A 57671-nucleotide genomic window follows, 5' to 3' on the forward strand; every position below is an offset into this window, starting at 1 on the left:
CATATCCGGCAAAAAAAATAAATAAAAATCATAAAAACAGGATTTTCAACTCTCAATGAAAAACCGTATTTTTGTACATCTAAAAAGTAAAAGAACGAATGAATTCCTACAAAAATCCATTGGAAGAACGCTATTCCAGTGAAGAAATGTTGTTTAATTTCTCACACAATAACAAATTCCGTACCTGGAGAAAGCTTTGGATTGCTTTAGCTGAGATCGAAAAAGATCTTGGTCTTGACATTTCAGACGAGCAGATTGCAGAACTGAAAGCGAATGCTGAAAACATTGATTATGATAAAGCAGCAGAATACGAAAAGAAATTCCGTCATGATGTAATGGCTCATGTTCACACATATGGTGATGTGGCACCTTCAGCAAAAGGAATTATCCATTTGGGAGCAACTTCAGCTTTTGTAGGAGATAATACAGACTTAATTCAGATCCGTGACGGACTTTTGATCTTAAAGAAAAAGTTGGTCAATGTGATGAAAAACCTAGCAGACTTTGCTATTCAGTATAAAGATCTTCCCACTTTAGGATTTACTCACTTTCAACCTGCTCAGTTAACGACAGTGGGGAAAAGAGCTACCCTTTGGTTACAGAGTTTGGTTCTTGATATTGAAGAATTAGACTTCTTCCTTGAGACCCTTCGTTTCAGAGGTGTAAAAGGAACTACAGGAACGGCTGCAAGTTTCCTTGAACTTTTCAATGGTGATTATACAAAAGTAAAACACTTAGATAAAGAACTTTCAAAAAGATTCGGCTTCGAAAAAGTTTTCGGAGTTTCCGGACAGACTTACGACAGAAAAATTGATGCTAAAGTAGTTGCTTTGCTAGGTAACATTGCTCAATCTGCACATAAATTTACAAACGACTTACGTTTACTTCAAAACCTTAAGGAAATTGAAGAACCATTCGAGAAAAACCAGATCGGTTCATCCGCAATGGCTTACAAACGTAACCCCATGAGAAGCGAAAGAATCGGGGCATTGGCAAAATATGTAATGTCTCTGACTACAAGCTCTGCAATGGTAGCTTCTACACAATGGTTTGAAAGAACATTAGATGACTCTGCTAACAAGAGATTGACAATTCCTCAGGCATTTTTAGCTGTTGATGCTATTCTATTGATCTGGAATAACATTATGAACGGAATTGTAGTATATCCGAACAGAATCAACAAACATATAATGGAAGAACTTCCTTTCATGGCAACAGAATACATTATCATGGAAGAAGTAAAAGCTGGTGGTGACCGCCAGGAAATTCACGAAGTGATCAGAGTTCACTCTATGGAAGCTTCCAAGAAAGTGAAAGAAGAAGGAAAAGAAAACGATCTTATCGAAAGAATCTTAAATGATGATTCTTTAAAGCTGGACAAATCAAAACTGAAAGAAGTTTTAGATCCTAAAAACTTTATTGGTTTCGCGCCGATTCAGACGGAGGAATTCATCCAAAATGAAGTACAGCCGATTATAGACCAAAACAAAGACTTAATAGGATTAGAAGCTGATCTTAAAGTATAAAATGATATGCAGTCTTTTCGGCTGCATATTTTATTTCCAACCCAATGAATATGAAAAAACTGCTAGTAGCCATTCTGTTGACACCAGTCATTTCTTTTGCTCAGGTAAAAGAAACTTTATATTATTTTAAATCCAAAGATTCTCTGGTTGGAGTAAAAAATAAAGACGGAAAAATCATTGTTCCTGCACAGTTCAAAGTCTTTTCATACCTTAAAGACGGAGATCCAGTAGACGGAGAGACCATTCATTTTGATGGAACTAAAGCAGGAGAGGAGCATGAGAAATATGCATGGGGATATATTTATGACAGAAAAGGAAACTATTTGTATCAGCCATTTATGTATGATAACGGAGCTGATTATTTTTCTGAAGGATTCAGAAGATTGGTTAAAAACGGTAAAATAGGCTTTGCAGACCGAAATGGAAAAACAGTCATTCAGCCTGAACATGATTTTGCGGTCCCCTTCAACTATGGATATGCTGCATTCTGCGATGGCTGCGATTGGGAAAAGACAGATGATGAACATAAAGCTGTTGTAGGTGGAAATTGGGGAATAATGAATACCCAAGGAAAAATCGTTCAGCCACTGGCAAAACACTCTGAGAAAGATGTAGAAATTGATGGGAAATATTATCCAAATCCCTTTCAATACAACGAAAAAGAAAAAAATATTCTTAAGTTCTTTGAAAAACAAAATAAAAAGCTTTCAGACCTGTATCATGTGAATGTCTACAACAAATTGTCTGATAAAGAAAAGAAACTCTTTTTTGAAATCGTAGAAAGACCCAAAGAAAACTTTCCTTATTATCAGGTAAATACCTATAATCATGAAAAAAATGAATTGGATATGCTGTATCGATTTAAATTTATGGTTTCAGAAGATGGCAGCACATTCTATGCATTAAATAGTTATAATGAGGAAAAAATTCCTTTTGCAGAATGGCTGAAAGATGAAATAAAAAATGCCAAAGACTTTCAGAAAGAACATACAGATAACCCGAACAAATTCATGAACGAACAGAATTAAACTTAATGAAAAAAAGTATATTGGTATTTGCACTTGCTTTATTAACATTCATAAAAAACTATGCTCAAAATGATAAAGCAATTTATTCAATAATGGATGCAAACGCTCAGCAGCTTGCCCAAAAATCTGGGGCGTATTCAGTTTCTATAGGAATTTTGAAAGATGGCAAAACCTATACTAAACATTTTGGTGAAGTAGATAAAGGGAAAAGGAATAAAGCAAATGACGATACCTATTTTGAAATAGCTTCTGTGACCAAGCTTTTTACAGGCCAGCTCCTGGCTAAAGCTGTTTTGGACGGCAAGATCAGCCTGGAAGATGATATCCGTAAATATCTTAAAAATGATTACCCGAATCTGGAATATAATGGTACACCCATTAAAATAAAGAATGTTATATCTTATACAACAGCATTACCTCGAACTCTGCCTGATGATGAGAAATTATATCAAAACTTAACTGACGAGACTCCTTTTTTAATCAATAAGCTGGCAGCCGACTATTCTAAAGAACAGTTTTTTAAAGACCTAAAAAACGTTAAACTAGATACAATTCCCGGTACAAAATATAAATATAGTAACTTAAGCCTTGAATTAACAGGAGTGATTTTAGAGAACGTATATGGAAAAAGTATCGAAACAATTTTTGACGAGAATATTTTTTCAGGATTGGGAATGAAACATACTAAATTTACATTAGATAAAAATGAATCACTGGCAAATGGATATTGCTGTGGTAATCATCGTTTAATGCCTCATTTCAATTCAAATCTCTGGAGCTCTACTGGAGCAAAAACAAAATCCAGTTTGGGCGATTTGATGAAGTTCATGAAGGAAGAACTTAACCCACAAAATAAAATAGCACAGGAATCTCAAAAAAATATAGAAGGAAGCAAAGAAAAATGGCATGGGTATTTTTGGGATGATTATTATGTAACTGAAAAAGGAAAATCAGGATTCAAACATGGTGGGGCGTATGGTACACAAACCATGTTTATGATATACCCTGAATTGAATGCCGGAATTTGTATGATTATAAACATCAGCAATCCGGAAACACTTGGTATACTCCATAGTACAGCGACAAATTTGATTGAAGATCTTACCAATACTTCAGATAAAAAACAGGTATACGGATATTCCGTTAGAGGAAATAATGCTGTTTTTTCTTACGCCCATCCTGAGAAAATGGATTCAAAACTCATCCACTCTGTTTCCGTAGCAGGTAGTTTCAATGACTGGAATCCCGGAAACAAAGAATATCAGATGAAGAAAAAAGGTGAAAATCTGTTTGAATTAGAAGTTCCGCTTACCAAATTTGAAAAAGGTAAGATATATTCTTTTAAATTTGTACTCAATAAAGAGAGTTGGATGACGACTCCTAAAAATGCGTCCAATATTGACGGAACAGAAGATAATAATTTAGTTTTTATGCTTTAAAATAAAGTATTCAAACCTAAAAAAGTAAAAATAAATCTAATAATATAATCTGGCATCTAATTTTTTGATAATGTTACAGAATCATAACCATCAGTTAATTACCGATCTCAAAGAGCTGGTAGACAAGACAAGAAGTCAGGTCGCGGCTAAGGTAAACTCGGCTATGGTGGTTTTGTACTGGAAAATCGGACAAAGAATCAATGAAGATGTTTTAGAAAATAAAAGAGCAGAATACGGCAAAGAGACCATTTTACAGATTTCTGACCAGCTTACTGTAGAATTTGGAAGTTCATTTTCTGAAAAAAATATCAGAAAAATGATGCAGTTTGCGTCTGTTTTTAATGATTTTGAAATTGTCGCATCAGCGATGCGACAATTATCATGGACTCATTTCTTAATTCTGATTCCAATTTCAGAAGATACCAAAAGAAACTTTTATCTGGAAGTTTGTAAAATTGAAAACTGGAGTGTCAGAATTTTAAGAGAAAAAATTAATTCTCTGCTTTTTGAGCGTACAGCAATAAGTAAAAAGCCTGAAGAAATTATTGATAGAGAACTTAAGAATTGGTCTGAAAATAATATTTTAAATCCGGACTTGGTTTTTAAAGACCCCTATTTTCTTGATTTTTTAGAACTGAAAGATACTTTTTCTGAAAAAGATTTAGAAGAAGCAATTATTGTGGAACTTCAAAAATTTATTTCTGAATTAGGAAGTGATTTTGCATTTCTTTCAAGACAAAAAAGAATCACTATAGATAGTAGAGATTATTACTTGGATTTGCTTTTCTATCATCGAAAACTAAAATCCTTAGTAGTGATTGAACTGAAACTGGGAGAGTTTGAAGCAAGCCATAAAGGCCAGATGGAACTTTATCTCTCTTATCTTAATACATATGAAAAAGTAGAAGGTGAAAATTCACCGATTGGTTTAATTCTTTGCTCCGGAAAAAATTCTGAACATATAGAATTAATGAATCTGGAAGGGGATAACATAAAAATTGCAGAATATTTGCTTATCCTGCCCTCAGAAAAAGTTTTGCTTGAAAAATTGCATCGTTCAATAGAGATAGCAAGAAATAAATTTGAAAATAAAAAATAAATCTAATATTAAAATCTGACATCTAATGTCTAATAACAAAAGAATTTTCGTAGAAAAGAGAGGTATTTTCGATGTTGAAAGTCCAAAAATTTTTGATGAAGTAAAAGCAGTTGTTCCGGCTGTTCAGAGTGTGAAAGTATACAATGTATATGATATTTTCAACCTGAATGACGGAGAATTCGGAAAAGTGGTAAACAACACTTTTGTAGACCCGGTTACTGATATTTTACACACAGAAAACCCGGCAAAAACAATCCATTTCGGAATGGAGTTTTTACCTGGCCAGTATGACCAGAGAGCAGACTCTGCACAACAGTGTATTGCTTTGCTGACAGAAAATGAAAAGTCAAAAGTAAGAAGTGGAAAACTGATCGAATTTGAAGGAGTTTCAGAAGCTGATTTGGTGAAAATCAAAGACCTTTTGATCAATAAAGTGGAATCTCAGGAAAAGGACCTGTCTATCTTAGATATTCCAGCTGATGAAACACCATCCAAGGTGTTAATTCACGAAAATTTCATTAATTTCAATGACGCTGAACTTGAAAAATTCTATAATAATCATGGTTTTGCATTAGGATTAGATGACCTGAAATTCATTCAGGAGTACTTCAAAACTGAGGAGAGAAACCCTACAGAAACTGAACTGAAAGTATTAGATACCTACTGGAGCGATCACTGTCGTCATACAACTTTCGAAACAGAATTATCAAACATTCAGTTTGAAGGAGCATTCAAACATACATTGGAAACCATTTTCAATGACTATATCGAGAAAAGAAAATTCTTAGGCCGCGAGCTGAAGCCGATTTCGTTAATGGATCTGGCAACAGTATGCGGTAAATATTTCCATAAAACAGGAAACCTGGATAACCTGGTGATTTCTGATGAGATTAATGCATGTACCATCCAGATTGAAGCAGAATACGACGGTAAAAAAGAACCCTGGTATTTACTATTCAAAAACGAAACACACAACCACCCAACAGAAATTGAACCTTTCGGTGGAGCTTCTACTTGTTTAGGAGGAGCAATCAGAGACCCTTTATCTGGAAGATCTTTCGTATTCCAGGCAATGAGATTAACGGGTGCTGCAGATGTTTTAGAATCAGTTGACAAAACATTACCAGGAAAATTACCTCAGAAAACTATTACTAAACAGGCTGCCAACGGATATTCATCTTATGGTAACCAGATCGGCTTGGCGACTACGATGGTTTCTGAAATCTATGACGATGGCTACAAAGCCAAGAGAATGGAAGTAGGTTTCGTTACCGGAGCCGTACCTGTAGAATGGGTAAGACGTGAAAAACCTGCAAATGGCGATTCAATCATTATTTTAGGAGGTGCAACAGGTCGTGACGGAGTAGGAGGAGCAAGCGGAAGCTCAAAAGAGCAGGACGAAACTTCTATTCATACCATGAGTTCTGAAGTTCAGAAAGGAAATGCTGTAGAAGAACGTAAAATCCAAAGATTATTCAGAAACCCTGAATTAACAAGACTCATCAAGAAATCAAACGATTTCGGTGCCGGAGGTGTTTCTGTAGCTATTGGAGAAATTGCAGACTCTTTGGAAGTAAACCTTGATGTATTGCCATTAAAATATGAAGGATTAAACGGAACGGAGCTGGCTATTTCTGAATCTCAGGAAAGAATGGCTGTTGTGGTAGATCCGAAAGATAAAGAACAGTTCATCAAATTCTGCGAAGCTGAAAATATTGTTGCCGTAGAAGTAGCAAAAGTGACAGATTCAGGAAGAATGCAGATGTTCTGGAAAGGAGACAAAATTGTAGACCTTTCAAGAGAGTTCCTTGATACGAACGGATGTTCAAAATCTCAGGAAGTGAAGATCACCCATCTTGAAGAAGTAAAAGAAGAAACAAAAGTATTCACGGAAGAAAACTTCCTGAACATCTTAAAAGATAAAAACGTAGCTTCCCAAAAAGGATTACTGGAAATGTTCGACTCTTCCATCGGTGCAACTACTGTAGCGATGCCTTTAGGAGGAAAATATCAGCAGACTTTGATGGAAGGAAGTGTTCAGACACTACCTGTTTTAGGAGCAAAAGATATCAAAACCGTTTCTCTGGCAAGCTGGGGATTCGATGCTGAAATTTCAAAACAAAACTCATTATTAGGAGCATCTTATGCTGTCGTAGAAAGCGTGGCGAAGATTGTTGCGATGGGTGGCGATTACAAAAATATCAGACTGAGCTTCCAGGAATATTTTGAAAAACTGGGTCAGTCTCCTGAAAAGTGGGGGAAACCTTTAGCTTCTCTTTTAGGAGCTTATGACGCTCAGATCAACCTTGGTCTGGCTGCTATAGGAGGAAAAGATTCAATGAGTGGAACGTACCAGGATCTGAATGTTCCGCCGACATTGATCTCTTTTGCCTGTGCTAATGGAGAAAAGCAAAATATCATTTCTCCGGAATTTAAAGCAGCTGGGAACAAAATTTATTTCTTTAACCACGTTGCTCAGGAAAACGGTCTCCCTAACTATGATGCTTTAAAAGATGTTTATGAATTCATCTTCGAAAACATCAAATCCGGAAAAATCATTTCTGTAAAAACAGTGAAAGATGGTGGAGTTGCTGTAGCATTAGCGAAAATGAGCTTCGGAAACAGATTGGGTGCCGAGATCAGTGCTGATGAAAACACTTTATTGGCTAAAAATATCGGTAGCTTAGTCATTGAATCAAAAGAAGAATTAAGCTCAACAGCTCTTCAGTTGATCGGAGAAGTAAAGGATTCAGGAATTTTGAAAATCAACAGTCTTGAATCTAGTATCTTGGATCTAGTATCTGCTTATACAAATACATTCGAAAAACTTTTCCCAACAGTAGAAAAAGAAAAGATTACGGTTGAAATTGATGCTAAACACAACTCCATCAACCCAAGAAATATCATCATTAAAAAACATGGAATTGCGCAACCTAAAGTTTTTGCTCCTGTATTCCCGGGAACCAACTGTGAGTATGATACTTTGAATGCATTCCAAAAAGAAGGTGCTGTAGTAAGCAGTTTACCTTTAATTAATATCAGCCACCAATTGCTTGAAGAAAGCATTGATGCCTGGGTGAAAGAGATTAGAACATCTCAGATATTAGCTTTCTCAGGAGGTTTCTCTGCAGGTGATGAGCCTGATGGTTCTGCAAAATTCATTGTCAACGTTCTGAAAAATGAGAAAATGAGAAATGCCGTTCACGAATTATTAGACAGAGATGGAATGATCATCGGAATCTGCAACGGTTTCCAGGCATTGGTTAAATCAGGATTATTGCCATACGGAAGAATCAAAGATCTGGATGAAAACTCTCCAACTTTGGCCCACAACGCCATCAGAAGACATATTTCCCAGATGGTGACGGTAAAAGTGGTGAATGACGAAAGCCCTTGGTTAAAAGGAATGAAAGACCAGACATTCACAATTCCGATTTCTCACGGTGAAGGACGTTTTATGGCTTCAGAAGAAGAAATTAAAAAGTTGTATGAAAACGGGCAGATTGCAACCCAATACATCGATTTTGATGGAAACATCGCCCACGGAATGCCTTTTAACCCCAATAACTCATTATTCGGAATCGAAGGGGTCACAAGTTCATGTGGCAAGATCTACGGAAGAATGGGACACCCGGAAAGATTTACGGATGGTCTTATGAAAAACATACCTACTGCGAATTATCACAATATATTCAAAAACGGTGTTGAATACTTCAAATAACAATACAAGAAAAATGATCGTCATCCATGGCGGTCATTTTTCATCTCTGGCGGGTTTCTATGAAGAAATTTCCAATGTCCTGATGAAAGATACAGATTGGAAAGTAGGAACTTTAGACGGTTTTGATGATATACTCTACGGAGGTTTTGGAGTCTTTGAAAATAATGAGGAAATTGAAATCATCTGGAAAGAGTCACAGAAATCAAAAGAAGATCTGGGCTTTAATGCAACTCGTGAATTTTACGAAAATAAACTCAGACAGGGAAAACCTTTCAACATAGAACTGATTCAGCAGAAACTGGATAATTTGATGGAGGGGAAAGGGCAGACGCTGTTCGATATCCTGATTGAAATTATTCAGTCACATATTAATATTACGCTGACATTGCATTGATAGATCATAAGTGCGGGAACTAACCATTTAATGAAAGTGAAGATTTTAAAATAAGTTAAGTTGTATCAGAAATTCCTTTATTCTTAATATTTTTACCGGAATAAAATAAGAGTTGATTACATGAAGAAAATGATTTACGGACTGTTCTTTGGCGACAGTATTACTTATGGAGAATATGACGGAGTTTTTGGAGGCTGGGTGGATATCCTGAAAAGATACGCTTTGCAGAAATTTCATGAAGGAAACGGTGATGAGTTGATTCTTTATAACCTAGGAATTGGAGGAGAAACTACAGAAGGATTGCTTAAAAGAATGCCTCATGAATTAAGTGCGAGAAATTCACCAGATGGAAACCTTGTTTTTATCAGTTATGGAGCGAATGACCTTGCCATCAAAGAAGGGGTACAAATCGTAAATCCCGAACAGTTTAGAAATAATATTAAAACAGCCGTTCAATTCGCGAAGCAATTTTCCAACGATATTTACCTGGTGAGCATTCTTCCTTTTGCAAGGAAAGTGGATGGAGTAGTGGCAAGTTCTGGCAAGCTGAGAACCAACGAAGATGTCATCCTTTATAACCAGATTCTTAAAGATATTGCCGCTGGTGAGTCTTTGACATATATAGATTTCTATAGCGCTTTTGTAGAAGATAAAGAATTTTTACTTTCCGCAGACGGAGTTCATCCGAATGAAAAAGGCTATGGAATGATGGCTGAAGTCGCAATCCCAATCATTGAAAAATATTTATAATGCCTAAATTATTCTCCTACGGAACCCTGCAGAAAGAGCAGGTACAGCTTGAAACCTTTGGACGTATTCTAAAGGGAACAAAAGATATTCTTTCCGGGTATCAATTGAATATGATTGAAATAACCGATCCCGAAGTGCTTCGTAAAAGCGGGCAGAAGTATCATCCTGTGCTTACATTTTCAGGAAATGATAATCATAAAGTGGAAGGGGTGCTTTTTGAAGTAACAGAAGAGGAAATCCTTCAGGCAGATGAATATGAGGTGGATGACTACAAAAGAATTGAAACTGTTTTTAAATCTGGCAATAAAGGATTTATTTACGTAGGAAAATGATTTTTTAGAAATACAAATTCTTTTCTTCAATAAAACATATCAAACATCAATAGTGGCGGGCTTTAGTCCGCCTTTAGTTTAAATTCCACCCATTGGCTTTAGCCACAACTTTTAAAAAGCTGTTTTAAAATCAATATCAAAAAGCTACTGACATACATATGTCACAATCTGTTATTATCTTTATTACCTAAAAGAAAATAAACAATGGACAACATCAAAGTAGAGCCTTTTAACATCATCGGAATCTCAGTAAGAACTACCAATGAAAATAACCAGGCGGCAAAGGATATCCCTCTGTTATGGGAAAAACTGATAAACGATAATGTTCTTAATAATATTCCCAAAAAAATAGATGATACAGTATACTCTATTTATACCGACTATGAAAAAGACCATACAAAGCCCTATACAACAGTATTAGGATGCAGGGTTGAAAATCTGGACGATATCCCCGAAGGAATGGTAGGCAAATCTTTTGACGGGGGGAATTACATTAAGTTTACAGCAAAAGGAAATCTTGCAGAAGATTTAGTCATTAATGAATGGTTTAAAATATGGAATATGGATCTGGACAGAGCATTTACAGCTGATTTTGAACTCTATGGGAAAAAAACACAAAATCCTTCAGATGAAGAAGTAAATATATTAATTGCTGTGAAATAGAACTTGATATTTAATAAAAAAAGCCTGCCAGTCACTTTAGACAGCAGGCTCTATATATTATTACAAAGATTTACTTATAAAAAACTGTTTTTATATAATCATTAATACCATCACCGTTGAAGTCCTGAGTGTCCGCTGCCAGAATAGTAAGTTTATTGGCAGATAGATCTAGTACTTCTGAACTGCTGTTATTAATGGTTAGTTTCATTTGAACAGGGTCATACTGATATGATGATGTAGTTTCAGCTTTTACACAATTGCCATTAATTGTGTTATAATCAATCATATAATATTTTCCGTCATTTCTGAACTCATACGTTCCTTGCTTTTTACAATCATCAGGAAGAGTTTCTTTAATAACAGTTGTCTTATCAGCACCTGAAATTTGATATTGCGTTTGTATCTTCCACACTCCTACAACCATAGTATTGTTGTTCTCATTATTCTCATAAGCAGGCAATTCACTATCACCCATATTGCATGATGAAAGAACGCCTGTAAATAAGATTCCTGCTAAAACCTTTTTCATAAACAATTTTTTGGCGAACTTAATGAAAATTATTAAATTATTTAAACCATTCTTTAAATTTTATAAAAAATTAAGAAAAATAAAGCCGTAGCCGTATACTACATAACTAAAAAATATATTTCCTGTAAATAAGGATTCCAGCAATAACAGAAGTTAATGCCATCAGCACTACTGCTCCGGCAGCAATATCTTTAATAAAACCTATTCTTTTGTCAAAATCGGGTTGAATGACATCACATATCTTCTCAATGGCTGTGTTGAAAATTTCAGCACTTAAAACGGCAAATGAGACCATAAGAATAAGAACGGCATCCATACTGCTGACCTGTAAATAAAAAATTAAAAACAGATTGACGAAGAAAGCCACCAGCTCAATCTGAAAATTCCTTTCTGTCTTTATCATCATGGCAATACCACGGAAAGCATTGAGAAAACTTTTATGGATAGGTGGTTTTTGCATGGCTTTTTCTACTTTAACAGCAAAGATAGGTTTTGTATTTTGATTATAATTTTTAATATGCTATATTTGGAATACAGGATAAAAAAGAAGGTTGAGTGATTCCAGCGTCCATATTTTTCTCAGGAAGAATAAAAACTATAGAATCTGTACATAATATCCACTCTGCAAACAGATTGATGATGTTTGTTAAAAACTCCTCCCTATTATTTTTTTCTTTGTTATATGTATTTATTATATTTGTAGAAACTTATTTTATAAATCTATGAAATTTATTATTTCAAGTGGTGAACTGCAGAAGGCTTTGCAAACTGTAAGTGGCGTAATATCAAGCTCTCAATCGAGACCGATTTTAGAAAACTATCTTTTTGAATTAGACGGAAATAATGTGACCATTACAGCATCTGACGGTGAGACGACTCTTGTAACTTCTTTGGAGGTGAAGTCTGATGACTCAGGTAAATTTGCTGTTCCTGCTAAAATTTTTCAGGATTTTATCAAGACTTATGGTGAACAGCCTTTGACATTTGTTGTAAAGGACAATGCGGAAGGAACTGGAAGCCAGCTTGAGATTTTAGATGAAAAAGACAATTTTGCAGTAGCATTAGACAATGCAGACGATTACCCTGAGCTGCCGGAATTTGACGCTTCTCAGAGTGTAACAATGTCAGCTGGAGTTCTGTCTGAGGCTTTAACCAATACATTATTTGCAACAAGTAATGACTCTCTTCGTCCGGTAATGACAGGAGTTCTCTTCCAGTTTGGAGAAAATGAAACCAATTTTGTTTCTACAGATTCTCACAGATTGGTAGTTTACAAAAGAACAGATCTGATGAATGCTGAGCCAATGGAGTTTATCATGCCTAAAAAACCTCTGAATATTTTCAAAAATATTCTGGCAAGCTCCAATGAAGACGTGAAAATCGACTTCAATGAGAATATGGCTAAATTTACTTTTGATAAACACATCTGGATCTGTAGACTGATCGATGGAAAATATCCAAACTATACAGCGGTAATCCCTAAAGAAAACCCGAATGTATTAACGATCAACAGGAACCTGTTGTTGGGAGCCATTAAAAGAGCATCTATTATGTCTAATAAATCAACCAATCAGGTAAGATTTAAGCTTTCAGGAAATATACTTCACCTTCACGCAGAGGATACAGAATATGCAAACAAAGCAGACATGCAGATTCCATGTGACTATAACGGAGAAGATATCAATATCGGTTTTAGCTCGAAATTCTTAACTGAAATGTTAACAATATTAGGCTCTGACGATATCACCATGAAAATGTCACAGCCAAACAGACCAGGAATTATCGAACCTCTTGACGGTCTTGAAGAAAACGAAAATATATTAATGTTATCAATGCCGGTGATCGGATTGTAACATTAAATCAATAAAAAAGAAAATAAGAGCTGGATTTTTCCAGCTTTTGTTTTATTGTACTTTTTAATCATGGAAATAAAAATACAATCTTATCAAACGTCAGATTTCCCCTCAGACTTCGCTACTGAAAATTATAGTGTCGTTCTGTGGAAAGGAACAGGTGTTTTCTCTGTGGATGATATCAATTATTCATACAAAGGATATAATATACTGTTTCTGTCTCCCTACCAAAAGTTAAAACTCGCTTCGGAATCTCATGAGATTATTAATATTCTGTTCTTTCATGGTGATTATTACTGTATAGAATATCATAAAGAAGAGGTAGCGTGCAACGGACTCCTTTTCAATAATATCTATTTGAATCCGGGTATTGAGCTGTCAAGAGAAAATTATCAATATATTCTTGAGCTTTTTAACCATATTAAAAAAGAGGAGTCTGAAAAGCATCCGTTTTCTGAATCAATCATTAAGACTTATATACAGCTGATTCTTGCTATTGGGAGCAAACAGAAAAGCGGTGCTGATAATACATCAGCTTTTAATGAAAAACTACCCGGTAAAAATGCTGCAGAATTTCAGAAGCTGCTTGAGGTCCATTTTAAAAGTGAAAAAGAACTATCATTCTACAGCGATAAACTGAATATCACAAATAGTACATTAAGCAAAGCGGTGAAAAAGGAATTTGCAAAAACACCCAGCCAGCTTATTAACGAAAGAATTGTTCTGGAGTCCAAAAAACTACTTCATCTAACTTATCGTTCTGTAAAAGAGATTGCTGCGGAAATGGGATTCTCTGATGAGTTTTATTTCAGCAGATATTTCAAAAAATCAGTGGGCTGCTCTCCTAAAAAGTATAGAGAAAAAGTAGGGATCTCTGTTGTGGCGAAAATGTCCATGTAATGTCCTCAAATATCTATGTTGAGACATCCTGCATCTGAATACATTTGTGAAAAATAAATCAAATGCAGAACAGTAAATTATACGCTCTTTTAGTAAAACTGGATAAAAGCTTTCTAAATCTTTTAAGGATTTCCATTTTCATTGTAATGGCCTGGATTGGAGGGTTAAAAGCATTTCAATACGAAGCCGATGGCATTGTCCCTTTTGTTGCAAACAGTCCCTTTATGAGCTTCTTCTACAAAAATGCAGGTAATAAAGTCCTTACTGAAGATCACAAACTTGTTTCAGAATATACTTTGTATAAAAATCAGGAGGGAAAAGTAGTTCAGAAAAATATAGACTGGCATGAGAAAAATGGAACCTATTCATTTGCATATGGTCTGGGAATGATGATTTTCATAATAGGTATTTTGGTCGTATTGGGGATCTGGTTTCCTAAAATAGGAGCTGCTGGTGGAGCATTAACCTTTTTAATGTCTTTCGTGACCCTATCCTTTCTGCTTACAACTCCGGAAGTATATGTTCCTGAACTTGGCGGAGACTATCCTTCACCTCAATATGGATTTCCTTATCTGTCAGGTGCTGGAAGGCTTGTTTTGAAGGATCTCATTATGATGGCTGGAGGCTTGGTACTGTTTTCTGACAGTCTGAAGAAAATAGTCAGACCAGATGGTGAATATACTCATAGCCAGAATCTATTATGATCTTACTTTCTTAAATTTATTTTTAAACTAACTGATGAGAAGCAGTTGAAAGTTTTATCAATTTCAGAAGAGACCTGTTAATGAAAATTAATTATCTTAAAATCGTTTCGAAATTTCTCTATTTATCAAAAAAACACGACATTTGTAGCTCGAAAAATCATACCGAATAAAGGCGTGGAATTTCAAGTAAAAGTTTCAAAATAAAGCAGAAGAAACCCTCGGTTTCCTCTGACCAACTAAAAAAGTAGATAGATAAACAAATGAAAATATCAAACAACTGGCTGAAGGACTTTGTAAAAACGGAATTGAAAACTGAAAGAATCGGTGAATTCCTTACAGACATAGGTCTTGAAGTTGAAGGGATAGATAAATTTGAAAGTGTAAGAGGCAGTCTGGAAGGAATTGTTGTAGGTAAGGTTTTAACTTGCGAAAAACATCCTAATGCTGATAAACTGAAGAAGACAACAGTAGACATAGGAAACGGAAAAGTGTTAAACATTGTTTGCGGAGCTCCTAATGTAGAAGCGGGGCAGACGGTTCCTGTAGCCGTTGTCGGAACCAAAATCTATGACAAAACAGGAAACTTTTTTGAAATTAAAGAAGCAAAAATCAGAAGTGAGGTCTCTCAGGGAATGATTTGCGCTGAAGATGAACTTGGCCTTAGCGAAGATCATGGAGGAATCATGGTTTTAGATGAAAGCAAATATGAAGTAGGGAAGAACTTTGCAGATTATTTTGAACTTACCAATGATGAGGTTTTTGAAATTGGTTTAACACCCAACAGAACAGACGCAATGTCTCACTATGGGGTTGCCAGAGACTTACATGCCTATCTTTCTACCAATCAACTGAAGTCTCAGTTTAATAAAGTAGCATCTGAAGTTTTAAATAACGAAGGTTCTCACGATTTTAAACTGGAAATTGAAGATGCAGAATTGTGCCCAAGATACATTGGTGCTGTCATTGAGAATGTAAAAATTGCAGAATCTCCAAGCTGGCTGAAAGACAGATTGAAAGCAATCGGACTAAGCCCTATCAATAATGTTGTAGATATTACCAACTATATCCTTCACGGATATGGACAGCCTCTTCATGCATTTGATGCAGATAAAATTGCAGATAAAAAAGTAAAAGTCGGAACAGTAAACCCTGGAACGAAATTTACAACCCTGGATGGTGTGGAAAGAACTCTGAACGGTTCTGAAATCATGATCAAAGATGGTAAAAATAATCCAATGTGTATTGCAGGAGTTTTTGGAGGTGAAAACTCAGGAGTATCTGAAACTACAAAAACAGTATTTCTGGAAAGTGCATATTTTAATCCTATTGCAGTAAGAAAAGGAGCAAAAGCCCACGCTCTGAATACAGATGCATCTTTCAGATTTGAAAGAGGAGTTGACCCGAATCTTACAAGAACAGCGATTACTCATGCCATCAAAATGATTCAGGAAATTGCTGAAGGGAAACTGATAGGAGAGCTACTGGAAGAATATCCTAAGAAAATTGAAGATAACTATGTGATTATCAGATTTTCAAAAATCGAGCAGATTTTAGGAACAAAGATCCACAGAGAAAAAGTAAAAGAAATCTTAAAAGCACTGGAAATTCAGGTTTTAAATGAAATTCCTAATGGTTTTGAAATCTCTGTTCCTGCTTACAGAGCAGATGTAACAAGAGAAATTGATGTCATTGAAGAGATTTTAAGAATCTATGGCTATAACAAAATAGATGCTCCTCAAAAATTCTCATTTACACCGGTTAAACTGAGCGCAAACGATCAGGATGAACTGGAAAACAGCTGGGCAAGAGCTTTACAAGGTCTTGGTTTCAACGAAGTAATGAACAATTCATTAACTTCTGTAAAAGATGAAACAGATGCTGTAAAACTGTTAAACCCTTTGAGCGGAGATTTGGCATTCATGAGAAAGTCTTTATTAGAAGGACTTCTTCAGAATACGGTATATAATATCAATAGAAAAAATCAGGATATCAAGTTCTTTGAATTCGGGAAAATTTATCATAAAAAAGATAAATATGAAGAAAGAAAGCAGCTTGCTGTTTTGGTATCAGGAAGAGATGTTGCTGAAAACTGGCTTCAGCCAAAATCTGCTGTAAGTTTCTACAACCTTAAAGCTTATGTAAAAGTTTTATTGGAAAGACTTGCTGTAGATTATAAAGAAGTGGCTTTATCTGATGAGAGATTTTCAGATGCTTTGGTATACGAAGCAGATGGAAAAGCTTTAGTAAGAATCGGAAAAGTAGCTTCTTCACTATTGAAAGACTTTGATATTGATCAGGACTGTTTCTATGCTGAGATAGAACTGGAATATGCTCAGGAACTCCGTTCTAAAAATGAATTGAAATTCAGAGATATCCCGAAATTCAATAAAATCAGAAGAGATTTAGCTTTATTGATTGACAAAAATATCAATTATCAGGAATTGTATCAGACTGCGAAAAAGAACAAATCCCCATTCATTAAGAGCATCAATTTATTCGATGTATATGAAGGTAAGAATCTTCCTGAAGGCAAAAAGTCTTATGCAATGAGTTTTGAGCTGTTAAACGAAGAAAAGACGTTAGAAGAAAAAGAGATTACCGAAGTAATGGATTCCCTTATCAAGTCTTTCCAGAAAGAATTCAATGCCGAATTGAGATCTTAATTGTAAACAAATATTTATTATCATAGTAAACGGACTCTTTTGAGTCCGTTTTTTGTTTTTAAATAGGCTGGCTAAAGGGATGTTACTATTGAATAATAGTATTTAAAATAAAGTATAAATACCAGATGTTAAAGGATAATAAAATCCTTTCCAGACCGTTTAAATAATATAATTTCCGTAAATTTGGGTTAATTCAAAAAGAAAAAAATGAAAAATCTTTTTTTAAGTATATGTACAGCAGCAGTATTGGCTTCATGTGGAACTATGAGCAGCCCGTCTGCATCTAAGGTAGGAAAAGCACAGCCAGCTCTTGTAAATACAAAATGGACATTGGCTGACAATGTAAAAGGAAAAATTCCAACATTAAATATTGAAGGGGAAAAGATCACAGGAAATGCAGGATGCAATAACTATTTTGGAACAGCATCAATAGATCCTTCCACAGGAGGTTTTTCTGCAGGTCAGATGGGGTCTACAAAAATGATGTGTAATAACATCGGGGTAGAGCAGAATTTTATGGATATGATGGGAAAAGCAAACAAATATGTGATTACCGGAAATACCTTAGAGTTATATAAAGACAATCTTTTATTATTGAAATTCAATAAATCAGAATAAAAAACAAAAGGAACTCAATTGAGTTCCTTTTTTATGTTTAGAGTGTAATTATTAATCTTCCTCTTCCTCGTCGTACTTAGCCAACTCCTCGTCGCACCATTTGAATGCTGCTTCTACTACTTTCGTAGCTTCATCTGCCATCGTTTCTTCATCATCACCTTCAAGATCATCTAACCACTCAACTTCTTCTTCCTCAACGTTTAGGATAAATCTTGGATATTCTGTATGAACTACGAATAGATCTTCTGGAAACTCCGAATTATCTGCTAATAAAAACTTTGGTAATTTCATTTTTTTAATGTTTTAACTTTCTCAAAGATAAATAAAATTATTGATTTAAAATTACTTCAAAAACATTTTTGAAACTTTTTCAGCTTTTTTGCTTTCTGAATAATCATAGAAGCCTTCACCAGATTTAACACCCAGTTTTCCAGCCATTACCATATTTACAAGCAATGGATTCGGAGCATATTTAGGATTTTTGAAACCGTCATACATTACATTCAGGATGGCAAGACATACATCAAGGCCAATAAAATCTGCTAGCTGAAGAGGTCCCATCGGATGAGCCATACCTAATTTCATTACCGTATCAATTTCCTCTACACCCGCTACTCCGTTATAAAGTGTTTCAATAGATTCATTGATCATTGGCATTAAGATTCTGTTGGCCACAAAACCAGGATAATCATTAACCTCTACCGGAACTTTACCTAATGTTTTGCTCATTTCATAGATCGAAGCAAAAGTTTCTTTAGAAGTAGAATATCCTTTGATGATTTCAACAAGTTTCATGATAGGAACTGGGTTCATAAAGTGCATTCCGATTACTTTATCCGCTCTTTTTGTTGCAGCAGCGATTTTAGTGATAGAAATAGAAGAGGTATTAGTAGCAAGAATACAATCTGCAGGTGCCAGTTCATCCATTTGTCCGAAGATCTTTAATTTAAGATCAAGATTTTCAGTAGCTGCTTCTACAACAAGATCAGCAGATCCCACAGCATCAGTAAGTGCTGTAAAAGTAGTGATGTTTCCTAAAGTTGCAGCCTTCTGCTCCTCTGTAAGATTTCCTTTCGCAATGATTCTGTCAAGATTGGTAGTGATGGTTTTTAAACCCTTATCTAAAGCATCCTGAGATACATCTACAAGATTTACTTTAAAACCGCTTTGTGCGAAAGTATGGGCAATACCGTTCCCCATAGTTCCCGCTCCGATAACTACAATGTTTTTGATCATTTTTCTTTTATTTTTTATAGATAGTTAAATTTTTTGCATTCATGAGATCAGATTGATTGACAACAGTAGCCGAATCAAAATTGACATTCCCCTTATTGCTTTGCTTTTTGTTGTTGCTCTGATTTTGGTTCTGGTTTGAAACAGTAGCCATAAGCCCGCGTATAAGACGGTTTTTTTGATTTTTTGTAAGATAATCCGTGCCTATATATAAAGCAAATTCACCCTCTCTGCCTAAACCGCTCTGTTTCAGGATTTCCAGACTCTTGATCTGGTTTTTTTTCTTAAACTCTTTCAGGTAACTGATGACAGGCTGGTCAGATGGCGGACCACAACATATGCTTGCATAGCCGATCTCTAAATAGTTTTGATTCTTCTGAGAAAAGACAAGTGCAAAACAAAACACAGCAGCCGCCGTTATTATTTTTTTCATAAATGATGGACTCAATTCTAGGCGCTAAAATTAAGGTTAATATTTTACTTATTAAAATATTCCCATACCGTCCTGGAGATATCAGAAATTATTTTGCAGTTTACAGTTTCAGATTCTGAAGAATTACTTACAAATACAGCAATTGCATAATGCTTTCCATTGGGTAAAGTAACAATTGCAATTTCATTTTCTGCACCGGTTATACCTTCCTTATTTTTGCCTGAAGATCCTGTTTTTCTTGCCACCGGAGTGTTTTTGGGAAGTTGTTCTACCATTTTATTCAATCCCGTTGAGGTAGACCACATTACTTTCATCAGATAATCTGTAGATTTCCTAGATAATAATTTTCCGTCATAGAATTTTTTAAGAACATCAACCGCTGATTTTGTAGTACTATAGTTTTCATATTGAGCATTCCAGTCTTTATGCATAGCCTCTTCATTATATTTGATCTTAAAACCTTTTATCCCCTTGGAATCCATAAACTTCTGCACAGTCTGCGTTCCACCCAATAGCTTGAGAAGAATATCACAACCATTATTATCACTTAGGGCAACAGTATATTCAATCACCTCACTTAATGGGATTTCAACATTTTTTCCTGCATATTGATCATGAAGTGGCGACCATGTGTTCTCAAGCAAGTTTGATTCATCCAATTTGATTTTCTGATCCAGAGATAGTTTTCCCTGATCTACAGCATTCAAAACTGCAGCGGCAATGTGAAATTTAAATACACTTTGCATCGGGAGTTTTTTATCTGCATTTTGATCATATTTAAAACCATTTTCAAAACCCAGGACAGAAACGCCTACTGTTGCTTTTTTGTTTTTAAGAATTGAATTTATTTTCTGTTCCAAAAGCGAAGTCTGAGCAAATGAGAATGCAGAGATCAGAAGAAAAAGAAGTGCTGTTTTTTTCATAATATTAAAATTAAAAAGTTCTCTTCCGGTCTTCGAAAGAGAACTGTAATTTAAGATAATTATTATTACTTTACTTCAAAATAATTCAGGTTGACCCCGTCATTTTCAAAGAATATCCTGATTTTATTTTCTCCTTTCTGAAGAGGAATATTTTTTACAGAAAACGTTTTCCAGTTTTCTTTTCCTCCGCCGGAAGGCAGCAATACAGAGGCTAATGATTCTCCTGAAGCTTTTTCAATTCTTATTTTTGAATCCTTATCAGCAGCATATCTGATATCAAATGTATAATTTTGGGCTGCTTTGGAGTTGACAGTATATTGAAGCCATTCTCCGGATTCTGTCTTGCCTACATAATAATGATTAGTTACCTTGTCATTACATTTATAAAGGTCTACACCATCATTTCTCATCTGCTGGCCGGAGTTCCATTCTGACCTTTTAGCCGGGTCGCTTACCCAGAGATTGATGAAGTCTTTATCCTCATAGGCAGCACCTATTCTTCCCAGGTCATATTCCGAAGCAAATACTCTTCCGGGAACCTGATGATTTCTGAATGGCTTTGTAGAGGTATCTGTAACCTGTCTGAACATGGCATCAATAACATCGGTTTTAATTTCCGTGTTATTAAGCTTATAATGGTCTGCAATCTTCATCAAAGCCTTCCTTGCATATTCCTTCGACGGTTTCTCACCGCCATTTTTCCAGTAATCCAGCAGCTTCTCATATTCTGGGGTTATTTTTACATTCGCAATCCCTGCGATGTTATCTATCTTTTTCATCGGCCAGAATGCATAGCCGATATTATGCTTATCCAATAGCTGGATCAGCTCAGTGAACCAGACATTGGAATTTTCACCGGTTTCTCCAAGCCAAATCGGTATATTGTGTTTTTCTCTTAGATCCAGTACAGACTTCAGGGTAGAATCGTCATTATAATTCCAGTATTTATGAAAACTGAATGCCATATTATGATCCCAGATAGCCGGTAAACCGTTATAATTATTTCCCCAGGCATTTCCTTCTATGAAAATAATGTGTTTCTTATCCACTTCCCGAATTGCCGCTGTAATATCTTTCTGAAGCTTCCAGAGAGGAGCATTGGACATTTCATCAGTTCCGTTTGGATTCTTCCCTGTGAAGTTAATATTAGGTTCGTTGATCAGGTCATAACCTCCAATCCACGGACTGTTTTTGTAACGTTCTGCCAGTTTTTTCCAGAGTGCTATCGTTTTTCTCTGGTTCTCTTCACTATCCCACAGTGATGGTTTGGATTTATCATTGTCCGAAATGTTAGCATCGTTTCCCTGACCGCCCGGAGCTGCATGCAGATCCAGTATCAGATAGATTTTATTATCTGCACACCATTGAAGCAGGTCATCAGTCATTTTAAACCCCTCGTCCAGCCATGTGTCTTTACCTTTTACAGGTTCTTTTTCAATAGGAAGAGTGTACAGATTATAATGCATCGGAAGCCTGATAGAATTGAAGCCCGCTTTCGCAAGAAAATCGATGTCCTGTTTTGTAATTCCGTTTTTCAGATAGGCTTTATAGAATTCATTCATTCCCTCTTCTCCAATCAGATCAGTTATTTTTTCCTTGATTTTATACTGAGGTCCTGCAAAATCAGCTGTTTTTAGCATATAGCCCTCCTGAAGCATCCAGCCGCCAAGACCAAGGCCTCTCAACTGAATATTTTCACCTTTATCGTTAACGATTTTTTGTCCGGAGGTTTTTAATAATTGTGATGTCCCAAATTGAGACAATAATAAAGCGGATAATAGGATTGTTCTTTTCATAGTATTTTCAATGGTTTAAAATAGAAGGGAAATAATTAGAAATTAATCATAATGAATGCTGACATCATAATATGAATCTACATTGAGACCATTTATTTTGCCAGGTATCCATTCGGTCTGTAAAACAAAATTTTCCAATTGTGTATTGAATTGTTTTTCAAATATATTGTTTTTTTTGTTTTGAAATTCACTATCTATTGTTAATTCTTTAATTTTTCCGTTTTTGGTAAGAACAAAAGAAGCGGAAGTATAAGAAGAATGTTCATCTTTATTCTTTTTGATGTACTTCGAAGGAGAAGGATATTTTATAAAGTAATCCTGGCTGATTTTCTTGAACTGATTATCTGCTGTAGAATTTGGGTAGCGGGATATATCATCACATTCCTGATAAGAAAATACTTCGTCCGGATGATTTTCTATAAACCTCTTGTTAGCAAGGTATTTCAAAGAGTCAATAAAGCCCTTGCCAAACTTTTGCCGGATAAGGCGGTTCATCTCAATCTCACGACAGTTTTCATACTTATCATTAGCGTATCTCATACAGGACAACGGGATGTCTATCGTTTCTATATGATTTTGGTTTAGCAGTATGATGAATTCCTCTCTACCCAGAATGTAACCGCCCTGCCCAGAGAAGATGGTCCATGTATATTTTTTATAGTTGAAGTCATTTTGAGCCTGTTTTTTTTCATACTCACAATCTATCTCGTAACCATTTTTTTTCTGATTACAAGATAGCATTATGAGTGCTGCTAAAGAAAATAAAGCAGACTTTATGGTCATATTAACTTATAAGTTTCATAATCTCTAAGGCCACTTTCAGAGCTTCAGTTCCGTCTTCAAGAGAAACTTCTACATTTTTATCGCCTGTAATAGCATCAGCAAAAGAGTTTAATTCGTCTAAAATTGCATTATTAGGCTGAATATTAGGGTATTCAAACAAGATTTGATTCTTTTCTCCCTCAGCATTTTCAATAATCATATCAAATGGAGTAGGGTTCTCAGGTGCATCTTTCATTTTAATAACCTCTGCTTTTTTCTCAAGAAAATCAATAGAAACGTAAGCGTCTTTCTGGAAGAATCTGCTTTTTCTCATCGCTTTCATAGATATTCTTGAAGTGGTAAGATTGGCAACACATCCGTTTTCAAACTCTATTCTGGCATTGGCAATATCAGGAGTCTTACTCACCACGCATACACCACTTGCATGAATATTTTTCACTTTAGATTTCGCGATACTTAATAAAATATCCAGATCATGGATCATAAGATCCAAAACAACAGAAACGTCAGTACCTCTCGGATTGAACTCTGCAAGTCTGTGGATTTCAATAAACATCGGATTCTTGATATATTCCTTAGTCGCAATAAAAGCCGGATTATATCTTTCTACGTGTCCAACCTGTGCTTTAATACCGTTTTGCTGGCATAAATGCAAAATTTCTTCCGCCTGTTCCAGAGTTTGAGTAACCGGTTTTTCAATAAAGAAATGAAGTCCCTTATCGATAGCCTTCAACGCATAATCGTAATGATAAATAGTAGGAGTGACAATATCTAGCATGTCGATCTGCCCAAGCAATTCATCAAAGTTTTCAAAATATTTATATCCGAATTCGGCTTCTAATTTCTTTCCGTTTTCAACATCCTTATCATGGAAACCTACAAATTCGTATCTATCTGACTGATTAAGAAGTTTTAAATGTATTTTTCCTAAATGTCCGGCACCTACCAAACCTGCTTTTAACATAGCTGTATTAAATTTTTGTAAAGATAAGAAAGAAGTTAGATTGCAGAAGTAGTTTTTGTGGATAATTCTTTCCCTCAATCTCTGGAATCTAAAATCTAATTTCTTACTTTTGTCCTATGCAGGATTCGTTTGTACATAAAGGAAAAAGAAAGAATTTAGTAGAATATCTCCGCTATAGAATCGGGATTTCAGATGAAAAGGTACTTTCGGCAATGAATGAAATTCCGAGACACCTTTTTATAGAAAGTATTTTTGAAGATTTCGCTTATGAAGACCGGGCTTTCCCCATTCTGGCGCATCAGACTATTTCACACCCATCAACAGTAGCAGAACAATCTGAACTGCTCCAGGTAAAAGCCGGCGAGAAAGTACTGGAAATAGGCACAGGATGTGGATATCAGACTGCCGTTTTGGTGGCGATGAAAGCTTTGGTGTATACCGTTGAGAGGCAAAAAGATCTGTTTGACTTTTCAAAAAAGAAACTCAGAGAGATCCATCTCAGTCCAAAATTTCAGAGTTTTGGAGATGGCTTTGCAGGGCTTCCTACTTTTGCTCCTTTTGATAAAATTATCGTTACCTGTGGTGCATCCACTTTACCTACAGAACTCTTGAAACAGCTTAATATTGGAGGAATAATGGTTATTCCACTGGGACCTACAGATGAACAGGTTTTGTACAGATTTACCAAAATAGGCCCTACAGAATTTGAAAAAGAAGAATTTGGAGCTTACAAATTTGTTCCGATGTTGGGAAGTACCAATCAGTAGTACCATTACTTTTGATTGAATTTTAAAATAAATTACCGGAATTGGCAGCAGTACTGGTCTCAAACACCAGTTCTTCAATAGCAGTTATCTTCTTAATAGAAACGAACTTTACTCCGTTTTTAATAAAAGATAAGATTCCCTTGGCTTTATCCAAAATTTAAAATATTTTAACCTATTTCGGAACGGAAATTGGATTCAGGTAAAACTCACTATTCAATTTTTATCAATCAACATGATGATATCCAGAACAAAACATTCGGATGAAAAGAAATATTTTTAATATTAAAGTTACATAACCTTACTTTTTGCGAGTGAGGTTTTTTTATTCACCAATCATTAACAGACGACAATGAAAGTTTTTGTAAACAAAAGAATTCCGGAAATCGGAATCGAAATGCTGAAAAAAGCAGGCCTGCAGGTAATACTTCCGGAAAATGAAAATCTCTCCTATGAAGAATGGATAGAATATTGTAAAAATACAGATACCATCTTAAGTGTAGGCGGAGATTTTAAATACGATAAGAATTTTTTTGATGCTTGCCCCAATATTAAAGCTATTGCTCTATATTCCGTAGGGTTTGACCACGTTGATATAAAAGAAGCCATCCACAGAAATATTCCGGTAGGAAACACACCGGATGTTTTGAGCAGGGCAACTTCTGACGTAGCCTTTCTTTTGATGCAGTCTGTTGCCAGAAGAGCAAGCTATAATTTTCAGAAAGTGAAAGAAGGAAACTGGAATGATTTTGATCCTTTACATGCCCTAGGACAGGAGATTTACGGAAAAACGCTGGGTATTTTTGGGCTGGGAAGAATAGGTTTTGAGATGGCTGAAAAAGCAAAAAAGGCTTTTGATATGAATATTATTTACCATAACCGAAACCATAACGAAGAAGCCGAAAAAGAATTGGGCGCAAAATATGTTTCCTTTGATGAGCTGATAGAAAACGCAGATGTTTTGAGTGTGCATGCCAATTTTACTCCTGAGCATAAAGAACTGTTTAATTATTCGGTATTTGAAAAGATGAAACCTGATGCGATTTTTATCAATACTGCAAGAGGCGGATTCCATAATCAAAAAGATCTTTACAGGGCATTGCTTGATAAGAAAATTTGGGGTGCAGGTTTGGATGTTACCAATCCGGAACCTATATCTCCGGATGATCCTATCTTAGAACTTTCAAGCGTATGCGTGCTACCGCATATTGGGTCCGCTACTATTGAAGCCCGAAACGGAATGGCAAAACTGGCAGCCGGAAATATAATCGCTTTCTCAAAAGGCGAAAAAATGCCGCATTGCACTAATCCTGAAGTTTATTCTCGCCATTCATCATAACTTGGAATTATTTTTGTTCTATCTATATCAACCAAAAAACTTAAAAGTATGGCACCAGAAAATAATACCAACGAGCAAAACAAGAAGTTAGAAGAAATGGAGTACAGTCCCAGCGAAGATATATTTAAGAAAGAAAAACATATTTCGCTGGACGGAGATGGTAATCCTATTTTAGATGAAGATCTTGAAGATGACAAAATTGATAAAGGATTGGATATTCCGGGAGCAGATGACGACGATGAAATGGAAGATATTGGCTCCGAAGACGAAGAAAACAATTATTGGAGCCTAAGTGATAATGATGATGACCATGAAGAAGAAAATGATGATGTTTTAACGTAAATCCTACAAGCTTACATACATTCCTTACTGAATTTCAGTAAGGTTTTTTATTCCCTAAACACCGATAGATGAGTAAGAACAACATTCTACCCCTCCAGAAGAGCGGAATGCAAGTTATTTTTCAAATATAGACAATTAATGAAAAGCTAGCATTGAAGAATGCCTTACGTTATTTCGGAATTCAGTCAATTTTGTTTTTTGATATCAATTGATCGCTGAAGTGAATAAGGATCACACCTGCTAATGCCATTACAACCAGGAATTTATACTTCAGAAAAGTTGATAACAACAGCGTGAAAAGCTCCTGATCCATAAAACCTATAAAAAATGGAATACCTATCAGTATTAAGATTGAAGCCAGACAATAGATTTTTATATTAAACCTGCGTTGTTGTTTAGCTTCAATTTTTTGAATGATATTTTTTGAAAATCCTAAAGAAAAACCATCGGTGTTTTTTTCCTCGAGACGAGTGTAGAGTAATTCATAGGCGTTCATATCATTTTCAGAAATATCCTGATATTCCTTAAGATCGTCCACTATTTTCTTTCTATTGGTATCCATCTTTTTGTAATTTTTCTTTTAATAATTTTCTTGCCCGGAACAGATAGCCTTTCACGGTTCCTTCCGGAAATTTTGTAATCTCAGAGATTTCCTGAACACTAAACTCATCCCAATGATAAAGCGTTATCACGGTTCGATATTGTAGAGGCAGTTCGGAAATCAGATGATTCAGATAATCAGTAAGCTCTTTTCCGATAAGCTTTGTTTCAGGGTTTTCCGGTGTAGAATGAAATTCAAAACGGTCATCAATATCATCAAAATGATTCCTGTTTTCTTTTTTCAGATGATTGATGGTTACATTATATGCAATTCTGGCAATCCAGGTAGAGAGTTTTGACTCTTTTTTAAATTTTTTTAGGTTTTCATACACCTTTATAAAAACTTCCTGACCAATATCTTCAATGTCTTCATTGTTGGCCAGCATTCTGTTCAAAATAGAATAAACCAGGTTCTGATACTGTTTTACAACCAATTGAAAAGTATTCAGGTTGCCTTTTAGTATATCATTAATGATTTTTTCTTCATCGAACATATCCTATTAGACAGTATTTTTTTAATTCAGTTACAATTTTTTAATTTATTTAAAATTTTGTAACCCATGGCGTATTTTTTTGTCTATTGGTAAAATCATCTAAAATGAAGCACCTTGCACCTTTTATAGTAATCATTGCCATCCTTATTGCAATCTCTGTTATTATAGTAGTAATGACGAATTATGACCTGAAAAAGAAAATTCTGAACAAAGAACATATTGATGAAAAAATGTTCCTTATTCTAAACAACCTTACCGGCCTTGGGTCTGAAATGCTGAAATGGGGAATCATTTTAATGTTTGGAGGAATAGGGCTCATCGTTCTGGAGTTTCTTCCGTATAATGAAAACTCTCCGCTCCCTTACGGGGTAGTTACTGTCTTTGTATCATTAGGTTTTCTGACCTATTATTTTCTGATGAAAAATAAAAAGAAATAACTTCAGGAAGGTCACAGGCAGCTAATCATTCGATATTCAGTAAACTATATAATACTTCGGCTACTCTGAGGCGAAATCCTTACCGGTAAGGATTGTCAGGCTTAGTAAACAAACGGAGAATTGTAACAATCAATAGTAAATTCCATCATTTTTAGGGACAGAATAATACGGTCCTTAGAATTCTTATGTCTTTTTTTTTAAAACAATAATTATGAGAAAATATATCATTTCAGTATTCGTTTTCCTTTTCTTCCTTGGTCATTTAAAAGCGCAGGAAGTACAGAAAGATTCGGTTTCTTCACAACAGGAAACAAACATTAAGGAAGTTACCATCAATTGGAAAAAAGGACTTATAAAATCCAAGATCGATGGATTGGTCTATAACATCCAGTCTGATCCTGAGAGCAATTCTAAAAATCTCCTTGAAATGATGAAGAAAATGCCCTATCTGTCCGTTGACAGCAATGAAAATATACTTTTTAAAGGAACAGGAAATTTTAAAATACTGATGAACGGGAAAGAAACGCAGCTTCTTAATAACAATGCAAAAGACATTCTCAGAAACATCCCTGCGAATACAATACAAAGCATAGAAATTATTACCAATCCATCCTCAAAATATGAAGCAGAGGGAGTTGCCGGTATCATTAATATTATTACCACTAAAAAGATGAGAGATGGCTATAATGCCTCTGTAAATATCGGAGCCAGATTTCCAAAGCAGGAACAGAATCTTGGTTTTTCCCTGAATCTGAAGCAGAATAAAATTGGAATTTCTGCTTACGGTGGAGCATTTCTGAGAAACAGCCCGGAAACAGAAAATCAGAATAAACAGCAGGCCAGTTCAGACAATCTTCTGCAAAATGGAAAGATAAAAGAAAAAGGAAAAGGAGGATATTTGGGCACCATTGTCAGCTATGAAATTGACAGTTTAAAATTGCTGAGCATACAGCTTGCAGGAAATGTTTCAGGGAGCAGAACTGAAAATCAATTGGATTCTTATTTCTATGGACAGGATATACCTTGGGAGAAAAGCTTTTCAGACATCCATTCAAAAAATAATGACAGAGGATTCGAAGTTTCTGCCAATTATCAGATGGGATTCAAAAAGGATAAAAGCCAGCTGCTTACATTTTCTTACAGACTGAGTGATAACAATAATCATTTTGAAAGCTCTTCAGCTATTTTTAATGATAAGGCTAATACTCAGAATCAAACCACCCAGAACAATGAGAATGAAAACAATGAACAGACTTTTCAGATTGATTTTGTGAAAAATATTGACAAAATCTTTTTAGAAACAGGGCTTAAAGCGATTTTCCGAAAAAATAGAAGTGAATACGCTTCAGTACCGGAAAATTTGAATAACTCCGATGAATATCTGAATCACCAGAATATCTACGGAGCTTATCTTTCAGCAAGATATACTTTGCTTGGCTGGAATTTTCAGACAGGGTTACGATTGGAGAATACCACCAATAAAGCTGATTTTACTTCAACCAACACCGCTGTGAATCAGGATTATTTTAATCTCATTCCGAATGTTTCCATTAATAAAAACTGGAAAGAACATCACAGTATTAATTTCGGGTTTTCGCAGCGGATAAAGAGACCGGGCATCAATCGGCTGAATCCTTTCGTGAATACTGCAAACCCTTACTTTGAAACCAGCGGGAATCCTTATTTGAAAGCTGTTATCAACAATGATATAATGACGAATTATTCATACAATAGTAAAGTGAATTTCAATATTGGGCTTGGCTATTCTTTTTCCAACAAAATTGACCTGAAGGTTTCAACTTATGACCCCGCAACCCATATTACCAAAACAACCTATGAAAATTCAAGCAAAGTAAGCAGATTCGGACTGGATTATAATCTGAATTATCCGGTGACAAAGAAACTGACCTTAGGAATTAACGGAAATTCTGCCGTTTTCCTGATCAGCGGAAAAGCAGAGGGTATTGAAGTAAAGAATAATCTTTTCACCTATTATATCTGCCTGTCAGCCAACTATCAGCTTGAGAACAACTGGTCAGTCAATTCTAATCTGGAAATTAACAGCAAAATGCCGGCAGGATTACAAAATAACACCAATGCGTTTACAGGAACATCTTTCAGAGTCAGTAAAAGCCTGTTGAATAATCAATTTTCTATTTCGGGCTATATCAATAATCCTTTTAGTAAATTCAGGACTATAATAACAGAAACTGCAGGTGCCAATTTCTATCAGAACAGCTATATGAAAGACTATTACAGATCATTCGGAGTAAATGTTACTTATAAATTCGGAAAATTAAAAGAAGAAATCAAAAGTACAAGACGCAAGATCGAGAATAATGATGTCGCCAATTAAATCCGATAAAGACCGTTTGTTTGCCTTTGAAGTCCGGAACTTTTTCGCTTCTCCAGCTTTTCTCCTGTTTTGTTGCAGATATTTTATAATTTGAATATCTTTAAAACTTCAAACATTGTTTAAACATAGAACTTTCAATAGCAATATGACATTTCAAGAACAGATACAACAGGGGATACCCGGGCAGCTGCCACAGCCTAAACCATACGAGACCAATATCAACCATGCTCCGAAGCGTAAAGAAATTTTAGGAGAAGAAGAGAAAAAACTGGCATTGAAGAATGCTTTACGTTATTTCGAACCTCAGTTTCATGCAGAACTGATTCCTGAATTTAAGCAGGAATTAGAGGACTATGGAAGAATCTATATGTATCGTTTCCGTCCGGATTATGAAATGAAGGCGAGACCTATCACAGACTATCCCGGGAAATCTGAGCAGGCAAAAGCAATTATGCTGATGATTCAGAATAACCTGGATTATGCAGTGGCACAGCACCCTCACGAACTGATTACGTACGGAGGAAACGGAGCTGTGTTTTCTAACTGGGCGCAGTACCTGCTGACGATGAAGTATCTCTCTGAAATGACCAATGAACAGACCCTGGTCATGTATTCAGGACATCCGATGGGATTGTTTCCATCTCATAAAGAGGCTCCAAGAGTAGTGGTAACCAATGGAATGATGATCCCGAATTATTCAAAACCGGATGACTGGGAGAAATTCAATGCATTAGGAGTTACCCAGTATGGGCAGATGACTGCAGGAAGTTATATGTATATTGGCCCGCAGGGAATTGTACACGGCACAACGATTACAGTTTTAAATGCTTTCAGAAAAATTAAGAAAGAACCTAAAGGAGGACTATTTGTAACCTCAGGATTAGGTGGAATGAGCGGTGCTCAGCCAAAAGCAGGTAATATTGCAGGCTGCGTTACCGTATGTGCTGAAGTGAACCCGAAAATCACAAAAATACGTCATGATCAGAAATGGGTGAATGAGATCTATGAAGACCTTGACGCATTGGTAAAAAGAGTGAGAGAAGCTCAGGAAAACAAAGAAACCGTTTCTCTGGCTTACCTTGGAAATATAGTAGAAGTTTGGGAGAAATTTGATCAGGACGATTTAAGAATTGATATCGGTTCAGATCAGACTTCACTTCATAATCCATGGGCGGGTGGATATTATCCGGCCGGACAGAGTTTTGAAGAATCCAATACCATGATGGCTGAAAATCCTGAATTATTCAAAGAAAAAGTTCAGGAAACTTTAAGAAGACACGCTGCAGCCATTAATAAACATACAGAAAAAGGTACTTATTTCTTCGATTACGGAAATGCCTTTTTACTGGAAGCATCCAGAGCGGGAGCAGATGTAATGGCAGAAAATCCTACATTGGGAAGAGAATTCAAGTATCCTAGCTACGTTCAGGATATTATGGGGCCTATGTGCTTTGATTACGGCTTCGGGCCGTTCCGTTGGGTATGTTCCAGCGGAAACCCGGAAGATTTACAGAAAACCGACAATATTGCCTGCGCAGTATTGGAAGAAATGGTGAAAAACTCTCCTGAAGAGATTCAGCAGCAGATGAAAGACAATATTCAGTGGATCAAAGGAGCACAGGAAAATAAACTGGTTGTTGGTTCACAGGCAAGAATTCTCTACGCGGATGCTGAAGGTAGAATGAAAATTGCCGAAGCTTTCAACAATGCCATTAAAAACGGTGAAATCGGACCCGTAGTATTGGGTAGAGACCATCATGATGTTTCCGGAACAGATTCTCCTTACAGAGAAACCTCCAATATCTATGACGGATCAAGATTTACAGCAGATATGGCCATTCACAATGTCATTGGTGACAGTTTCCGTGGTGCTACATGGGTTTCCATTCACAATGGAGGCGGAGTAGGCTGGGGAGAAGTGATCAACGGCGGTTTCGGAATGCTGCTGGATGGTACTGAAGATGCCGACAGAAGATTAAAGTCTATGCTTTTCTGGGACGTTAATAACGGAATCTCAAGAAGAAGCTGGGCCAGAAATGAAGGCGCTGTTTTCGCTATTAAAAGAGCCATGGAAGCAGAACCTAATCTGAAAGTGACCCTTCCTAACTTTGTAGATGAAAATTTACTGTAACTGATAACTATTCAACATTGATAATGATTAATAAAAAACTGTTTTCGCACCTGAATGTAGAGGATAGTGATCCTGTTTGGAAAAAATTGATCAAAGTTGAATTTTCAAAGAAAAATATATTTCCGGATCATAAAGCCTATCTTCTTGAAGATGGGCTTGTCCGTAAATATTACCTTCATAATACCTCAGATACAGACACTCAGATCTGTGCAGAATTTTACTTTCCGGGTGATATCTTTACTGTTGGTGGGGATGGATCCGAGGGAATCTATGAGTCTATTAATAAGGGGCTGGCATGGGAAATTACCATGGATGAGGTCAAAGAAATGTTTGCCGTCAATCCCGAATGCCGTTTCGTACAGAATTACTATCTGAGCAGGAAACTAAATGCTGCCATGAAGAGAGAAATGCTGTTGCTGAAAAACAGCCCGCAGAATCTCTATGAATACCTTTTGAAGAACAGGCCCCATTACATCCAGAATATTCCTCTAAAATATCTCGCTTCCTATATTGGAATAACGCCGATTTCCCTAAGCAGAATAAGAAAGAGAATTTCTTAATTTTAATTTGAAAATCCCGGAATAAAGGCTTGATAGTACAGTCTTTTATATACTATCCCTACAGAAGATCTGATATCTAAAATCTAATATCCATCACCCTATACCCCTCATTAATTATCTTTTGTTTATTGACTGGCCTTCCATAAGTTTCTTCCTTTGTTAAAAAAAGAAAATATGGAAATTCAAAAATTAAACTGGGCAGGTATCAAACTTACGTCCCAAAACAAAACCATTCTGATAGACGCTGTAGAAGACTTTTCCTATTACAAACCCGTTTTAGGAGATGCTTTGGAAAAACTGATCGTATTTTCTGATGAGGTACAGGCAGATTACATTCTTTTCACCCATATGCATCTGGATCACTTTGACAAAAGCATCATTGAAAAATGTCTGAAAAAAGACGGAAAACTGATCGTGTACTCAGGGCTGGAACACTTCGTGCGAAAATATGCAGAGAATGTAGAAATGATTGTTCTGAATCTTAATGAAACTTTCACCGAAAACAACATTACATTCAAACCTGTGTATGCAATGGACGGAGTAGGAGAGATCCAGAGTTCATGGATTGTGGAAGATCAGGAAACCAAAATATTTCATGGAGGAGATACCATCTGGCACAATCAGTTCTGGAAGATCGGAAAAGAAAACCAGCATATTGATTACGCTTTTTTACCTGTGAACGGAGTGGTGGTAAACTTTGAGGTCATTGGTTTGGAATATAGCCCTGTTCCGGCTTCTCTTAATCTGAAGGAAGCTTTTGCCGCCGCTCATTTATTACATGCCGGAAAACTGGTTCCTGTTCACTATGGGTTGTTTGCTCATGAGAAGTTCTATGTGCCCCAGTTATTTGATGATAAGGACCTGAAGGAAACTTCAGAGAAGATAGGACAGGCATATTTTATTTTAAAAGACGGAGAGGTGCTAATAGATTCTTAGGTTATAGTTTGTTTTAGCAAATAAATTGATAAATTTATGAATGAAAAAAATTGGAATTATAGGTTGTGGCTGGCTGGGCGGTCATATTGCGGAAAAACTCTCCGGTCACTATGAAATTTTCGTAACCACCACTACCGACTCTAAAGTAAAAGACTTATCAACCAAGGGATATTATACTACGCTGGTTGATTTTCCGGACGAAGATATTTCCGAGACAATGACGGTATGGAAAGTAGCATCCCAGTTGGATGCAGTAATTATTACGGTTCCTTTTTCAGGAGTCAGAGGAACTGAAATTCCCTTGTATGACAGGGCTAAGAATCTGCTGACATTTCTGGGCGATTATAAAGGACAGGTATTCATGATGAGTTCTACGGGAGTGTATCCTACCATTGACAAAGAATTTACAGAAGATGACCGTTCTCCCGATGATGTTCCCAGTGAGCATATTATAAAAAACAGGTTTCCTCAGGTTAATATTTTAAGATTGGCTGGCTTAATGGGCGATCAGAGACTTTTAAAGAATTATAATATCTCCAATCTTGATCTCCTGGTGAACCATATTCACTATGCGGATATTTGTGCAGTGGTTGAAAAAATGCTGGAGAATAAATCCCAATCCAAAGTATATAATGTAGTAGCACCTGTTCACCCGAATAAAGAAGAGATTATCAATGCTCAGAAAGATTTACCCTATGAAGGGGATCGTACCAATGAGGGAAGAACCATATCCCCTGCAAAACTAATTTCAGACTTAAATTTTGAATTTCAATATCCCGATCCAAGATATTTTCATCTTGCAAAGGCGTAGGGATAATGATATTTTTAAGAATAAAAACCTGCTGTGAGGCAGGTTTTGTTATGTTTTATGTATAGTGATATTTGTGAACCTTTTCGTTCTTCATCAATATCAGGAAATTTCATGATTAAGTTCCCTAAACTATCTATTTTCTAATTCTCCGATTATGAAATTGATGTTTTCATCCCATAATTTGATTTCACTGTCTTCAAATCTCACCCAAATATGCTTACCGATTTCGTGCAACAAACTAACTCTCATAATTAATAAATTTGATAGATAATCCACTATTTGGACCAGGAGGGAGACCTAATGATGTATCTACTCCTATGTTATTTCTCAAATCATTTAGTAATGTATGAGGATCTACATTTTGGCCAATTAAATCTTCAGATCCTGATCTTGGCTGATCTGAATGTTTTGCTCTATATACTTCTATTGTTAATGTATCATTAATTGCTTTTAAACAAAGTGCTCGAATATAAAATCTATTAAATTCACTTTCAGCAAAGGTTAAATTTGCAGTTTCTGGTACTTTGGCTAAAGTTGTTCCATTTTTTGTTTTTCTTTCTTCATGTGTTTTAAAGCAATCAGTATTTTTAAGTGAAAGAGCCAAAGTTTGCTCATTTCCATTTTTTACAGAATCTTTTAATAAATCAACGTATAATTTCAGCCCATTTTCATTAAATCTTTTGCTTGTATATAATTTGTCATTCGCTATATCATCATTTATTTCATTAAGCATTAATTTTCGAGTAACCTCATCTAAATTTTCAAAGTTAAATTTCATATGTTTTTTTTTTATAAATGCCACTAATGTGTTAATAATATGTTCTATTTTCCAAATATAAAAAACTAGGAGTGTATTAATCTCCGTGTTTTTACGGAATTTATTATCAAAAAAAATCTATCCTTATGCAACTAAATAGAAACATGAGATCGGAAGTTATTCTGTTTTAATTGTAATTATTTGCTGAATTTCCCCATTTTCAATTTGCATTCGTAAATTTTCAACATTAAATTTTGAGGCGCTAGAAATTGAAACGTTATCCATGGAATCACTAGGCCCCTCTATTTTTAAATCATCAACTAATCTGATTGTTTGTCTATCTAAAGCACGATCTACTAGAGTAAGATCCTTTGTAAAAGAATGAGGATAGTGTGAGGAAATTTCTGAACTAAATAATCGTAATAAATTATCAGGAAAGTAATTTTCAGCAAATTCTTGAGGATTAATAACACCCATTGTGCTCTCTCTATATAAAGTATTTAATGCCGATTTTAGTCCTTTTTTATCTTCAAAACCTGAAACGTGGCTTTCTATAAACCTAAAAATATCATCTCTAAAATTTTTGGTAATTAATTTGTCATTACTATTTGTAATAAACCCCAAAAAATCATTGTAGAAATATCCTGCTAAATCTTTTTTTCCATTACTAAAATTATCATCATACATATAACATGAATGATTATTATTTGGAGATCTTAAAGAGTTGCGTTCTTCAATAATAAATCCCATTTTATAAAAATCTTTAGCTGGAGATAAAAATAAATCATTTACTAATTCAATCAATTTTTCATTATTAAACTCCTTTATAGTGAAAGCCTCTTGTAATTCTGCCTTAATAACTAAAACAAAATGTTTTGAATTGATATTTCCATCAATAATTAACAATAAACCTGCAGGAATAGTTTTTTTGCTATGGCTTAAAGCTAATAAATCAGCAATACTCTTAGAAATTTCTAGAAACTTTTCAGAATTGCAATTTTTAAGATTTTTTGCATACTGATAAAATGAATTTTCATCACTTTTGTAGATTTCCAATTTAAAGAACCTCTTAGATTTAGAGAATGCGGTTGTAATTCTTCTTTTGAGAGTATTTAACTCTCTTTCTCCAAAATCAAATATATTTTCTGAATATTCTGCAATTCCATATTCTGCGTCTCCTTCCTTCTTATGAACGCGATGAACAATAATGCGGCTAATTTCTAGTGAGTTAGTATCAATCATAGTTTAGTAGTTCTTTATAAAATCAATATTATCAGATTTAACTTCAAAAATCTTTTGCATGTAATCAAGCATATTTGGACTTCCTAGTACACATGAATTTAAATGTTCTAAAACCATATAATATAAAGTTCCTAAAACACTTCTTTTTTTATCAAAGCTTAACAAGACCCATTCATTTTCTTCAGAGGATTCATTTAGAAATTCAGGATATAGATTTACCTTAAATACTCCTTTATCTAAAGAGTTTTTATTTATGTTAATTATTAATCCCCTATCATATAGACATAATACATTTGGTAAAAATTTCCAATCAGTCTCATTATATAAATCTTTAATGTGTTCAAAGGAAAAATTACTTGAATCACCAATTAACATGAATGTAAATAAAGGGTTTTTATAACTGTAGTTAGTAGTTGGTACGTTTAGAAGTATACCTTTTCCACCTGCATCAATAAAATTTGGACTAATATTAACTCTTTCTAAAAATTTATGTACTCTTTCTCTAGTAATAATAAAATCTGTAATATAATTTCTTTTCCAACTCGATTTTATTTCTGAATATGAGTAAATTGATTCATAGGTTAAATATTCTGTAGAATCAAAGGTTTTATATAAAATAGGAGTTCTAAAGTTATCAGAAATAACTAGATCCAGTTGTGGACTTGTATTTAAATCGGCATCAATTATATGTCCATTACTTATATAATATTTTTCGGGAAGTTTATTTTTGAAAAAATTTCTAACAGAAATTTCAAATTGATTTCCAGAAGATGGAATGTCTCCTGAATTATGAATAATCTTTACTTGACTTAGCGCAATATCAATTCCATCTGCTTCAAAATTAAAGAAGGAATCAATTGATAGTTTTCTAAATTCTTTGTCTATTTTTTCACTCATAGCGTTCTATGTACGATATTAAGATTTACAGATAAAGTTTAATTAAGCTATCTGTATGATTTCTATAATTATAAAAACAAATTTAGGAAACAATAAACTACCAAAATTACGGTTTCCCGTAACCCCAAAAACTTCTAATCTTAAAACAACCCTGTTTGCAACCTCCACAATCTCTCCGGAACTCACATTTACTAGTAAAACAAACCTCCCGAGCGCTCCGTTGGTTTAAAACAATAGTGTTTGTGACTTCCGGAGCGCTCCGGAAGTCTCCTGCAAGTTGTGGGAGACCTCCCGAGCCCTCCGGAGATCTGTTTTAAGGGTGTTTGTCACTTCACGATTTTTTTATATATTTGATTTATAAGTAATTAATTAAAAACATAAATCGATGAACATTGCACTCACCAAACTGAGTACTAAAGATCTTGCGACTTTGGCTCAGAGAATTATTTCCAATTTCCATTCAGGAAAATATCCTGTAATTACTAATCATCCTCTTATTGCCACTTTGGAAGCTTCCTATGCTGAATATGATAAGGTGTACGTGAAACATATATACAGTGGAAAAGGAAAAGATGTGGCAGCCCTGGATCATGAAAGGGATCTCGCCTACAGCAATATGAAAGCCTTTCTGAACGGCTACCGAAAACTTGCTCTAGTGGCCAATTATAACGTGGCAGAAGAACTTTATCAGGTGTTTAAAACTTTCGGATTAGACCTTGATCGTCTGAGCTATTCTTCCCAAACTGCCCAGATGAAAAAGCTGATCGAAACACTGGAACTTCCGGAAAATAAACAGAAGATGAAAATCCTTTCGCTGGATGAAGCTTTTGAAGAAATGAAAACAAAACATGAGGAATTTGAATCTGTATTTGCAGAACAGGCAGAAGCGAACGCAGGCCTCCGCCTTATGTCCAGTGCTTCCGCTATCCGCAAAAATCTGGAAAAGAATCTTAAATCCTATATCAGTCTGCTTACCATAATGAAAGATGTCCCGGGTTGGGAGCTTTTTTACACAGATAGTAATGAACTGTTAAAGGCGGCAAAGAATTCTTCTACAGGAACCCCCAAACCGGAAAATCCATCTTAGAAATCCATAAAAAAAACTCAGCATTGCGCTGAGTTTTTGTTTTTATAGTAGATAGAATCCTTGCGTCTTTGCATGCTTCCAATTTGCCTATTTCTTGTTGGAGAATCGCAAAGATGCAAAGGTTTTTTTAAAATAACTTAATTGTACTTCATATTCACAAAGCTTGAAACTTAAAAAAGGCTTAAGTGTTCAAAACTTTTGTGCTTTAAACAAAATAATTTAAAAGTTTCCAACCCTTTTCATTATTCGAGCATCTTTATAGAAAAAGAGACTATGAAAATTACGATACCAAAGCCGTGTCACGAAAACTGGGACGGCATGACCCCCGAAGAAAAAGGTAGATTTTGTTCTGTATGTTCAAGAACAGTGTATGATTTTACTGCTTTTTCAGATGAAGAACTGATCAGTCGTTTTAATTCTGATAAAGATCTGTGTGGACGGTTCCGGGAGGATCAGCTGGGGAAAAATCTTAATTTTTCAATAGCCGGTACAATGGCATTGGGACTATTAGCTGCCGGAGGTTTTATAACAACAGCCAATGCACAGGAAACCAAGCCTCAGGAAATAAAGATTACAGATGCAATTACAGGATATATTGGTAAAGTGGCTCTTACCAATACGGAATATAAACCTCAGCCGATCAGGGTAGGAGCTTTTTCTTCAAAACCGGCTGCGCACCCTTTAATTATCTTAGATAATAAACAGATTTCACAGGAAGAATTGAGAATGCTAAAGCCGGAAGATATAAAAACAGTTAACATTCTGTCTGCCGAAGAAGCAATCCTGCGATATGGTAAGAAAGGTAAAAATGGAGTAGTGGAGATTACTTCCGAAGAAAAGAAGTTTAGAAAGAAGAAATGAAAATATAAATAGGATTCGGAATAGAGATTTTAGAACCAAATAAAAAATAAAAAACCCTCTAAAAAGAGGGTTTGCTATATTATGTTTTACAAGTTTAAGTAAACATCCGCATCCGCAATTATCGATATAATAATATTATCGATATAAAGAATTAATTACATTAAAAGCTGTAAAGTTTTACTATTTCACAGCAGCAATTGCTGCTTCATAATTAGGTTCCTGCGAAATATCAGCTACCTGCTCTTCATACACAATCTTTCCTGAAGGATCAATAACTACAACAGCTCTGCTTAAAAGACCTTTCATTGGAGAATCTATCAGCTCTACCCCGTAGTTCCATCCAAAATCTGAACGGAAATCCGAAAGCATTACAACATTTTTGATTCCTTCCGCACCACAAAATCTTTTCTGAGCAAAAGGAAGATCTTTAGAAATACATAGAACTACCGTGTTCGGAAGATTACCTGCATCCTCATTGAAATGATGTACAGAAGCAGAACAAACCCCCGTATCTACACTTGGGAAAATATTAAGGATTACATATTTACCTTTGTAAGAATCTAAAGTCTGCTCCTTCATATCCACATCTGTGAGCGTGAATTTAGGGGCAGGCTTATCCACTGCTGGTAATGCAGAATAGGTATGTACCGTTGTTCCTCTCATCAAAATGGTATTGGCTTTTTTAGTATTCTGTGCGAAAATAAATGCTGAGCAAAATAATAAAGTGCTGAAAACTGCTTTTGAAAACATGAAATTTTATTTTTCAGTAAAATTATTCTTTTTTTACTTGCCGACACTGATTTTATTTAAAGAGCCTGTCTAAAATTTTATAGGTTTCCAATTCTTTAGCTACAATGAAATTTATATAACCTGTCATTTTCAAACACTTTACTTCACTTTAGGACGTTAATATACTTTTGCATAAGTAAGTCCACTTTAGAAAGACATCAAAGATTTTCACAAAACTTCTTTCTACTTTATATCCATGGAGCCTAAAACTTAAAATAACTAAAGTATTAAAAAAACTTTTGTGTCTTTTAACTTCGTTGAATCTTCGATTTGTAGTTAAATTCAGATGAGTTTAAAGAGACTTAAATTACATTTAATAAAGTCTGAATACCAGAAAAAGTAGTTGGGTTCTTACCTGTATCAGGAAAAAAATTCATACCTTGAAAACAGGCTTTTCAGAACCTGGCCTTGTTTTTATACCATCACCTATGAAGAACATCAGCTATATCTTACTGTTTTTAAGCAGTTTTCTTTTTTTATCCTGCATTCAGGCTGAACTTCCCAATGCAGAAGCAGATATATTATCCTGCTCTGTAGATCCGGATATCTTGCGAAAAGATCCTATTATCCAAAATGACCGTATCCAGATTCTGGTGAAGTCTTCTACAGATCTTACCCAGCAGGCTCCCGTTTTCACCCTTACACCGGGTGCTGCTATTTTTCCTGCAAGCGGAACAGTGCTTAATTTTACAAAACCTCAAACTTATACAGTAACTTCAGAAGACCATCAGTCTCAAAAAAAATATGAGGTTTCTTATGTGATCTCAACCATAGGTTCCAAATTCAGCTTTGAACAAGTACGTCTTGAAAACGGAAAATTTGATGTGTTTTTTGAAACCGATCAGAACAATCATAATATTATGGACTGGGCCAGTGGGAATCTGGGTTTTGCTCTTACCGGAGCCTCTTCCACTCCGGAAGGATATCCTACAGCACGCTGGGCAGAAGGGAAAGTTGGGCAGGCCGCAAAGCTGACCACTCAGTCTACCGGAAGTTTGGGAGCGATAATGGGTAAGCCTATGGCTGCGGGAAACCTCTTTATGGGAGAATTTGATTTAAGCGCTTCTATATCAGATCCCTTAAAAAGCTTACATCTGGGAGTGCCTGTAGATCTGGTACCTAAGGGAGTAAAAGGGTTTTTCAAATATAAGGCCGGACCGGTATATAAACAAGGAGGAGTGGTGCAGCCCAATAAAAAGGATACATGGGATATCTATGGTGTATTTTTTGAAACAGACTCAAACCTGAAATACCTTGACGGAACCAATAAATTTACGCATCCCAATATTGTCTCTATTGCCAAAGTGACCCCGGCACAACGGATTGAAACTTCAGAATGGACCTCATTCTATATTCCTTTTGATATTGTCAATAATAAAACGATCGACCCTCAGAAGCTAAAAGACGGAAAGTACAATCTGACACTGGTGTTTACCTCAAGTATTGATGGAGATACCTTTGCAGGAGCAGAAGGAAGCACACTTTTAATAGATGAGATCGAAATAACACATTAAAATGAAAAACAATTCCAATCTTCTTTTTACCTCTTTTTTAATTTTTCTTGTAGCAGGAAATTCATTAATCTTTGCCCAGGACTTAGATCCTGATAAAAAAGAATCAGGAAAAATGGTGTATCAGGTGCGGGCCGGAATTAATATCGGTGGATTTACTCCCATACCGATCCCTGCTGAAATCAGAGAGCTCAGCAGCTTCAATCCGATGCTGAACATCAGTGTCGAAGGAAATGTAACCTACTGGCTGAAGCAAACTCCAAATTCTTGGGGATTCCGCACAGGAATCCGGCTGGAAAATAAGGGAATGAAAGCTGATTCCAGAGTTAAAAATTACGGAATGGAAATTATAGGAGGAGAAGGAGAGAGGGTAGCGGGAAATTGGACAGGCGGAGTGTCTACCCATGTAGCCAATTCGTATATCACCATTCCTACGCTGGTTGCTTACAAAACAAATGACCGCTGGTCTTTCTCAGGAGGCCTTTTCTGGTCTCTTCTGGTGGATAAGAACTTTTCCGGATATGTATTTGACGGTTACCTTCGGGAGGGAGGTCCTACCGGTCCTAAAGTGGTTTTTGAAGGAGATAAAACAGCTTCTTATGATTTTTCAAATGACCTGCGACGCTTTTCTTATGGAATTCAGGTGGGAAGTGCATGGCAGTTTTCCAGACATCTCAATGTTTTTGGAGAGCTTAGCCTGGGCTTAAATAATATGTTCAAATCTGATTTTAAAACCATTACATTTAAGATGCGCCCTGTTTATCTGAATGTAGGGGCGGGATATAGTTTTTAAACAAAATTCCTAAAAGGGAAATAGTATTCTTTGTTTAAAATAATCAGCAAAGCTTTTTAGACTTTTTTTTGTTAACCCCTTGGAAAGATTAAAAATCTCTTTAAGTTTTTCCTCGTGTCAAGGATTGGTCATCTCGGTCTTTCAACATTAATTTTGATTCAAATACCCGTCAAATAGAGCAAATCTATCAGTGGTCTCTTTTTAAAATCAATTTTAACATCTACCTTTATTCTGTAAAATTTAAATCACACTCAATTATCAAAAAATAAAATTTATGGATTCAGTAAATACACCGTCATTTCACGATATTTTTAAAAGCGAAAACGAAATTCCGGAAGAATATAAAGTTCCGGTCATTCATCAGAGTACCTATCTTTTGAATGGTGAACTGGTAGAATGGCACGGAGAGGTTACCAATATTTATTCACCTGTTTGTATTCCTACAGAAAACGGATTGGAAAGAAAACTGCTGGGAAGTATACCCAATATAGGCCCGGATGAAGCGATGGAAGTGCTGGATGCTTGCGTGAAAGCCTATGATAACGGACTTGGAGAGTGGCCAACAATGTCTGTGGAAGGAAGAATCAGGTGTATGCAGAAATTTGTATATCTGATGATTCAGCAGCGCGATCTGGTTATTAAACTGCTGATGTGGGAGATTGGAAAAACATTGGCAGATTCTACGAAAGAGTTTGACCGTACTGTAGATTATATCAATCAGACTATTGACGCTCTGAAAGACCTGGACAGAGAATCTTCCCGTTTTCAGCAGGCAGAAGGTACAATAGCACAGATCAGAAGAGCACCGCTGGGAGTTGTTTTAAGTATGGGACCATTCAACTATCCCCTGAACGAAATTTTCACCACACTGATTCCTGCCTTAATTATGGGGAATACCATTTTGTTTAAACTTCCAAAACACGGTGTATTAGCCCATTATCCTTTATTGAATGCCTTTAGAGAAGCCTTCCCGAAAGGAACAGTAAATACTTTATACGGAAAAGGTTCGGAAATTATCACTCCAATCATGGAAAGCGGTAAAGTGAATGTGCTGGCCTTTATCGGATCAAGCAAAGTAGCAAACGGATTGAAAAAACTACACCCGAAAGTGAACCGCCTGAGAGCAATCCTTAGTTTAGATGCTAAAAATGCAGCTATTGTGACTAAAAATGCGAATCTGGATGTAGCAGTGAGTGAATGTATGCTGGGAGCGCTTTCTTTCAATGGTCAGCGGTGTACGGCATTGAAACTGATATTCGTTCAGAAAGAAATTGCTGCAGAGTTTACAAAGAAATTAAGTGAAGCGGTTTCTGCTATGAAACCCGGACTGCCATGGGAAAAAGACGTGAAGGTAACCCCGCTTCCGGAAGTGAATAAACCGCCTTATTTGAAAGAATGTATTGATGATGCCTTGCTTAAAGGAGCTTCAGTCTTAAATAAAGACGGAGGTTATACCGAAGAATCTTTTGTTTTCCCGGCTGTAGTTTATCCTGTCAATAGTGACATGAAGCTCTATCATGAAGAACAGTTTGGTCCGGTAATTCCTGTAGTACCTTTTGAGGATATAGAAGAGCCGATAGAATATCAGGTAAATGCTTCTCATGGGATGCAGGTGAGTATTTTCAGTGAAGATCCTCAGGAAGTTGCCAGGCTTATTGATCCTTTCGTAAATCTTGTGAGCCGTGTGAATATCAACTGTCAGGCACAGCGTGGTCCGGATGTATTTCCTTTCACAGGAAGAAAAGACAGCGCAGAAGGAACGCTTTCGGTTTTTGATGCCCTACGTTCTTTTTCTATAAGATCTCTGGTAGCAGCAAAACTTACAGAATCTAATAAAGAACTGCTAAATACCATCGTGAGAGAACATGATTCCAATTTTTTAAGTACAGACTATATTTTTTAACAATAAGACCTGTTTGTATTTAACATAAAATAAAAATCCTCAAAAAACATCATTGTTTTTTGAGGATTTTTTAACTTAATGCCGGGAAATTAAAGTTTTGTGTTATAATATGGTGGCATTGTGTAGATGCTGCCCAAGGATTTGTCTGTACGTATGTCTTCACTGGAAAAAGAATTTTTAGAGAAAATAGAAAAGCACAAAGGTGTTGTTTTCAAGATATCTAAAATGTATATGGATAATAAAGACGACCAGAATGACCTCTATCAGGAGATCATCTATCAGGCATGGAAATCATATGGTGATTTTCAAGGGAGAAGCGACTTCTCAACATGGCTCTACAGAACTGCGCTTAATACTGCAATTGTTTTCCTTCGAAGTGAAAAAAAACGTAGTTTTATCCGGAATCAGAATATTGATGGATTAAGCAGCCCGCAAGAGCCCTATAATGACACAGATGATAGAAATATGAAGTTGATGTATGAAGCGATCCATCAGTTGAGCCCTATAGACAAAGCACTGATTTTTTTCTTTTTGGAAGATTTTCCGGGAAGAGAAATTGCCCTTCAGCTGGGAATTACGGAAGTAAATGCCAGAGTAAAACTGAAAAGGGCAAAGGAAAAACTGAAAGAAATCATTGCAAAACAACAAAGAACAGGTTCAAACTAAAAGACAAGAGAATGGAGCTAGAAAACTTTAAAAAACTTTGGAATAAAGATACAGGGCAGGAGCCGCCTGAAATTTCTCTGGAAAAACAGCGTGAAATACACTCTCCGCTGCAAATGCTGAAAATCAATATGAAAACTGAATTTTGGCTGATGGTCGTTACGCTGCCATTACTTTTAACCAGTTTCCCATTTGCTTCTACGGATTCTAATATCAAGATTATCTCTACATTTGTCACCATCCTGACGCTTGCTTTTATAGCGTATTTCTATTCCAGGTTTCTTACCCTTTATAAGTTGCTCCAAAAGAACAGTATTAATACCAATTATGATCTGTTTAACCTCAAAACCAGACTTCTCATATCGAAAGAGATCTACATTTCATATTACATTTCCTATATCCCTTTGGGCTTTCTGCTGTCTCTGATCAAGATCAGTTTCCATTTTGAAATGGAATATAATCTGGCAATTTTCGGAATAAGCCTTTTGGTTACGCTCCTACTGGTTGCTTTCATTATAAAATACTGGATCTATTATATGTACGGAAGATATATTGATGATGTGGTACGTTCGGTAGATGAGCTTAACGGAATTGAAGTAAAGCCGAAAGTTGATAAGAAAAAAACATGGTTTGAGCGGACACAAAAATTCTTCATGATGAAATGGGGGATTAGAGGAAATATTCTGAATACCGTTGTATGGTTTGTTTCAATGTATATTTTTATCATCTTGTTTCTGACATTGGTTCTTCTAATCATTATTATCATCGGTGCCAAATTCGATATTCTTGATATCGGAACGTTACAAAGAGCTTTAAACAGACTGAATTAGAAATAGAAAGCCAGGAAATCTGGTTTCTATCACATTTCTTATAAAAATTCCCAAATTCATCCATGAAAAGTATAGTATTTTCACTTTTTTCCTACTAAATTTTAAATATAATCAATAGAAAAGAGAAATTATAAGCCTGATTTTAATATTTATTATGAGAATTAGCTGATCAAAATAAAGTCTTTCAAAATTATTTCGTGCAAAATACTATTCTGAAAAATAGCAGCAGTTTAAAAAACACAATGAGAGCCTGACAATATTTTCTGTAGGTTTTTTTACTTTTTTTGCCAATATCTGTAACAATTTTTTTTAATGTAAACTAACTCTACAGAGCAACAAGCCATGACCTTATTGGAACAAGAGTTTATAAGTAAGATTGAGAAGCATAAAGGAATCATTTTTAAGATTTCTAAAATGTACATGACTGAAAAAGATGATCGCAGTGATCTTTTTCAGGAGATTACCTATCAGCTCTGGAAAGCATATCCGGGCTTCCGGGATGAGAGTAAATTTTCGACCTGGCTGTACAGAATTGCTTTAAATACAGCTATTATCTTCCTCAAATCGGAAAAGAGGAGAAGTTTTATCGGACGCGAAGATTTTTCTAATAATATCATAGTTCAGGAAGATTATAACGATGATAAAGAAGAGCGGCTGTCTAAGATGTATAAAGCAATTCACCAGCTCAATCCTATTGATAAAGCCTTTATATTTTATTATCTGGAAGATTTCTCAGGAAAACAGATCGCAGATGAAATGGGTATTTCTGAAGGAAATGTAAGAGTGAAAATGAACCGGGCTAAGAATAAACTGAAAGATATCTTAAGCCAAAATACAAAGTAAAAGAACCTTAAAATAGAAGTCCAATGAATATTGATGAATTGAAAAATACCTGGAACGAAGATATTGCGGAAGAAACTCCCGAAATAAGTACAGAACAAAGAGATGGAATCAATCTTCCTCTCGAAAAAATCCGAAAAAACATGCGTAAAGAGTTTTGGGGGGCAATAGGAATCTTCGTTTTTGCTTTTATGGTTTGTGGCATGTGCAAACCGTTTAAGCTTCAATTGTATATTACAGTATTGATTGCTTCAATGCTGATTGTTACTGTTTTCTTTTTCAGTAAGTTTTTTAAACTTTACAATGAAATCAGTAACCCCGTGCTTAAGACTTCTGATGCTCTGAAGGATTTGGTAATGCAGCTGAGTCTGAATAAACAGTACTATTTTTCATACTACATCAGTTTTGCTCCATTTCTGGTATGCGAAATTCTTATTGTGCTGGAATTTATCCCCTGGCCTAAACCTTTGAGCGAAATAAAGATTGCTTCAATACTAATCGGGACAGTGGTAATAGGTATGTTTTTACTGTATATGCTTGGAAAGTTTTGGTTTTACCGTTACTATGGAAGGTATATGAAACCTATAGAAAATCTTCTGGCAGAGTTGAAAAAATAAAAATCTCCGGCGGGCTGAAAGCCCGCCGGAGATTTTTATAATGAAAGGCTTAATCCAATGAATTTTTAACCCTTATTTATTTTTTTCTTTAGCGATTTCGTTTTTTATCCAATCCAGCTGAGGGTCTTTTTTATCAATAATATCCTGCATCGTTTCATTAATATGAATATCCGGAACGACTCCTTTTTTTGAATCTGAAAAATCAATATTCGGCTGTACAAGAAGGAGACCGATAGGAAATCTGATTTCAGAGTTGGGCAGCTTCTGATAAGAATAAAAACCAGCTACGGTTCCGTCATTGGCTCCTCCTGTTTCTTCTCCCACAAGGATCGCTCTTTTATCATTTTTGAGTTTTGCTGTGATGATAGAAGAGGCAGAGAAACTGGCTCCGTTGATCAGTACAAATACTTTTCCATGAAATGCTTCTTTATTAGGCTTTGTAGGCTTATCTGCTTTCATTTTATAGTATACCTTTCCGTCTTTTTTGTAGGTGCTGAAAGCCTGGGCAAAAAAGTAACTAGGATAAGCAATACTTTTAAAAGCATATTCCAGAGGAGCACTTTTTCTGAAATAATTGGTTCTCAAAGGTGTGCCTCGTGAAGTGACCTGAGATGGCTTTATCAGGGTAAAAGGCTTGTCTGCTAAATAAGAATACAGATTATTGATCTCATAAAGAGAACCTCCATAATTATTTCGGACATCTATGACCAGATATTCTGACTTTGCATCTTTGATCTTTGAAAATGTCTTTTTATAGAACTCATCAGAGTAATCTCTTGAGAAGCTCTTTACTTTTATATAAGCAATAGTACTGTCTTTATCAAGGAATTTAAAACTCCGGTTGTAAGAATTGCTGGAAGCTACATAGTCATTCAGTTTCTTTTCCTGAGTTCTTTTCTGCATTTCCTTGTCCTTTTCAACGTCGGTATTTGATTTGGACTCCCTGCTTAGGGTATAAGTGCGCTTTTCTCCTTTGTAAATAGTTTCAATAACGGCTTTGCTGGAGAGACCGTGCTCTGCAGTATAAAAGTTAAAAAACAGATCCTTTAAAAAATAAGACTGGAAAGTGGTATTGTATCCGTCACTGCTGATCAGGCTTCTGTATTTTTTTATATAATCTGATACCGGAACATTATTGATGGATAAAATTTCAGTGCCTGGTTTTATATCTTCAATAGAATCTTGATTTTCAATGATGTACATTTGATCACCCTCTACGTAATATTCAAAACGGCTGAACAATCCTTTTTGATGCTCAAATTTTTTAATTTCTCTTTTGGTGAATTTTTTTCTTGGAATTCGTAAAGAAAGATGCCCTTCACGAATTCCGGCAATCACCGGTTGAAGCTTAAAATAAAACTGAAGAGGAGTAAGCGGTTCAGTGATCGTCTTTTTAAGACTGTCAAATTTAAGTTCCAATTCCTTCTTGGGAATATACCAGTACAATTGCGGGTGCATTTGCTGGAGTTTGGAATACGCGTAATCTATGTCCTCTTTAAGCTGCTCCGGGGGAATACATGAAGCCCGCTGTTCGTTATGTTTTCTGATAGATGCACATGACGACAGTATAACGAGAAGAAATATTACCGAATAATTTTTCAATATACTTTGAGTTTTTAAGCTGCTAAAATATAAAGTTTTAGGCTAATCATCATCTAAATGAATGATAAATTTTATGAAATACATGATAAAATTAGTTAAAAAGTGAGTTGTGGTAAAATTATGTTTTGAAGCAGTAAGAGCTTTATGTCTTTTGCTGTTTATCTTTAAAAAGTTCCCCCGGATTTTTTATTTAAAAACAAAAGTCAATACATTTGATACTTATTTTTGCAGATGATTTACTGGATTATTACAAGTGTGGTTATACTGACTATTACCTTTTTTATTGTGATCAATATGAGGGTCTTCGGTGCAGTACCAAAAGGAAAACGGTTGAAACGGATTCAGCAGTCACGGCTTTATAAAAAAAAGCAGTTTCAGAATATCAGTCATACCCCTTCTATCACTGAAGGGTATAGTATGGCCAAAGTTACTTATGATTTCATTTTAGGTAAAAAAGATCCTTTGTTAAAACCCCTGAAAGACATTCCTTCTATCCATACAGACTTAAAAAGTATCGATAAGAGCACAGATGTATTTATCTGGCTGGGACATTCTTCTTATTACCTTCAGACTAATGGGATTTCATTTCTGATAGATCCGGTTTTAAGTGTATATGGCTCTCCGTTTAAATATTTTAATAAAGCATTCAAAGGTTCAGACATCTTTAAACCTGAAGATATTCCGGAATTGGATTATCTGGTTATTACCCACGACCATTTTGACCATTTGGATTATCCTACAGTCAGATCAATCAGAGAAAGGGTGGGGAAGGTCATCCTGCCATTGGGAGTCGGTGCCCACTTTGAAAGATGGGGTTATCATGAAAGTCAGCTTATTGAGGAAGAATGGGGCACTGAAGTTGAATTAAAAAATAATATAAAACTGGTTTTCACTCCTTCCAGGCATTTTTCGGGCAGAAGGATAAAGCAGAATGATACCCTTTGGTCTTCTTATGTTTTGATAGCACCCTCAAAGAAAATATTTCTGGGAGGCGACAGTGGATACGACGCTCATTTTAAAATGATCGGTGATAAATATGGCCCTTTTGACTATGCTATTCTTGAAAACGGACAGTATGGAGAAGCCTGGAGGTATATTCATATGCTTCCTGAAGATGTAATTCAGGCAGCAGTTGATATTCAGGCCAGACAGATTATTCCTGTTCATGCAGCAAAATTTGCGCTTGCCCTTCACCCCTGGAATGAGCCTTTACAAAAGGTTACAGCCCTTGGAAAAGCACAAAACCTTGATATCCTTACTCCAATGATTGGAGAAGTGGTGGATCTTGACCGGTCAGATCAGCAATTTAGAATCTGGTGGGAAGACTGATCAGGCATGCCAGATATCTTTATATCTTGCCGGATGATTTTCAAACTGTTGTCTTACAAAATCACATTCCGGATCTACAAGCAAATCTTTTTCTTCTGCATAGCGAACCAGCTCATCCAGTAATAATTTGGCATATCCTTTCCCTTCGCGTTCTTCATCAAGCTTGGTATAGTATACTATGAGTAGCCTCCCATCAACCTTTATGGACATATAACCTGCTTTCTGATCATCAATAAGTAGCTGCAATTCATCCTGATATGGAGATACTTTAAATTTTATATTTTCCATAATTACTGAGATTTGATTGATTTAAAAAAATAGACTGGAGAATTTCCAAAAACATTCTCTCCTTTAAAATTACAAAATTAATTGATATGGAATAATAGTTTTCGGGAATCTTAACGAATTTTATAATTGTAAAGATTAAAGATTACGGATAACAGATAACAGATAACAGATAACAGATAACAGATAACAGATAACAGATTTATTTTGGTAAATATCAATATCACCCATTCATCAGAAATTTTTTGTACCTAAAAACAGATAGAGCAATTTTTTTATTCCCAGTGTTTAAGAAAATAAACAGCCTGAAAAACAGTGGCTTTTGAAATAATAAACAACCTTCAATAGTATATGATTGTATAGAATATTTCAAAGATAATCAGTTATTTATAGCTTTTTTTAACAAACCTTTGAGTTTTAATTTAATTCTTGGCACTCTAATTGACTCTATTATAATGCTTAATTTAAAAGAGGAATGAAATGAAAAAGTTATTATTAACCGCATTTTTGATCGGGACATTCAGTTTTAGCTTTGCCCAGTCAGAGTATTATAATGATTACAGGAGGAGTATTTCGGATGTTAACTGGCAGACGGTAGTTGCTGATCTGTTACTTTCTACAACGCAGGCTAATCAGGTTTATGCATTAAATGATAGATATCGTGATTATAATTCATGGAATAGGGTATATGTAGTAGATCCGGGAAGATGGAGAGGTGAGCGATACAACGAGCTGGAAAGAATTCTGGGGAGAGAAAAATATATAGCCTTTAAAAAAAGATATTATAGAGGACAAAATCCTGTAATGGTCTACGGAAGAAATAAAAACGATTATAAAAAATACCGTAAGCAGCAGCAGAAATATTATAAAAATCAGGAGAAATACTACAAAAAACAAAACAAACATCATGGACATGGTGATTGGGATTAAACCATTATCAACTATATATTCACTTTACGTGGCTGGCATTGCTGTCAGCCGCTTTTTTTTTGAAAATTAATTTATAGTTTAATTTGTTTGAATTTTATAATTTTGATCTATGGAATCAAATGAATCATTAAATGGCTTTTACGAGCGCAATGCTTTTAATCTAGGTAAACCTTACGCTGGAGTAAGTAAGCTTGGACATTTCAATGTGTTTTCAAGAGAGTACTGCTCTCCGTTGACTCCTTACAGCAGGCGGGATTACTATAAAATATCTTTGATTATTGGAAAGGGGAAGCTTCACTATGCCGATAAATGGATTAAAGTAGATCGTCCGGCATTACTGTTTTCAAATCCTATTGTTCCTTATTCATGGGAAGCTGATGATGATGATCAGCAAGGCTGGTTTTGCCTTTTTACAGAACAGTTTTTACAGAATGGAAGCCGTTTGGGAAATCTTCAGGATTCTCCGCTCTTTAAAATTGGCGGAACTCCGGTTTTCTTTGTGGATGAAGATCAGCAGGGTATACTTTCGGATCTATATACAAAAATGATGACTGAGATTCAATCGGAATATATTCACAAGTATGATATACTCAGAGCCTATCTTCACGTGATGATTCATGAAACCATGAGAATGCAGCCGGCAGAAGATTTTGAGCCTTATCAGAACGCATCACAGAAAGTAGCCTCTTTATTTGTGGAACTGCTTGAAAGACAGTTTCCAATTGACAGCCCTGAAGCTTTCTTAAAGCTAAAGACGCCCAATGATTATGCACAGAGCCTGTCTATTCATGTCAACTCCCTCAACCGTTCTGTGAAAGAAATTACAGGAAAAACGACCAGCCAGCAGATCACCGGCCGAATCATTCAGGAAGCTCATGCCTTATTAAAACATACAGACTGGAATATTGCCGAAATTGCTTATGGGTTAGGTTTTGAAGAACCTTCTTATTTTACCAATTATTTTAAGAAACAAACCGGACTTACTCCAAATGCACTTAGAGTGAATTCTGTTTGAATTTTATAATTATTAGTTTGAATTCTATATCGGTGATATCTGATTCATGATCTAATTTTGTCTTATTAAAATCAAACCATCATGAAATTTAAAAAATTAGGAAACACCGGAGAGCAGTTATCTGCAATTGGTTTAGGATGTATGGGAATGAGCTTTGCTTATGGTCCCGCAGATGAGCAGGAAAGTATCAATACCCTGCATAGAGCATTAGATTTAGGAGTTAATTTTTGGGATACGGCAGATATGTATGCTAACGGAGAAAATGAAAGGCTTATTTCTAAAGTTCTTGTACCCAACAGAGATAAAATTTTTATCGCTACCAAATTTGGATTTAGGTTCAAAGATGGTACTGCAAGCCATAGCGGAGCTCCGGGAACTTACTTTGACGGTTCTCCTGAATGGATCAGACAGGCGGTAGATTTAAGCCTTCAAAGATTAAAAATAGATACCATTGATCTGTATTATGCACACAGAGTAGATCCGAATATCCCTGTTGAAGAAACAGTAGGAGCAATGGCAGAACTTGTAAAAGCTGGAAAAGTGAAGTATATCGGGTTATCTGAAGCGTCACCAGAATCTATCAGAAAAGCTAATAAAATTCACCCAATTGCAGCCTTACAGTCAGAATATTCTATCCTTACCAAAGATGTTGAAAAAGAAATTCTGCCAACGATCAGAGAATTGGGTATTTCATTAGTTCCTTATTCTCCGCTTGCAAGAGGACTTTTTGCCAATATCAATGAAGTGCAGAATCTGGGAGATGACGATTTCAGAAAATCATTACCACGCTATCAGCAGGAATATCTTGAAAACAATACAAAACTGGCTAAAGAAATCAATGAATTTGCTGCTTCAAAAGGGGTAAAAGGCACCCAGTTGGCCTTGGCATGGGTATTGAACCAAGGGGATGATATCATTCCGATTCCTGGTACTAAACGTATTAAGTATCTGGAAGAAAATATTGCAGCAGTCAATATAGAACTTTCCCAATCAGATCTGGATACCATTGATGCTATCCTGAAAAAATATCCCAATGTAGGAGAAAGATACAGCGAAGGTTCAATGAAATTGGTCAACAACTAAACACATTCACCAAATTGAGATTGAGTTCCTGAATAACAGCAGGAACTCAATCTTATATAATAGCTAATGCAGTTCCTCCATAAACGGAGGTATTTTAAATACAACATCACAAATTGAAATATGAATAGAAGAGAACTTTTAAAGAGCGGTTTATTAGCCGGAACATTAAGCTTTATCCCATTTTCTAATGTGTTTGCAGAAATGAAAACAACACCGGAAAAAGAGAGAGAGGATTTATCAGGTTTTAAAAAGATTGAATTGGGGGATCTTGAATTGTTTATTCTTACCGACGGATATATTCACGAAACCAATCTGGATTCATTTGCACCAAGAGGGAATGTTTCGGAACTGAAAACGATCTTAAAAGACAATTTCAGACCTGAGAATTACATCGATATGGCAATCAACGTTCTGCTTATCAAAACAAAAGACAGGCTGGTTTTACTGGATGCGGGAATGGGAATATTTGCAGATGAAAGAACAGGATTTCTGGTAAAAAGTCTTCAAAAGGCCGGGTTCTCTGCGAACGATGTGACAGATGTTTTTCTTTCTCATGCCCATCCTGATCATTTCGGAGGAGTAGTGGACAAGCAGAATAATCTAGTATTTCCAAATGCAGCTCTTTTTATGTCTAAAATAGAATATGATTTTTGGATGAAAGCTTCCGTTAAAGATTTTGGAAACAGTGCTCTGAAAGCTCACCCGGAATTTCTTACCAAGACTATTGTGGCAATACAAAGTATACTGAAAACCATCCAGCCAAAAGTGAAATTCTATGACATGAACACTCCATTATATGAATATTTTAGTTTTCAACTGGCTCCCGGGCATACACCTGGTTTAACCATAACTACTGTTTCTTCAGGGAATGAAAAACTTATATATATTGCAGACCTTATTCATTCTGATGTCATTCTTTTTCCTCATCCGGATTGGGGCTTTTCAGGAGACACGGACCTGGATATTGCGACAGCTTCAAGGACAAAACTTCTGGAACAGCTATCACATACCAAAACCAGAGCATTCGCCTGCCACTTACCATGGCCGGGACTAGGTTTTACAAAGAAAAAAACAAGCGGATTTCAGTGGTTTCCGGAAAGTTTTATAAACTAAAAGGGAAGAAGCAGATATTAGAAAGATTACTTATGAAGGACTTTGATGATTCCTTTTATTTGAAATATGACTATAAAATCAAAAGGAGCGGGCTTTAGCCCGCTCTCATTATAAATATCCATTCCACTGGCTTTAGCCAAAACCTGATTTCAGAATTAAAAATATTTTTCATTTGCAAATACACGGATTTCATAACGCTAAATTCGTGTACTCGTAGCCTTATAATTCAATAGTGCTTTTGTAGCTCCAGAGATTTCACCTGTTTTTGTATTCTGAATAAAGGCAATTATTTCCCAGTTTTCCGGAGAAAAATGTTCAGGAAGACTGAAGGCAACAGTTCCTTTTTGTGGTTTATTTAATGAGATTATATTCTGCTTGTGGACGATTTGCCAGTGCTGCAAATGACGGCCTTCATTTTCACCTTTATCCACCTGAGTGGAAGACTGTTTTTCAATCAGGCTTATAAGAAGTACTTTTCTAGGATCAGCTGAAGAGGCATTATACTCGATATTAATTTGATTTTGATAGATCTTTGCCGAAAGATCAATGCTGTTGTTTTTTGAATTGAAGAAAGCTTTCTGAATAGCATTTTCTACTGCATTGCTGTCAGAACCTACAAATTCAGCTCTCCCGTTAACTACTAGTTGAGGAGTGTAAACCTGTGAATTTAGCATGTGGCTGTACTGCTGCTGCCGTTGTGAATTTTCAGCAGAACTGAAACGGTCTTTCCATCCCAGGCGGTTCCAGTAGTCAACATGATAGGAAAGGATGTATACCGGTTGGTCTTTATATTCTTTTACAACTTTTCCGATCAGTTCATCAGCCGGAGGACAGCTTGAACAGCCTTCTGATGTGAACAGTTCCAATATAGCAAAACCATTGTTTCCGGAGTCAGTATTCTGTGAGGTTTTTTGTACTTTATCTTTTTGTACAAATGCGAAAGCTGCAAATAATAATAAGGTGAAAGCACCTACTGAGATTAAGTTTCTTAATACCATGTCTTTTAATTTGGTTCAAAAGTAGATACTCCGCAATTCCCGGAGAATATGAAACTGGTTTAACCGGACAAATGGAGAGGCGAATCGGGAAAATAAAAGGGATGATTTTTTTTAGAATAGATAGTGGAGGATAGAAGCCGGAAGTCATTGTAAACCATACTCATTGTGTCATTTGAAATATAAATTCCTATAAAAGGAAAACGTTTCTCTTTCTCACTTCTATCCTTCTGTATATGCTTTGTTATCTGTTTTCCAGCCAGTTGAAAAAGCTATGCGTTTTTTCCTTATTAATCAGGAGTTGTTCAGGAGTTTCAATCACCAGTTTAACGAGAATCTTGCGTTGAAAATAATGTTCCATTTCTTTTATAGCTTTAAAATTAACGAGATACTGTCTGTTGATTCTGAAAAACTGCTTATGAGAAACCTGTTCAGCTATTTGGCTAAGCGGGGGAGTAAGCTGAAACTGTTCTTTGGTAAAGGTCACCAGATGGGTGATTTCATTATGAATATAAAAATAAGCAATATCTTCCGTAGGAATTGTGGTGTATTTTTGATTTTTAAAGACCAGAAAACTGTTTTTACCTGAAGGCTGATTGATTTTTTGTAAAAGAGGTTCAAGGTCCGGCAGTTCATTCTTCTGAAAAAATTTCTTTAATCCGTCAACTTTTTTCAATGCTTCTTCAATGTCCTTTCGGGAAAAGGGTTTTAAAACATAGTCTACGCCTTTACTTTTAAAGGCATCCAGCATATATTGATCGAAAGCAGTACAGAAAATAACCGGGCAGGTAATTTCTATGGTTTTGAAAATTTCAAATGAAAGCCCGTCTGAAAGCTGAATATCCATAAAGATAAGATCAGGCTGTATATCTTTAGACAAGGCTTCAATGCTGGTTTCAATACTGTCGTAGGTTCCCAGTATTTTTGAATCGGGTTTTAAGTCTGAAATTAAACTCTGAAGAGCTTTTGCAGCTCTGAATTCGTCTTCAATGATGATGATATTCATGAATTATCGGTAGTTTTATCTGAAAAGTTTTTTCGTCTGAATGAATGGTAATATCCTGTTCCAAAAGATGTTTATAACGCATTTTGATATTGTCAAGGCCTACGCCTAGAGAGTCTTCTATGGCGACTTTCCGTTGAATAGGATTTTCTATGACCATGGTATCAGGAGCATTATAAATTTTAATATGTAAAGGCTTACTGTATGAAACGATATTGTGTTTTATGCAGTTTTCAACCAGAAGCTGAAGAGTAAAAGGTGGAATAAGGGTTTGCAGCGTTTCACCTTCAAGCTGGTTGGTAAATGTAATCCCATCCCCAAACCGGGCTTTCTGGAGGAAGAGATAAGCTTCCACTATTTTCATTTCTTCCTGAACACTGATCAGATCCAGTTTTCTGCTTTCCA

At 35.7% G+C, this 57671-nt stretch carries 58 protein-coding genes (1 of these 58 running past the window's edge); 37 read left to right on the forward strand and 21 right to left on the reverse strand.

What is annotated here, in order from left to right; all coding sequences use genetic code 11:
• Positions 1–98 precede the first annotated feature (98 nt).
• From purB to AC27VX_RS14080, 9 genes are all read left to right on the forward strand, one after another.
• Positions 99–1526 (forward strand): adenylosuccinate lyase, encoded by a 1428-nt coding sequence (gene purB, locus AC27VX_RS14040; protein WP_300688026.1) that lies wholly within the window; start codon positions 99–101, stop codon positions 1524–1526.
• A 50-nt stretch (positions 1527–1576) separates the two neighbouring features.
• Positions 1577–2554 carry a WG repeat-containing protein gene (locus AC27VX_RS14045; RefSeq protein ID WP_236854965.1) on the forward strand — a complete coding sequence of 326 codons (978 nt, stop codon included), beginning with the start codon at positions 1577–1579 and terminating at the stop codon, positions 2552–2554.
• Positions 2555–2559: 5 nt separating this feature from the next.
• Positions 2560–3993, forward strand: a complete 1434-nt coding sequence (locus AC27VX_RS14050; RefSeq protein WP_236854964.1) for a serine hydrolase — start codon at positions 2560–2562, stop codon at positions 3991–3993.
• 70 nt (positions 3994–4063) lie between these two features.
• A complete protein-coding gene (locus tag AC27VX_RS14055; protein ID WP_488696199.1) occupies positions 4064–5092 on the forward strand; it encodes a PDDEXK nuclease domain-containing protein in 1029 nt (342 codons plus the stop codon).
• Between the two features lie 25 nt (positions 5093–5117).
• On the forward strand, positions 5118–8813 hold the full coding sequence (locus AC27VX_RS14060; protein WP_488696201.1) for a phosphoribosylformylglycinamidine synthase: 3696 nt from the start codon (positions 5118–5120) through the stop codon (positions 8811–8813).
• Complete coding sequence (locus tag AC27VX_RS14065) at positions 8794–9207, forward strand: barstar family protein (RefSeq protein ID WP_488696203.1); 414 nt, start codon at positions 8794–8796, stop codon at positions 9205–9207. Before AC27VX_RS14060 ends, AC27VX_RS14065 begins: the two co-directional genes overlap by 20 nt.
• A gap of 120 nt (positions 9208–9327) precedes the next feature.
• Complete coding sequence (locus tag AC27VX_RS14070) at positions 9328–9957, forward strand: SGNH/GDSL hydrolase family protein (RefSeq protein ID WP_488696205.1); 630 nt, start codon at positions 9328–9330, stop codon at positions 9955–9957.
• Positions 9957–10289, forward strand: a complete 333-nt coding sequence (locus tag AC27VX_RS14075) for a gamma-glutamylcyclotransferase family protein (protein ID WP_236854959.1) — start codon at positions 9957–9959, stop codon at positions 10287–10289. The genes AC27VX_RS14070 and AC27VX_RS14075 overlap by 1 nt, the downstream gene beginning before the upstream one ends.
• Positions 10290–10493: 204 nt before the next feature.
• Positions 10494–10952, forward strand: coding sequence for a GyrI-like domain-containing protein (locus AC27VX_RS14080; RefSeq protein WP_236854958.1), 459 nt, complete (start codon positions 10494–10496; stop codon positions 10950–10952).
• Between the two features lie 70 nt (positions 10953–11022).
• Here the strand turns inward: AC27VX_RS14080 and AC27VX_RS14085 are convergent, their stop codons facing one another.
• On the reverse strand, positions 11023–11481 hold the full coding sequence (locus tag AC27VX_RS14085; RefSeq protein ID WP_236854957.1) for a lipocalin family protein: 459 nt from the start codon (positions 11479–11481) through the stop codon (positions 11023–11025).
• A 106-nt stretch (positions 11482–11587) separates the two neighbouring features.
• Positions 11588–11941, reverse strand: coding sequence for a diacylglycerol kinase family protein (locus AC27VX_RS14090; RefSeq protein ID WP_236854956.1), 354 nt, complete (start codon positions 11939–11941; stop codon positions 11588–11590).
• 262 nt (positions 11942–12203) lie between these two features.
• Between AC27VX_RS14090 and dnaN the strand changes: the two genes are divergently transcribed.
• The 5 genes from dnaN to AC27VX_RS14115 all read left to right on the forward strand — a co-directional run bounded on the left by dnaN (position 12204) and on the right by AC27VX_RS14115 (position 18219).
• The gene (gene dnaN, locus AC27VX_RS14095) at positions 12204–13334 is read left to right on the forward strand and encodes a DNA polymerase III subunit beta (RefSeq protein ID WP_236854955.1); all 1131 of its coding nucleotides are present in this window, start codon (positions 12204–12206) and stop codon (positions 13332–13334) included.
• A gap of 69 nt (positions 13335–13403) precedes the next feature.
• A complete protein-coding gene (locus tag AC27VX_RS14100) occupies positions 13404–14234 on the forward strand; it encodes an AraC family transcriptional regulator (protein ID WP_488696209.1) in 831 nt (276 codons plus the stop codon).
• 62 nt (positions 14235–14296) lie between these two features.
• A complete protein-coding gene (locus AC27VX_RS14105; protein WP_488696211.1) occupies positions 14297–14938 on the forward strand; it encodes a DUF417 family protein in 642 nt (213 codons plus the stop codon).
• Positions 14939–15198: 260 nt separating this feature from the next.
• On the forward strand, positions 15199–17601 hold the full coding sequence (gene pheT / locus AC27VX_RS14110) for a phenylalanine--tRNA ligase subunit beta (RefSeq protein WP_236854952.1): 2403 nt from the start codon (positions 15199–15201) through the stop codon (positions 17599–17601).
• A gap of 207 nt (positions 17602–17808) precedes the next feature.
• On the forward strand, positions 17809–18219 hold the full coding sequence (locus AC27VX_RS14115; RefSeq protein ID WP_236854951.1) for an META domain-containing protein: 411 nt from the start codon (positions 17809–17811) through the stop codon (positions 18217–18219).
• Positions 18220–18270: 51 nt separating this feature from the next.
• On the opposite strand, the gene AC27VX_RS14120 is transcribed toward AC27VX_RS14115, so the two are convergent.
• The 7 genes from AC27VX_RS14120 to AC27VX_RS14150 all read right to left on the reverse strand — a co-directional run bounded on the left by AC27VX_RS14120 (position 18271) and on the right by AC27VX_RS14150 (position 24351).
• Positions 18271–18510: a DUF8828 family protein gene (locus tag AC27VX_RS14120; RefSeq protein WP_002977986.1), complete on the reverse strand. Its 240-nt coding sequence runs from the start codon at positions 18508–18510 to the stop codon at positions 18271–18273.
• A gap of 51 nt (positions 18511–18561) precedes the next feature.
• Entirely contained in the window at positions 18562–19452 is an 891-nt protein-coding gene (locus tag AC27VX_RS14125) for a 3-hydroxybutyryl-CoA dehydrogenase (protein WP_300686259.1), read from the reverse strand.
• 10 nt (positions 19453–19462) lie between these two features.
• The gene (locus tag AC27VX_RS14130) at positions 19463–19885 is read right to left on the reverse strand and encodes an autotransporter outer membrane beta-barrel domain-containing protein (protein ID WP_300686253.1); all 423 of its coding nucleotides are present in this window, start codon (positions 19883–19885) and stop codon (positions 19463–19465) included.
• Between the two features lie 44 nt (positions 19886–19929).
• Positions 19930–20808, reverse strand: coding sequence for a CGA/CIA family class A beta-lactamase (gene bla-A, locus AC27VX_RS14135; RefSeq protein ID WP_488696218.1), 879 nt, complete (start codon positions 20806–20808; stop codon positions 19930–19932).
• 65 nt (positions 20809–20873) lie between these two features.
• Positions 20874–22604, reverse strand: coding sequence for a cellulase family glycosylhydrolase (locus AC27VX_RS14140; RefSeq protein ID WP_488696220.1), 1731 nt, complete (start codon positions 22602–22604; stop codon positions 20874–20876).
• Between the two features lie 42 nt (positions 22605–22646).
• Positions 22647–23387 carry a hypothetical protein gene (locus tag AC27VX_RS14145; protein WP_488696222.1) on the reverse strand — a complete coding sequence of 247 codons (741 nt, stop codon included), beginning with the start codon at positions 23385–23387 and terminating at the stop codon, positions 22647–22649.
• Position 23388: 1 nt separating this feature from the next.
• Positions 23389–24351, reverse strand: coding sequence for a Gfo/Idh/MocA family protein (locus AC27VX_RS14150; protein WP_488696224.1), 963 nt, complete (start codon positions 24349–24351; stop codon positions 23389–23391).
• Positions 24352–24467: 116 nt separating this feature from the next.
• Between AC27VX_RS14150 and AC27VX_RS14155 the strand changes: the two genes are divergently transcribed.
• Positions 24468–25118, forward strand: coding sequence for a protein-L-isoaspartate(D-aspartate) O-methyltransferase (locus tag AC27VX_RS14155; RefSeq protein ID WP_236854945.1), 651 nt, complete (start codon positions 24468–24470; stop codon positions 25116–25118).
• Positions 25119–25140: 22 nt separating this feature from the next.
• Here the strand turns inward: AC27VX_RS14155 and AC27VX_RS14160 are convergent, their stop codons facing one another.
• Positions 25141–25272, reverse strand: a complete 132-nt coding sequence (locus AC27VX_RS14160) for a hypothetical protein (RefSeq protein WP_262912472.1) — start codon at positions 25270–25272, stop codon at positions 25141–25143.
• A gap of 195 nt (positions 25273–25467) precedes the next feature.
• Here AC27VX_RS14160 and AC27VX_RS14165 point away from each other — a divergent pair, with 195 nt between their 5' ends.
• On the forward strand, positions 25468–26454 hold the full coding sequence (locus tag AC27VX_RS14165) for a 2-hydroxyacid dehydrogenase (protein WP_488696226.1): 987 nt from the start codon (positions 25468–25470) through the stop codon (positions 26452–26454).
• A gap of 48 nt (positions 26455–26502) precedes the next feature.
• Positions 26503–26796, forward strand: coding sequence for a hypothetical protein (locus AC27VX_RS14170; RefSeq protein WP_236854943.1), 294 nt, complete (start codon positions 26503–26505; stop codon positions 26794–26796).
• A gap of 181 nt (positions 26797–26977) precedes the next feature.
• Here the strand turns inward: AC27VX_RS14170 and AC27VX_RS14175 are convergent, their stop codons facing one another.
• Positions 26978–27358: a hypothetical protein gene (locus AC27VX_RS14175; RefSeq protein WP_300686242.1), complete on the reverse strand. Its 381-nt coding sequence runs from the start codon at positions 27356–27358 to the stop codon at positions 26978–26980.
• The gene (locus AC27VX_RS14180) at positions 27345–27890 is read right to left on the reverse strand and encodes an RNA polymerase sigma factor (RefSeq protein ID WP_236854941.1); all 546 of its coding nucleotides are present in this window, start codon (positions 27888–27890) and stop codon (positions 27345–27347) included. Before AC27VX_RS14180 ends, AC27VX_RS14175 begins: the two co-directional genes overlap by 14 nt.
• Before the next feature lie 104 nt (positions 27891–27994).
• On the opposite strand from AC27VX_RS14180, the gene AC27VX_RS14185 reads away from it, so the two are divergent.
• The 6 genes from AC27VX_RS14185 (at position 27995) to AC27VX_RS14210 (ending at position 35121) form a co-directional block, all read left to right on the forward strand.
• Positions 27995–28327, forward strand: a complete 333-nt coding sequence (locus AC27VX_RS14185; protein WP_236854940.1) for a DUF6249 domain-containing protein — start codon at positions 27995–27997, stop codon at positions 28325–28327.
• A 211-nt stretch (positions 28328–28538) separates the two neighbouring features.
• On the forward strand, positions 28539–30683 hold the full coding sequence (locus tag AC27VX_RS14190; RefSeq protein WP_488696229.1) for a TonB-dependent receptor domain-containing protein: 2145 nt from the start codon (positions 28539–28541) through the stop codon (positions 30681–30683).
• Between the two features lie 145 nt (positions 30684–30828).
• On the forward strand, positions 30829–32814 hold the full coding sequence (gene hutU, locus AC27VX_RS14195; protein WP_488696231.1) for a urocanate hydratase: 1986 nt from the start codon (positions 30829–30831) through the stop codon (positions 32812–32814).
• A 23-nt stretch (positions 32815–32837) separates the two neighbouring features.
• Positions 32838–33374: a Crp/Fnr family transcriptional regulator gene (locus AC27VX_RS14200; protein WP_488696232.1), complete on the forward strand. Its 537-nt coding sequence runs from the start codon at positions 32838–32840 to the stop codon at positions 33372–33374.
• Positions 33375–33548: 174 nt separating this feature from the next.
• Positions 33549–34310 (forward strand): MBL fold metallo-hydrolase, encoded by a 762-nt coding sequence (locus AC27VX_RS14205; protein WP_488696233.1) that lies wholly within the window; start codon positions 33549–33551, stop codon positions 34308–34310.
• Between the two features lie 40 nt (positions 34311–34350).
• The gene (locus AC27VX_RS14210; RefSeq protein WP_488696235.1) at positions 34351–35121 is read left to right on the forward strand and encodes a Rossmann-fold NAD(P)-binding domain-containing protein; all 771 of its coding nucleotides are present in this window, start codon (positions 34351–34353) and stop codon (positions 35119–35121) included.
• Positions 35122–35359: 238 nt separating this feature from the next.
• Here AC27VX_RS14210 and AC27VX_RS14215 read toward each other — a convergent pair whose 3' ends face one another.
• The 3 genes from AC27VX_RS14215 to AC27VX_RS14225 all read right to left on the reverse strand — a co-directional run bounded on the left by AC27VX_RS14215 (position 35360) and on the right by AC27VX_RS14225 (position 38017).
• A complete protein-coding gene (locus AC27VX_RS14215) occupies positions 35360–35899 on the reverse strand; it encodes a hypothetical protein (protein WP_488696236.1) in 540 nt (179 codons plus the stop codon).
• Between the two features lie 156 nt (positions 35900–36055).
• The gene (locus AC27VX_RS14220) at positions 36056–37120 is read right to left on the reverse strand and encodes a nucleoid-associated protein (RefSeq protein WP_488696238.1); all 1065 of its coding nucleotides are present in this window, start codon (positions 37118–37120) and stop codon (positions 36056–36058) included.
• 3 nt (positions 37121–37123) lie between these two features.
• On the reverse strand, positions 37124–38017 hold the full coding sequence (locus AC27VX_RS14225) for a DUF6602 domain-containing protein (protein WP_488696240.1): 894 nt from the start codon (positions 38015–38017) through the stop codon (positions 37124–37126).
• A 385-nt stretch (positions 38018–38402) separates the two neighbouring features.
• Between AC27VX_RS14225 and AC27VX_RS14230 the strand changes: the two genes are divergently transcribed.
• Positions 38403–39104, forward strand: a complete 702-nt coding sequence (locus AC27VX_RS14230) for a DUF6261 family protein (protein ID WP_488696242.1) — start codon at positions 38403–38405, stop codon at positions 39102–39104.
• 273 nt (positions 39105–39377) lie between these two features.
• Positions 39378–39965 (forward strand): hypothetical protein, encoded by a 588-nt coding sequence (locus AC27VX_RS14235; protein ID WP_488696244.1) that lies wholly within the window; start codon positions 39378–39380, stop codon positions 39963–39965.
• 180 nt (positions 39966–40145) lie between these two features.
• Here AC27VX_RS14235 and tpx read toward each other — a convergent pair whose 3' ends face one another.
• Positions 40146–40715 carry a thiol peroxidase gene (gene tpx, locus AC27VX_RS14240; protein WP_488696246.1) on the reverse strand — a complete coding sequence of 190 codons (570 nt, stop codon included), beginning with the start codon at positions 40713–40715 and terminating at the stop codon, positions 40146–40148.
• A 419-nt stretch (positions 40716–41134) separates the two neighbouring features.
• Here tpx and AC27VX_RS14245 point away from each other — a divergent pair, with 419 nt between their 5' ends.
• The 7 genes from AC27VX_RS14245 to AC27VX_RS14275 all read left to right on the forward strand — a co-directional run bounded on the left by AC27VX_RS14245 (position 41135) and on the right by AC27VX_RS14275 (position 47911).
• Positions 41135–42268: a PCMD domain-containing protein gene (locus tag AC27VX_RS14245; protein ID WP_236854927.1), complete on the forward strand. Its 1134-nt coding sequence runs from the start codon at positions 41135–41137 to the stop codon at positions 42266–42268.
• Between the two features lies 1 nt (position 42269).
• On the forward strand, positions 42270–43058 hold the full coding sequence (locus AC27VX_RS14250) for a porin family protein (RefSeq protein ID WP_488696248.1): 789 nt from the start codon (positions 42270–42272) through the stop codon (positions 43056–43058).
• Between the two features lie 274 nt (positions 43059–43332).
• Positions 43333–44961 (forward strand): NADP-dependent glyceraldehyde-3-phosphate dehydrogenase, encoded by a 1629-nt coding sequence (locus AC27VX_RS14255; protein ID WP_488696250.1) that lies wholly within the window; start codon positions 43333–43335, stop codon positions 44959–44961.
• Between the two features lie 153 nt (positions 44962–45114).
• On the forward strand, positions 45115–45627 hold the full coding sequence (locus AC27VX_RS14260; protein WP_236859508.1) for an RNA polymerase sigma factor: 513 nt from the start codon (positions 45115–45117) through the stop codon (positions 45625–45627).
• 11 nt (positions 45628–45638) lie between these two features.
• Positions 45639–46454: a hypothetical protein gene (locus AC27VX_RS14265; RefSeq protein ID WP_236854924.1), complete on the forward strand. Its 816-nt coding sequence runs from the start codon at positions 45639–45641 to the stop codon at positions 46452–46454.
• A 342-nt stretch (positions 46455–46796) separates the two neighbouring features.
• Positions 46797–47297 (forward strand): RNA polymerase sigma factor, encoded by a 501-nt coding sequence (locus AC27VX_RS14270; protein ID WP_488696253.1) that lies wholly within the window; start codon positions 46797–46799, stop codon positions 47295–47297.
• Positions 47298–47320: 23 nt separating this feature from the next.
• Positions 47321–47911: a hypothetical protein gene (locus AC27VX_RS14275; protein ID WP_300686212.1), complete on the forward strand. Its 591-nt coding sequence runs from the start codon at positions 47321–47323 to the stop codon at positions 47909–47911.
• Between the two features lie 72 nt (positions 47912–47983).
• On the opposite strand, the gene AC27VX_RS14280 is transcribed toward AC27VX_RS14275, so the two are convergent.
• The gene (locus tag AC27VX_RS14280) at positions 47984–49513 is read right to left on the reverse strand and encodes a S41 family peptidase (RefSeq protein ID WP_488696255.1); all 1530 of its coding nucleotides are present in this window, start codon (positions 49511–49513) and stop codon (positions 47984–47986) included.
• 231 nt (positions 49514–49744) lie between these two features.
• On the opposite strand from AC27VX_RS14280, the gene AC27VX_RS14285 reads away from it, so the two are divergent.
• Positions 49745–50842, forward strand: a complete 1098-nt coding sequence (locus tag AC27VX_RS14285; RefSeq protein ID WP_488696257.1) for an MBL fold metallo-hydrolase — start codon at positions 49745–49747, stop codon at positions 50840–50842.
• Here AC27VX_RS14285 and AC27VX_RS14290 read toward each other — a convergent pair whose 3' ends face one another.
• Positions 50843–51130: a GNAT family N-acetyltransferase gene (locus tag AC27VX_RS14290; RefSeq protein ID WP_236854919.1), complete on the reverse strand. Its 288-nt coding sequence runs from the start codon at positions 51128–51130 to the stop codon at positions 50843–50845. It lies immediately after the preceding gene.
• Positions 51131–51607: 477 nt separating this feature from the next.
• Between AC27VX_RS14290 and AC27VX_RS14295 the strand changes: the two genes are divergently transcribed.
• The 4 genes from AC27VX_RS14295 to AC27VX_RS14310 all read left to right on the forward strand — a co-directional run bounded on the left by AC27VX_RS14295 (position 51608) and on the right by AC27VX_RS14310 (position 55268).
• Positions 51608–52057, forward strand: a complete 450-nt coding sequence (locus tag AC27VX_RS14295; RefSeq protein WP_488696259.1) for a hypothetical protein — start codon at positions 51608–51610, stop codon at positions 52055–52057.
• 109 nt (positions 52058–52166) lie between these two features.
• Complete coding sequence (locus AC27VX_RS14300; protein WP_488696261.1) at positions 52167–53072, forward strand: helix-turn-helix domain-containing protein; 906 nt, start codon at positions 52167–52169, stop codon at positions 53070–53072.
• An 81-nt stretch (positions 53073–53153) separates the two neighbouring features.
• Positions 53154–54155: an aldo/keto reductase gene (locus AC27VX_RS14305; RefSeq protein WP_236854916.1), complete on the forward strand. Its 1002-nt coding sequence runs from the start codon at positions 53154–53156 to the stop codon at positions 54153–54155.
• A gap of 120 nt (positions 54156–54275) precedes the next feature.
• Positions 54276–55268 carry an MBL fold metallo-hydrolase gene (locus AC27VX_RS14310; RefSeq protein ID WP_488696263.1) on the forward strand — a complete coding sequence of 331 codons (993 nt, stop codon included), beginning with the start codon at positions 54276–54278 and terminating at the stop codon, positions 55266–55268.
• Between the two features lie 197 nt (positions 55269–55465).
• Here AC27VX_RS14310 and AC27VX_RS14315 read toward each other — a convergent pair whose 3' ends face one another.
• The 3 genes from AC27VX_RS14315 to AC27VX_RS14325 form a co-directional block, all read right to left on the reverse strand.
• Positions 55466–56266, reverse strand: a complete 801-nt coding sequence (locus tag AC27VX_RS14315) for a DUF1223 domain-containing protein (RefSeq protein WP_488696265.1) — start codon at positions 56264–56266, stop codon at positions 55466–55468.
• A 241-nt stretch (positions 56267–56507) separates the two neighbouring features.
• Positions 56508–57269 carry a LytR/AlgR family response regulator transcription factor gene (locus AC27VX_RS14320; protein ID WP_488696267.1) on the reverse strand — a complete coding sequence of 254 codons (762 nt, stop codon included), beginning with the start codon at positions 57267–57269 and terminating at the stop codon, positions 56508–56510.
• Positions 57250–57671, reverse strand: partial view of a sensor histidine kinase gene (locus tag AC27VX_RS14325; protein WP_236854912.1) — the final stretch only. The gene runs 595 nt beyond the window's last position; 422 of the gene's 1017 nt are visible here — the last part of the coding sequence; the start codon falls outside the window, past its right edge; the stop codon is at positions 57250–57252. The genes AC27VX_RS14320 and AC27VX_RS14325 overlap by 20 nt, the downstream gene beginning before the upstream one ends.

This window comes from Chryseobacterium sp. 14P4.3.2 (assembly GCF_057799275.1).

Bases quoted from the DNA above. Each gene is read 5' to 3' on its own strand.
- AC27VX_RS14075 (WP_236854959.1), top strand. From the start codon at position 9,957: ATGCCTAAATTATTCTCCTACGGAACCCTGCAGAAAGAGCAGGTACAG.
- AC27VX_RS14275 (WP_300686212.1), top strand. From the start codon at position 47,321: ATGAATATTGATGAATTGAAAAATACCTGGAACGAAGATATTGCGGAA.
- AC27VX_RS14205 (WP_488696233.1), top strand. From the start codon at position 33,549: ATGGAAATTCAAAAATTAAACTGGGCAGGTATCAAACTTACGTCCCAA.
- pheT (WP_236854952.1), top strand. From the start codon at position 15,199: ATGAAAATATCAAACAACTGGCTGAAGGACTTTGTAAAAACGGAATTG.
- AC27VX_RS14305 (WP_236854916.1), top strand. From the start codon at position 53,154: ATGAAATTTAAAAAATTAGGAAACACCGGAGAGCAGTTATCTGCAATT.
- AC27VX_RS14250 (WP_488696248.1), top strand. From the start codon at position 42,270: ATGAAAAACAATTCCAATCTTCTTTTTACCTCTTTTTTAATTTTTCTT.
- AC27VX_RS14190 (WP_488696229.1), top strand. From the start codon at position 28,539: ATGAGAAAATATATCATTTCAGTATTCGTTTTCCTTTTCTTCCTTGGT.
- AC27VX_RS14260 (WP_236859508.1), top strand. From the start codon at position 45,115: ATGTCTTCACTGGAAAAAGAATTTTTAGAGAAAATAGAAAAGCACAAA.
- AC27VX_RS14200 (WP_488696232.1), top strand. From the start codon at position 32,838: ATGATTAATAAAAAACTGTTTTCGCACCTGAATGTAGAGGATAGTGAT.
- AC27VX_RS14295 (WP_488696259.1), top strand. From the start codon at position 51,608: ATGAAAAAGTTATTATTAACCGCATTTTTGATCGGGACATTCAGTTTT.
- AC27VX_RS14115 (WP_236854951.1), top strand. From the start codon at position 17,809: ATGAAAAATCTTTTTTTAAGTATATGTACAGCAGCAGTATTGGCTTCA.
- AC27VX_RS14320 (WP_488696267.1), bottom strand. From the start codon at position 57,269: ATGAATATCATCATCATTGAAGACGAATTCAGAGCTGCAAAAGCTCTT.
- AC27VX_RS14290 (WP_236854919.1), bottom strand. From the start codon at position 51,130: ATGGAAAATATAAAATTTAAAGTATCTCCATATCAGGATGAATTGCAG.
- AC27VX_RS14170 (WP_236854943.1), top strand. From the start codon at position 26,503: ATGGCACCAGAAAATAATACCAACGAGCAAAACAAGAAGTTAGAAGAA.
- AC27VX_RS14220 (WP_488696238.1), bottom strand. From the start codon at position 37,120: ATGATTGATACTAACTCACTAGAAATTAGCCGCATTATTGTTCATCGC.
- AC27VX_RS14265 (WP_236854924.1), top strand. From the start codon at position 45,639: ATGGAGCTAGAAAACTTTAAAAAACTTTGGAATAAAGATACAGGGCAG.
- AC27VX_RS14100 (WP_488696209.1), top strand. From the start codon at position 13,404: ATGGAAATAAAAATACAATCTTATCAAACGTCAGATTTCCCCTCAGAC.
- AC27VX_RS14055 (WP_488696199.1), top strand. From the start codon at position 4,064: ATGTTACAGAATCATAACCATCAGTTAATTACCGATCTCAAAGAGCTG.
- bla-A (WP_488696218.1), bottom strand. From the start codon at position 20,808: ATGAAAAAAACAGCACTTCTTTTTCTTCTGATCTCTGCATTCTCATTT.
- AC27VX_RS14225 (WP_488696240.1), bottom strand. From the start codon at position 38,017: ATGAGTGAAAAAATAGACAAAGAATTTAGAAAACTATCAATTGATTCC.
- AC27VX_RS14185 (WP_236854940.1), top strand. From the start codon at position 27,995: ATGAAGCACCTTGCACCTTTTATAGTAATCATTGCCATCCTTATTGCA.
- AC27VX_RS14210 (WP_488696235.1), top strand. From the start codon at position 34,351: ATGAAAAAAATTGGAATTATAGGTTGTGGCTGGCTGGGCGGTCATATT.
- AC27VX_RS14155 (WP_236854945.1), top strand. From the start codon at position 24,468: ATGCAGGATTCGTTTGTACATAAAGGAAAAAGAAAGAATTTAGTAGAA.
- AC27VX_RS14090 (WP_236854956.1), bottom strand. From the start codon at position 11,941: ATGCAAAAACCACCTATCCATAAAAGTTTTCTCAATGCTTTCCGTGGT.
- AC27VX_RS14175 (WP_300686242.1), bottom strand. From the start codon at position 27,358: ATGGATACCAATAGAAAGAAAATAGTGGACGATCTTAAGGAATATCAG.
- dnaN (WP_236854955.1), top strand. From the start codon at position 12,204: ATGAAATTTATTATTTCAAGTGGTGAACTGCAGAAGGCTTTGCAAACT.
- AC27VX_RS14145 (WP_488696222.1), bottom strand. From the start codon at position 23,387: ATGACCATAAAGTCTGCTTTATTTTCTTTAGCAGCACTCATAATGCTA.
- AC27VX_RS14310 (WP_488696263.1), top strand. From the start codon at position 54,276: ATGAATAGAAGAGAACTTTTAAAGAGCGGTTTATTAGCCGGAACATTA.
- AC27VX_RS14085 (WP_236854957.1), bottom strand. From the start codon at position 11,481: ATGAAAAAGGTTTTAGCAGGAATCTTATTTACAGGCGTTCTTTCATCA.
- AC27VX_RS14300 (WP_488696261.1), top strand. From the start codon at position 52,167: ATGGAATCAAATGAATCATTAAATGGCTTTTACGAGCGCAATGCTTTT.
- AC27VX_RS14105 (WP_488696211.1), top strand. From the start codon at position 14,297: ATGCAGAACAGTAAATTATACGCTCTTTTAGTAAAACTGGATAAAAGC.
- AC27VX_RS14315 (WP_488696265.1), bottom strand. From the start codon at position 56,266: ATGGTATTAAGAAACTTAATCTCAGTAGGTGCTTTCACCTTATTATTA.
- AC27VX_RS14165 (WP_488696226.1), top strand. From the start codon at position 25,468: ATGAAAGTTTTTGTAAACAAAAGAATTCCGGAAATCGGAATCGAAATG.
- tpx (WP_488696246.1), bottom strand. From the start codon at position 40,715: ATGTTTTCAAAAGCAGTTTTCAGCACTTTATTATTTTGCTCAGCATTT.
- hutU (WP_488696231.1), top strand. From the start codon at position 30,829: ATGACATTTCAAGAACAGATACAACAGGGGATACCCGGGCAGCTGCCA.
- AC27VX_RS14045 (WP_236854965.1), top strand. From the start codon at position 1,577: ATGAAAAAACTGCTAGTAGCCATTCTGTTGACACCAGTCATTTCTTTT.
- AC27VX_RS14060 (WP_488696201.1), top strand. From the start codon at position 5,118: ATGTCTAATAACAAAAGAATTTTCGTAGAAAAGAGAGGTATTTTCGAT.
- AC27VX_RS14130 (WP_300686253.1), bottom strand. From the start codon at position 19,885: ATGAAAAAAATAATAACGGCGGCTGCTGTGTTTTGTTTTGCACTTGTC.
- AC27VX_RS14215 (WP_488696236.1), bottom strand. From the start codon at position 35,899: ATGAAATTTAACTTTGAAAATTTAGATGAGGTTACTCGAAAATTAATG.
- AC27VX_RS14140 (WP_488696220.1), bottom strand. From the start codon at position 22,604: ATGAAAAGAACAATCCTATTATCCGCTTTATTATTGTCTCAATTTGGG.
- AC27VX_RS14050 (WP_236854964.1), top strand. From the start codon at position 2,560: ATGAAAAAAAGTATATTGGTATTTGCACTTGCTTTATTAACATTCATA.
- AC27VX_RS14285 (WP_488696257.1), top strand. From the start codon at position 49,745: ATGATTTACTGGATTATTACAAGTGTGGTTATACTGACTATTACCTTT.
- AC27VX_RS14150 (WP_488696224.1), bottom strand. From the start codon at position 24,351: ATGTTAAAAGCAGGTTTGGTAGGTGCCGGACATTTAGGAAAAATACAT.
- AC27VX_RS14180 (WP_236854941.1), bottom strand. From the start codon at position 27,890: ATGTTCGATGAAGAAAAAATCATTAATGATATACTAAAAGGCAACCTG.
- AC27VX_RS14120 (WP_002977986.1), bottom strand. From the start codon at position 18,510: ATGAAATTACCAAAGTTTTTATTAGCAGATAATTCGGAGTTTCCAGAA.
- AC27VX_RS14230 (WP_488696242.1), top strand. From the start codon at position 38,403: ATGAACATTGCACTCACCAAACTGAGTACTAAAGATCTTGCGACTTTG.
- AC27VX_RS14255 (WP_488696250.1), top strand. From the start codon at position 43,333: ATGGATTCAGTAAATACACCGTCATTTCACGATATTTTTAAAAGCGAA.
- purB (WP_300688026.1), top strand. From the start codon at position 99: ATGAATTCCTACAAAAATCCATTGGAAGAACGCTATTCCAGTGAAGAA.
- AC27VX_RS14270 (WP_488696253.1), top strand. From the start codon at position 46,797: ATGACCTTATTGGAACAAGAGTTTATAAGTAAGATTGAGAAGCATAAA.
- AC27VX_RS14235 (WP_488696244.1), top strand. From the start codon at position 39,378: ATGAAAATTACGATACCAAAGCCGTGTCACGAAAACTGGGACGGCATG.
- AC27VX_RS14070 (WP_488696205.1), top strand. From the start codon at position 9,328: ATGAAGAAAATGATTTACGGACTGTTCTTTGGCGACAGTATTACTTAT.
- AC27VX_RS14080 (WP_236854958.1), top strand. From the start codon at position 10,494: ATGGACAACATCAAAGTAGAGCCTTTTAACATCATCGGAATCTCAGTA.